The organism is Secundilactobacillus paracollinoides DSM 15502 = JCM 11969 (assembly GCF_001311135.1).
In the GTDB taxonomy this organism is placed as follows: Bacteria; Bacillota; Bacilli; order Lactobacillales; family Lactobacillaceae; genus Secundilactobacillus; species Secundilactobacillus paracollinoides.
The window spans coordinates 57,672-115,342 of the sequence record NZ_BBAG01000002.1 but is presented as its reverse complement, the minus strand read 5'-3'; the positions used below and the strand labels follow the sequence as shown (position 1 = coordinate 115,342).

Genomic DNA, 57,671 nt, shown 5'->3' with positions numbered 1-57,671 from the left:
TAGAAAGATCCGATTGATTTAAGTGGTTTGACGACTATAACCACCGGTAGGCATCAAGTATAATAAGACCAGTTGGGAGTTATCACAGAAAGGAAGTGCCACCATGCAGCCATTTATGAGTCGCGATACGATTAATGTTAAGTTGATTCGGTATCTGGACGACCAACTTGAAACGGTTCAAATTGGCCAGGTTGCCCGGGCGTTAAACGTGGATCGCAACACGGTTAAAACACATCTTGCAGCACTGCAATCCTTGATTCAACAGCATTTTTCAGCGGCTGACATGGCACTAACAGTGTCGCCTAAAACTGGCGTGCAGTTTCATCGGCGTGCGACCGTGAATTTGAATCAGATCATGTTGTTGCTGACGGATGAATCGCTGCTGACGATACTGTTAAAAGCGACGTTTGATGGGAAGGTTCACAGTTTAGGCCAATTTAATGACCTGAACTTTGTCAGTGATTCGACTGCCAAACGGCACGTAAAGGCGTTACAAACCCACTTGGCGCTGTTCGGACTGCGGTATTCACCCGCCAGTAATGAACTGGTTGGCAATGAAGCGTTGATTCGGTTGTGCTACTACCGAGTGTACTGGGAGACTTATTCACACTTTGAGTGGCCTTTTCCACAGTATTCACAGGTGGCCATTATTGATAAGATTCAAAGTTGGCTAAGCGACCGGCAAATTCATTTAGGAGAAGCGGCGCAGTTGCAGCTTGCCTATTGGTGGGTCATTTCAACGCAACGACAACGTCTGGGACATCTGATTGAATTGCCGCAAGCCGTTTTGGAAGCACAGATTCACACACGGCCGGTTGCTCAGTGGATGACGCCACTCATGCCAGCAGGGCAGGAAGCGGTCTTTTTGAGTTACTGCTGAGCGTTTTTCTGTATCCGGCAACAGCCCGTTCAACTCAGTGTCGGCCACTTGGTTGGTCAGGCCACTCATCAACTACTGACAGCGTTGGAAGCGCGATTTGATCAGCAACTGACTGAACAGGATACGCAGGAAATTTGTTATCAGCTGGATCTGATGCACAGTTATACGCTGATTTTTCCAAAGGGTGGGCTGATATTAGAACGTGATAGTTTACAACAAACACTGACGCAACAACGCCCCTGGGTGGTCGCAACTCTAGCTGACCTGTTAAAAAAGTGTGCCGAGACGGATAACGACGCCTTTCAAAATCAGTCTTATTTGTTAGCAAATTTGATTCCATTAGTGCTGCGCTATTTTGATACGAGCGTGTTGAATCCGCCGCTACGGGTCTTTTTAGCACTTGATGCGGCGCCCGCTTATCGGTCATGGCTTCAGGCACAACTTGTTGCGCATCTTTCGGATCAATATCGCGTTCAGTTTGTCCCGAAGCGGTCAGAATGTGATCTTGTCGTCACAAATATGGATATCGCGGTATCGCAACCGCTCATTTCAATCAACACGCCGCCGAACCATCGTGATTGGGCAACATTACAGGAATTTCGGATATAAAAGGTCATTTTTTCATTACTTGATGATGAAAGAGTGACCTTTTTTAGATACCAAACGGGCGCTAGAATGACAGTCAGTTGCTAATCAAATTTTAATAAACGGAGGCATACATATGACAATCACAGCAGCAACATTTACCAGTGACGACCAGACGATTATTCCTGGCGTTGCGGATGCACAGTCAGCACAAACGGTACAAGAGGCGGGGTTATCAGCCGCCTATCTTAACGGCTACGATGTTGTCCGGACACAGTTAGGGCAAACAAACGAGGGTCTGACATCACCGTCTGAAATGGGCGATGTCCTGCGTCACGTGAAGGAAAACGTAACCGGGCCAGTCATTGTGGACGCCGAATCGGGGTTTGGTAATCAACTGACCACTTACTTTGTCGCTCAGAATCTAGAACGCTCGGGTGCTGCCGGTCTGGTGATCAACGACCAGATTTTCCCGGCCCACACCAATGACGCAGAAGTTGCCATCATTGCCTTTAGCGATTTTGTGGCGAAACTGAAGGCGGCCAAGGATGCGTTTGACGATGCGCAGACGCTGTTGTTTGCAGAATTAGATGGTGTGCAAGCCTACGGTGCGGATGGTTTAGCAAAGCGGGTAGCTTATTTGAAACAACATAACCTCGCCGATGTCATTTTGGTGGGCCATGTCAGTGAGGACACCTTTGCGGCTGTTGACGCTTGGCAGAAACGCAGGCGATCGGCGCGGTGATAAACGATGTCCGGGACGGCTATTTTAGTGGCGAACCGGCAAGTCATTTTACAGCGGTCTTTCACACAGGAGCGATTTCAGCAGCCCGCAAACAGGCCGAACAACTGGCAATTCAAGCATTCAACGCAGAAGTGGAGGCAAGATAAATGACAAAAGCAGATCGGATGAGAGCAGCGTTTAAAGAAATGTGTTTCAGCGGTGACCTGGTCAATTTGGTTGTGGCTCCGGATGCCTTAAGTGCCAAAATTGCGGAACGGTCAAGATTCAAAGCCATTTTCCAAGCAGGGTATGCCACCTCAGCTAACAAACTCGCCCAACCAGATCGCGGGATCGCCGACTTCGGCCTCATGAGCAACAGCGCCCGCGAGATCATCAACGCCGTCGACATTCCCGTGTTTATTGATGCCGACACCGGTTACGGCGATGAGCAAAACATTGCCCGGTTGGTGCGCGTGTACGAAAACATGGGTGCAGCTGGTCTTTTCATTGAAGACCAAACCTGGCCAAAACGATGCGGGCACATGGATGGCAAGACAATTGTGCCCGAAGACGTGATGATCAGTAAACTCAAAGCGGCTGTCAATGCGCGACAGCATGATGATTTCTTGATTATGTCCCGGACGGATGCATACGCCGTGACAGGGCTGCAAAGCGCCATTGACCGGTCTCGCCACTACCATGAAGCCGGAGCAGATCTGGTATTTGTTGATGCACCGAAGACCAAGGCTGATATGCAAAAAGTGGCTGACAGCTTCCCGGATGTGCCAGTAATGGCTAACATGATTGAAAATGGCAAAACGCCGCTGATGACCAACGACGAGATTCACGACATGGGCTTTTCAATCGCCGTTCACCCGAACGTGCTCGTGTACACCGAAACCTTTGCAACGGAGCGGTTGCTTAAGGACATGGTGACGCTTGGCACAACCAAGAATCAAATGGATCAAATGGTGACCTTCCCACAATTCAACAAGTTCATTGGGCTAGACGACATTAATGCTTTGGAACAGAAGTACGCTACTGCACCGATTCAGCTTTAAGCCGTTGTTGATCGCACAAAAAGGAACCCATTTCGGTTCCCTTTTTTTGTGAATTTTTTTAATGCTCATCTTTCGTAAACGTCAGCGAAAAAATCGTCCCATGCGGTTCGTTATCCGCAACAGTTAAGGTCGCGTGGTTCAGTTCTGCTAACTGACTGGCAATGGCAAGCCCCAATCCAGTTCCAGCAATCGTGCCGCGGATATCACTGCTGCGGTAAAAGCGTTCAAAAATGTGCGCTTTATCCGCATCGGTGATGCCGGCACCCTGATCGATCACCTGAATGCGTACGTGATTGGTCGTTGTCGACAGGACCAGTTGAATCGGTTCGCTGACCGGTGTGTACTTTCCGGCGTTGTTGAGCAGGTTAATGATGATCTGCTCGATACTATCTGCGTGCGCGGTAATGTGAATGTTTTCAGGGATGACAGTCGTCAGTTGCTGCTGCAATTCAGGCCGCATTTTATCAGCAATCTCAGTCAATGAGGCACTAAGATCATACGGGGCGAGTGGTAAGACTGCCCGATCGGCGCGCGAAAGGCTCAATAGTTCTTCCACCAGCGATTGCATTTGGTGGGATTCATCGTTGATGTAGTTGACCGATTTAGCGATAACTTCTGGATGTTCTTTACCGCGCCGCTGAATGAGTTGGGCGTGGCTGCGGATGGTTGCAATCGGCGTCCGCAGTTCGTGCGCCGCGTTTGAAATAAAGAGTTTTTCCTGTTCTGACTGCTTGTACAGCTGACTTAACAGGCGGTTAAAACTGTTGGCGAGGTCGGTGACTTCCGTTGGCCGTTTAGGGACGGGCAGCATAAACGATTTTTGCTGATTTCCGGTCGATGCAGTTCCGGCACTATCTGTCAGGGCACTGAGCGGTTTCGTGATGCGCTGAGAGATCACTTTGATGTAAAAGGGTGTAATGAACAGGGTCAAAATAAGGATGAAAATGGCCACGATCACCACCCGCAATAGGAGGGCGACCTGATCATTCAGGCTCATCCAAAGTTGATAGTTGATGCCCTTCGCATGGCCCGTGTTGTAGTATTCAAAGCCAGTGTCATCAACGTAGTACAAGTTTTCAATAAACGGAATTTTGGTTTGTCTGTGTTTGAGCAGCCGCTTTGTCCCAGGCGAATAGTAGTACTTGGCATCCGCATCTTTGCGCATATTATGGACCAGTACCTGACTGGTACTGGTATCAAGCGTGCTGTTCAACCGCCAATTTTTCCAGTCGTCGTTGCCGTCGATAACGGTGTTTTCAAGACTATTGATCACGTGCTGTGAATCAACCGCGCTCGTTTCCAGCAATTCGTGACCCACCGCAACCACTGTGGTGAGACTGGACAGCAGGATGATCAATGTGACTAAGAATAGGAAACTGCGCAGCATAATTGCGGAGCTGTTTTGCCTTAATTTTGCCATAGCGGTGCCTCACTTAGTCGTTGACGGACAAGACATACCCCACACCGCGGACCGTGTGGATCAGCTTGGTCTTGTCGGGGAAACGGTCGATCTTATTGCGCAGGTAACGGATGTAGACGTCGACAATGTTGGGCTGGCCGTCGAAATTAACGCCCCAAATCGCATCTACAATTCGTCACGCGTAAACGTCTTGCCCACATTTTTCATCAATTCCAACAGCAGGTTGAATTCACGCTGGGTCAGCTGAATGTTGTGGTCACCGCGCATGACCTGTAGTTTGGTGGTGTCCACTACGAGGTCATCTAATTGGTAAACGTCATCGGTCTGGCTGCCGGAAATTTGGCGGGGACGGCGTAAAACAACTTGCATTCGAGCCAGCAGTTCCTCAATGTCAAACGGCTTGGTGACGTAATCATCAGCGCCGGAAGTTAGCCCAGCAACCTTATCCCCGGTATAATCCCGCGCGGTCAGCATGATGATCGGCACGTCACTTTCTCGCCGGATCCGCCGCAACACACCAAGACCATCAAGCTTTGGCAGCATCCAGTCTAAAATCACAAGGTCGATTTTGTTTAGGTTGTCGTGAAACGTGTCAACGGCTTCTTGGCCGTCGTAAGCTGTAATGACCTGATAGTCTCAAATTGAAATTCTTCGGTGAGCGAGGCAACAAGCCCCCGCTCATCTTCAACCAGCAACACAGTTTTTTCCATGGTGTTCTCCCCTCAGGATGATGACTTATACCCCTAGTGTACGTTATATTTTGGGGGAATGGGTTAAAAAATGTTTAAGAGCGTGAAAGAGCGTGGAGGAAAACGGTAGGAAGCGGAGTGTAAGCCAACTCTGGCGGAAAAGCCCGCACTTGGCTTTTTCGCCAGAGTTGGCTTACATGCAGCTTTCTGTTTTCCGAAACGCGTTTCGGCTTGAGGACAGAGAACCACAAGAAAAGCCCGCACTTGGCTTTTCCGCCAGAGTTGGCTTACATGCAGCTTTCTGTTTTCCGAAACGCGTTTCGGCACGGTGGCCTAGAAAGAGGCGACAAAAGCAGTCTATTAGGTCAATCTGTCAAAAAAGAAACGCCTACGACTCGTTTTCCTCCACTCTCTACTCCAGTTCACGAGGCATCAACAACTGATACAGCCGCCGTGTCTGATCAAAAGACAACGCGTAGGCGCCTCGGTAACCTGCAAGCTAAAGTTGAGGATCTCGCGTCCCAAAAACGTACTAATGAACGTTCTGGTCGTTTCCGTAAAGTCGCGGGCCATCAATACCTGCAGAGCCGTGCCTGAGAGTATATCCTGGACGCGGTCAGCAGTATTGCTCCAGATGACGAGTTGAAAAAGTGCCCGATTGTCGAGTATCAAGCGCACCACAACGTTGCTGGCACTTTCAAAACTCAGCACCGATAGTGCGTCGATCTGCTGGTCAAAGGTGCGCATAACGATCAGAAATTGAATGGCAATGATGTCACCAATGTCTTGATGGTGGCGATAAAACGTTGCCCGAGATACGTTTGACTGGGTGCAAAGTGCGCTGACGGTTAACTGTTCAAACGGCGTACCCCGGTCATAAGCAGCTTGCAAGCCTGTTAATAATTTCTTCTGTGTCACGTGTTGCCGATTATCGATTTTAAGTTGTCGATCCAGTAAATTTCTTGCCATTTAAGTGTTGAGACAATTGCCCCTTGATTGTCTCACATTCTCCTTCCATATTTTTTGAGAAGGCCATATAATTATCGTCATTATAGCGGTTGGCCAACCGATTTAAAAGGAGCGATTATAATGAAAATTATTACTGTTGAAGAACATTTCGAATCCGCAAAAGTGACAGCTGGTATCAACAAAGCAACGGGGAAGTCAGCAGTGCCGCAATTAAGCGCTGAAATGACAAATTACATGCAAACGAAGCTGCCATCACCAGAAATCATGCAGGACTACACCAAGGACCGCGTTGCGTTTATGGATAAGTACGACATTGACATGCAGATCATGTCCTACGGTAACTCGCAGGCTCAAAACTTGGATTCTAAGGACGCTATTCCGTTGAGTCGTCTCGCAAACGATGAGTTGGCCAAGGCTGTGGCTTCTAACCCAACGCGGTTTGCTGCCATGGCAACCTTACCCGTTGGCGACCCAGAAGCGGCTGCAGCCGAGCTGAAGCGGGCCGTGATGGAGTTAGGTTTTAAGGGTTTAATGCTGAAGGGGAACTACCAGGGGAAATTTTTCGATAATCCCTATTTCTTCCCAATTTTTCAAATGGCGAGTGACCTTGACGTTCCCGTTTACTTTCATCCATCATTTGTGCCGCCAGTCATTACGGACCACTACTACGCAAGTGATAACTGGTCAGATCTCGTGACTGGCATCCTCGGTACCGCTGGCTTTGGATGGCATTTGGACGTCGGTGTTCAGGTGATGCGGATGATTATTTCTGGTATCTTTGATAAGTTACCGAACTTAAAAATCGTTTCTGGTCACTGGGGTGAATTGATCCCAATGTTCTTGGAACGGTTGGACCAGGAACTGATTCCGTACACCAATCTGAAACGGTCGTTCTCAGATTACTACCGCAGCAATGTCTACGTGACGCCTAGTGGTATTTTGACTGAACCACAGTTGAAGTTCTTGCTGGATGAGGTTGGTGAGGAACATTTGATCTACTCGATCGATTACCCGTACGAAACGCCGGAAACATCACGTAGTTTTTTGGATACAACAGTATTGACGCAAGCCCAGCGTGAGTTGTTTGCACATGGGAATGCGGAGAGAATTTACAAGGTCTAGAGTGTGGAGCAAGGCGGGTTAGGGGCGGTGTGTAACGGACTGTGACCGAAAAGTCCGGGCCTGACTTTTTGGTCACAGTCCGTTACACGTTAGCCCCGTGCCTTGCGAAACACGTTTCCACCATATAAACGATCCTCACGTTGCCAGGACTGCACGAGAATCAAAAAGCGCTATCTGAAACCTGATAAGTTTCTCGGACAACCCCAAACGGGCACACTTCAATCACAATACTCAGAAAACCAGCACAACCTAATTCAACACGTAATTTCAAAAACGACCATGCCCGGTAACCTCACCGCCATGGTCGTTTTAAATAACCAACATATTCAATAATCCGTTGGTTATCGCTATCAAAAGAGGAGCATGTTTGTCTACATTGACCGCTAATCATGTTATGGTTGACCTATGAAAGCGAATACATCAAAGGCAATTAGGAGGTCAACTATGGGAAAATTACAGGATAAAGTTGCAATCGTTACGGGTGCGGGTTCTGGAATGGGTCTGGCCATTGCAACGGCCTATGCGCATGAAGGTGCGAAGGTCGTGCTTGCAGATATTAACGCTGAAACGCTAAAACAGGTCGAAACGGCCATTACCGATGCTGGTGACGTTGCCATTAGCGTTGTCGCAGATATGTCTAAGGAAGATGATATTAAGAATCTAGTTAAGGAAGCTGTTGAAACCTATGGGCAGCTTGATATTCTCGTGAACAATGCTGGTATCATGGATAACTTCAAGACTGTTGGTAACGTCACAGATGATCTCTGGAACAAGGTCATTGCCATCAACCTGACCGGGCCATTCTTAGCAAGTCGTGAAGCCATCAACGTGATGAAGGATCAGGAACACGGTGGGGTCATTATCAATAATGCCTCAGTCGGCGGTCTGTACGGTGCACGTGGTGGGGCGGCATACGCTGCTTCAAAGCACGGTCTATTAGGGTTGACGAAGAACATTGCCGCCACCTATGGCACGTTTGGAAACATCCGCGCCAATGCAATCGCTCCCGGGAGTGTTGCCACAAACATCGGTAACAGTATCACGGATCCGGATCCCCTTGGTGGCCAAGCAATTGCGGCCACAGGTGCGAATGACTCACCGATGGGACAACCGGAACAGATTGCCGCAGTGGCAGTTTTCTTGGGGTCAGAAGATTCCAGCTTTGTGAATGGTGACGTAATCAAAGCGGATGGCGGTTGGACAGCAAGATAGCATTTAAAATCATAACTTAAACATAAAACGAGACTGAGAAATTACCCATTTCCCAGTCTCGTTTTATGTTTAAATACAAAGGCCTTATTTTTGGTACGCAGCAACTAATCCAGGCAAAATGTCTGTCAGTTTAACGGTCCCTAAGACGGGTGCGGCCTTGCGGAGATCTGCGTAAAAAGCCTCATTGCGTTGCGCAGCGCCCATCAATGTAAAGCCTTGAGCGGCGTCTTCAGAGGCCCCTGACTGCAGCATCCCAGCCCTTAACTGGTCATCTGAAATCTGAACCCAGTGGAGATCAGGAATGTTTAAGGCATCCGCAAACGCCGCAACGATTTCTTGACCGGTCAGCCACTGACTAATAACGTAGTGGACACCGTTAGTGGGTTGCGGGTCATTCAGGGCAGTCACAATGGCAGCAGAAATGTCCTTAGGGTCTGTCCAACCAGTTTCAACGGTGTCGGCATAGTTGTGCACGATGGCGTGTTGCGCCTTGATCGTCGCCAAATTGCCGTACATGTTTGAAAAGAAGCCAACTGCGCGCACGTTAGTAATGGTGACGTCAGGCAGCGTTGCCAAGATTCCTTCAATGATGTTGTAGATGTGAAGAACGCCAACTTCATCTCCCTGATCAGCACCAATGCTGGTGAGATTGACGATGCGTTTGACCTGCGCATTTGCCAAAGCTTGTTTGTAGATCGTTGCCAGTTTTGTCGCTGCATCATAGGCGGTTTCCTCACCGAGAAATGCGGTGACCATCAAGTACACGGCATCGGCACTCGTAAACGCTTTGGTGAGAAAGGCGACATCGAAGATAGAACCAACGGCGGCCTGGGCACCGAGTGCTTCAATTTCAGCAACACGGTCCTGAGAGCTAGTAATCACAGTGACATCGTGTCCCTGAGCAACCAGTGCAGGGATGGTGTAGCGGTTGATATGACCGAGTGACCCAATTAATGTAATTTTCATCATTTTTGCCTTCTTTTATTAAGGATAGCTGTATCTTTTATGCTGGCAATTATAAAAGATACAGTTATCCTTTGTCAACCTTGAATTATTAAAAAAACTCGGTATGATTAATAACATGAAGAAAAAAGACACGCATAAAACTGAACAGCTGTTGCAGGCAGCCCGAGATATTATCATTTCCGATGGCGTCGCGGCAGTCCCGACGACCAAGGTGGCAAAAATGGTGGGCATCGCCCAGTCCAATGTTTACATCTATTTTAAAAATAAGGACGAGCTCCTACTCAGCGTTTTTCATCATGAACAGGCCCGCGTTAAGGCGTTTTTTGATGCCCGGATTGATCAAACGGCTGATCTCACAACACGCTTGAAAGCCTACATTGACGCCATGGGCGAGCTTGCGATGACGGAGTGGGATACGATGACGATTCTAGAACAGATCAAGGCGATGCCGCATACCCCAGTGGCAGCTGAAGACGCGTTGCCAAGCGATGACCAGACTGTGCAAGCGCTCATGCAGGACGGGATTGACGCCGGTATTTTAAAACCAGTTGATCCGCGATTTCACATGACCGTAGTGTTTGGCTTGGTTCGCCGGTATAGTGACCTCGTGCGAAATCACGCTATTCAGCTGAATTTGCGCCGATTCGGGCGATGATTTGGGATGCTGTTGCAGTTTAGCGATAGATTTGTGGTGTATGTACTATAGTGCTGAGTACCTGATTGATTGGTACTCGGCTTTTTTTGTTTGATTTGTTTTACGAAACCCCTTTTTAAAAGGTATTCTAGGCCACATAGCTGAAACGCGTTCCAGAAAACTGAGGGCTACTGCCTAAGCAACTTCGGGCGCAAATGCCAAGTTCGGGCATTTCCGCCCAAAGTTGCTTAGGTTCCGCCCTCAACCCGTTTTCTTCCACGCTCTTACCAAACCCTCATGAGAAATACCCTCAAATCCGATAGAATGAACAATGAGATTTTAGAAAGCAGGGAATTTTTTTGCAGAATAACGACCATCCAAAGGGGAACTTTATCGGTCTCATTCCGTTAATTTTCTTTTTGATTTTATATATTAGTTCCGGCATCATTACCAGGAATTTCGACAATATGCCATTGCTCATTGCCATGATTTTGGCCAGTATCGTGGCCTTAGCGCTCAAGGGTGACAATAAAAACGATACGTTTGAAGATAAGCTGACCGTCTTTTTCAAAGGTGCAGGACAGGAGACCATGATCTTGATGATCGTTATCTTCATGCTGGCCGGTGGGTTTTATTACGTGACCAAGTCCATGCATGCTGTTGAAACAGTCACCAACATTGGGCTGACCTATCTGCCGCGACCATTCTTGGTTCCTGGTGTGTTCATTCTGGGCTGCATCATTAGTTTTGCGATGGGCACTTCAATGGCACTGTTGCGGCGCTGATGCCAATCGCTGCCAGTATCGCCACCATCGGGCATATTAGTATGCCGCTGATGGCTGGTGTCGTGGTTAGCGGCGCCATGTTTGGCGATGATTTGTCGTTGATCTCGGCCTCCGCAATTGTTTCGGCGAAAACGCAGGGCGTGACCATTTTTGATAAGTTTAAAACAAACACGATCATGGTCGTGCCAGCGGTGCTGATCACGATCGTCTTGCTGGCGACTGTTACGGTTGGAAGCGGTGACGTTGGCAATCTTGGCACGATCAACTGGGTTAAAATTTTACCGTATATCATTGTCATTGGGCTGTCGTTTATGAATATCAACGTCATGATCGTCCTCACGCTGGGCATTGTTTCTGCGGTGGTGATCGGAATGATCTACGGTGATTTCGGGTTCGTTGCGGCCCTGGATGCCATCCACAAGGGCATGTTATCTATGGGTGACATCGCGTTTATTTCGCTGATTGTTGGTGGCTTGGCCGCACTCATGACACACATGGGCGGGATTCAATGGCTACTGGATAAAATTACGAAACACGCGAACGGACAGCTCGGTGGGAAGTTCGCGATTGCGTTTCTGATTTTGCTACTAGATGTGATCACAACGAATAATACGGTCTCCATCATGATTGCGGGGCCTATTGCAAACGACTTGGCGGATACCTACCATATCTCAAAATCGTATACTGCTAGCATTCTTGACGTCTTTTCCTGCGTTGGTCAGGGGTTGATTCCCTATGGTGGTCAACTCTTGATGGCGGCGGGAATTGCGCAGATCTCTGCGGTGTCAATTGTGCCTTACAGTTGGTACTGCATCGTGCTCGGCATCGTGTCGGTGATTTTCTTGTTGACGCGATTTTCACCTCGAGATGGACGGAAGCAGTTTTCGGCTTCGGCGGAATAGGACGCTGTTTTAAATGAATATGATAGTTGTACACAAAACAGGCGCCTTTCAAATGTGAAGGGCGCCTGTTTTGTGTTTATTGTTTTGTTGGCGACGTGGTTTTATGGTTACGTTGCCGAAACGTGTTCCAGGAGGCAAGGAGTTGCACCTAGTGGACTTCGCCCGCGAAAGCCAAACCCGGGCTTTCACGGACAAAGCCCACTAGGCTCCACTCCTTAACCGCCTCCTTCCACACTCTTGCTTTTAATCGTTCAAAGTAAACTGCAACTTCATCTGAGGTTCACCCAACGCCAAAATTTGGCCTAACAGCGTGTTCGCATACTTCTTCGCAACATCGGCCATCTTTGCGTTCACTTCAGTCAGGTAGCTGCGGTATCGCTCTGGTTAGCGACTTCCTTATCCGCCTTGATCTGGATGTTGCGGCAATCGGCCACCGTGTTTTCTTCAAACAGGTTCTCCTGGTCTTCGTACAACGCAAAGTTGCTGTCGCCCAAGAGTGCCAAGATGTTGCTCAACCAATACATGTTAGCTGGATCACAGTCACCGGTGGTGTTCTTGTAGGCTTCTGGTGTGTCGTTAATGTTGGCATAGAACGGAATAACGGCGTTAAACGTGTTTGGTCCAAAGGCTAACCAGTGAATCCCAGCGATTTCTGCCGGTACATCGTTTCGAATCTGCAAAATGTGCAGTTCCTGGTTCCGGTTGATACCGATTGGGCGGAACTTCTTCTTGTCGGCTTCAGAGCCGGTACCGTATGGGTCGTACTGCGTGTTTTGGTAGTGAGAACTCAAAACAAACTTCAGGTCTTCAACACTGATCTTCTTGTCAGTCCGGCAAATAAAGGGCAGGTCCTGATCAATTGGGTCGGTATCAAATTCTGGGTTGAAGTATTTTTGGCCGTACCAGGCGCGTGGGTTGTTGTAACGGGTATCCTTGACCGTTGCACTGCCGAAAATGTGGCGCAGGTTGACCTTGTCTGAATCTGGGTTCAGATGGTAAGTCTCAATGAGTTCTGGCAGATCAGCCGCGAACAATGTATCTTCTGACGCAAAATCGAAGTCGTCAATGTTTAATCGGTTGGGTGCAACAACGTACGCGTCGTCAGGAATCCGAATCGCTGCCCAGTGGTGGCCACCGATGGATTCAAAGTACCAGACCTCATCCTTGTCAGAAAAGGCCATGGCGTTCATTTCATAAGTGCCATACTTTTCAAGCAGGGCACCTAACCGTTTGACCCCTTCACGCGCTGAGTTGATGTAGGGCAAGGTGATCGTGGTAATGTCTTCTTCACCGATCCCGTCGTCAACCAGTGGGTCAACGCCAAGGATGCGGGCGTTTGATGTGATGGTTTCAGTCGCTGTCATCGCAACGTTTTTACTGTTGATCCCGGCTGCGGCCCAGATCCCGTGGCCGTCGGTGGCGTCAGGTGTTGAAGAGTAACGCAGCGGGTTATCAGGCAAGTCAATCTCAACCTTGCTTAAAACTGCTTTGTAGTGTTTTGGCTGGTCTTCAGGCTGCACCAAAATGAATTTTTGTGGGTTTAATGGACCCGCACCGTCTTCGTTTCGGGCAATCATTGTTGAGCCGTCGATCGATGCCTTTTTACCAACGAGGATCGTGGTACAAGACCCTTTGATACGCTTTGTCATAACCATATCGCTCCATTTCATTTTTGTAATCTAATCCTTCTCTATTCTATGCCAGAATAGGAATTTAGGCTACTACTTGACGGTAAATAAAAGACTTCCAAGACTCACGTAAACGTCAGTTTTAGAAGCCAAATAACCTAGTTTTGAAGTCGTTTACCGGGCGACTGTTTCTGGTGAATTAACGAAAAGGGGCAGTTGCGGTTTGCCGAAATAGTAGCCTTGCGCGAGACAGCCGTTTAACTGGTGCGCCATGTCAATCACTTCGGTCTTGGCCTCAAGGCCTCTATCGTGAAGGCGAGTTTTGCGGCTCTAGCCGTGTGGTACCAGAAATTGATTCGCTGTGTGAGCTGGGTGGCACTATTTTCGTGCCGCATGTTTTGGAGAGCAAACTTCAAGCCATCGACGTAGTTTAGCGTATCCTTGGCGAGTTCATAGCTGTTGTCACTGCCAACGTCGTCCAATTCAATTCGAACGCCGCCAGCCCGGTAGATCTCGCTGATCCGCTGAACGGTGTCCACTTCCGGAATGTCCATGATCTCGACGGTCAGGTTATCGGGTCCGTCGCCGCTCTGATAGAATCCAACGAGGTCCACAGCGATGCGGGGATTTAAAAATTGAGAGGCGGTCAAATTAATGGCAACATTGCGGCATGAACAGTTGACGAGCTCTTCTCGCAGCAGACTGATGGTCTTGTTGGCGGTTAGGTCAAACTTGTTGGGCAGTACCCAGATGCCGCGGGTGTGGTCGTATTGACGAAGCAACAGCTCGTTTCGGATGAGTGGCCAGCCCGGCTGACTGAGGTCGTGAATCCCTTGGGTGAAGTAGGCGTATGTCGTTTCGGATTCAGAATCGGCGCGAACACGTTGCACAACCCCATCCACGGTAATAATGTCGCGACCGTTACGTTTGCTGGTGTACAGATTTTCGTCGGCGCGCTTATAAGCGTCTTCAATGGACGTATCGCAATCATTTAGCGCGGTGACGCCAATCGAAATGGTCACCTTGATCTTGTCGTCGTTGTACGTGAACGGGTGGCTGCGGACGGCCTCCCAACAGTTGGTGATAATCGGTAAGACGTCGCTTGGTGCCATGTCAGGGAAAACGATATTGAACTCCTCACCACCAGTCCGGTAAATTTGAGGCTTGCTGTCGAAGCTTAGCAGGGTGTCCTGCAGGGTGGTCGCAATGCCGACGAGCACCTTATTTCCCGCAAGATGACCGTACTTATCGTTAATCAGTTTAAAATGGTCGACATCCAGTGCCACTAGGGATACCGGTTTGTGTGTTTGGCGCGATTCGTCATACATTTCGGTAATGTCGCGCTGGTAGTGCGAATACGTTTTAGCGTTCGTGAGCGCATCGTAATTGGCCAGTTGCGCCATGTGCTCGTTATGCTGTTCTTGGTAGTACTGTTGGATCCAATACCGGCTAGTGAAGGCGGCCATTAAGACAAACATGATGATGGCTTCGGCGGCCACTTCGTAGCTCATGCGCATCCCACCCGAAACATTGGGTAGTGTGAGCCAGAAGAGCATGCTGAGGACAGCGGCTCCGGGCAATGCCAGCCAGTAGGTCAATCGAATTTTTTCGTGATAGCGTCGAATAGCCGCCAAGATAACGACGAGGCCAAGGAGCGACAGCATAAAACGGGCTGAGGTGAGGTCGCCGATATGGTGCGCGATCCAAATACTGATGAGGGCGATTGACCGCTCCGAATATTCCCAGAGGTTGATCTTATCGTCCAAGAGCGGAAAGGTGAGGACAAAAAGACCAATATTGTGATACATCATGCGTTTGACGCCCCAACATAGCCGGCAAGATGCAATATACCGCCGACTACGAGGCAAGCGCCATGAGGTAGAGTCGACCAGCAATTTGCTGACGATGCGTCTTGGTATTGTGCTGAAACACGTCATTCCACACCCTAAGGTAGTAGGTGACAAATCCTGACATAAAGAAAATAGCGATCAGTAGCTGGGTGAGCCAAGGTCCCAGTGAGACAAGTTGCATTTCGTGCACCGTTTTGTGCCTCCTGACATTTTGGGTGCCTGCATTCGTGATGATGCAAACAAGTTGGTGGGCGATAACATGCGAAAAGGGCGGTATGTTGCACTAAATACCGCCGTCAACGGGCTTGTTGTTGTACGGATGAGGTGAGAAACAAAACACTTTTCTTTAGTTGTACGTGTTTACGTGATAAACGTCAATGTGAATGAGTGAATTTGTATCTATTACTGGGTAAGTGCGGGTTTGTTCTTTGAGTTGTATGTAGTGTGGATAATTGACTTTTGTCAGTTGGGGTTGGAAATTTTTTTGTACTGGGGAATCTATTTTTCTAGCTTAATGAGGGAGATACTGCGCCTAGTCGACTTCGACAGAAAAAGTCAGAGCTGGTCTTTAACAGTACCTGACTTTTTTAACGCTTTCTAACGACACGTTTTTAATATAGTTTACTTATTTTCTATAGTTAATTTGCTAAAGTGGCGATTTACATAGTTCGACTATCTTACCTAGCCTAAACGTGCGACACGGGGCAAGGAGTTGCACTCTGTTGTCTCTTTTACTTATTGCTAAAAATGCGTTTTACATAGTTCACTTATCCTACCTAGCCTAAACGTGCGACACGGGGCAAAGGGTTGCACCTAGCCGACTTCGACAGAAAAGGCCAAAGGCGGGCCTTTTCTGTCAAAGTCACCTAGGCTCCACCCTTTAACCGCCCCTGGTTTTGCACTCTTGCACTCTAACACTCTATCAATGCCGGCATCCCCGTATAATACCCTTGAATAACGTCGCACGGGTACTTCGTGCGGATGACTTCCAAGTCTTCTTCATTTTCCAGACCCTCAATGGCGAGCATTTTGTCATATTTTTGCGCCATGTTGTACCAGTATGAGACGTGCGATTCGATGTCACTAATATGGTTAAATGGTCGGAAATTTTGCAGCGCGAACTTGTACTCATCAATGTAATCGTCTAACGCTAAAACAAGTTCGGGTGTATTGTCGCCGGTGCCCACGTCGTCGATGCAGACAAGCAGGCCTTCGTCATGGAACCGTTTAGCTGCGCGTGACAGTTGGTTGAGCGTCACACGCGGTCAGTGCGCTCCGTTAACTCGGTAAACAACTGAATGTCGGTGGTGTCTTGCACACTGGCAACGGCGTCAGTAAAGACGGGATCAATAAACTGAATTTGCTCGAGGTTAAATGAAAGAAGTTCGATGTTGTCGGGCATTGCCTGAACAGTGTCAGATAATAGGTGCTGAATTTGGCCAGCGGTAATGGCACAGAAATCCTGCGGTAAACACCACTGGTTATTCTGATATTCACGGATGAAAAGCTCATAGCCGATTGGCTGTTGAGTGGCTCCGTCTGATCTAAATTTTGGCTGACCATAGAACTTTAGCATATGCACGCCCCCACGTTAAAATAAAACGGCCCAAACATGTCTTTCACATGTACGGGTCGTATGCTCGAAAGGGTTCTCATCGAGCTTGAGCAAAATTGTTTAAGTGATTAATGTCGCATCGGTTTCACAGTTTCAAATATACCATTTCACGCACTTATTATAGTAATTGCTGACGAGAATTTCAACTAATTTGTCATATTTGTCGGTAATTAATTTTGATTGAAAATACCTGCTCATCATGATAACTGGCACTTTCCGGTGTTTGTTTATATTATTTGTTTAATTAGACCAGTATCGACTAATAGCTGCTCAAGATGGTTTACGGGTGCATCAGAAGCCTTAGACCAATCAGAAGGATTGGGGCCGATGCGGGTGTAGTCGTTAGCTAAGACGGCCTGATTCGTGAAATGGTCAGCAAGATAACTTACCGTTAGAATACCTGAAACACGTATGGATGACAACTGTCACTGCTGATTAATTTTAGTTTGTCGGCCAACTGAAATTGACTTCTTTTCAATATAGTATAGAATACTACATAAATAGTTTTAAAGACTAGATAGAATGGAGCATGGTTATGAATTCGCGAATTGGCTTACTGGTCGACTCCGCGGCGGATGTGCCGTCTGCAGTGCTGGCCGCCAACGACAATATTGAAGTGGTGCCGTTGGACCTGATGATCGATGACGTTGCGTATTTGGATCGGGTGACGATCACACCAGATGACTTTTATCAAAAACAAGCCGTGTCTGATACGCAAGCGAAAACGGCGAGTCCTAGTATTGGCGAGACTCAGCAACGAATCGAAGCCTTAAAGCAGCGGGGCTATGACCAGATTATTGGAATTACGATCTCCAGCGGGTTATCCGTTACGAACACAGTGTTTAACAACGCGGCCACTGTTACACAGGATGCAACGGTGACGATTATTGACACCAAGAATATTGGCATCGGTGCGGGGTTACAGGCCGCCTATGCCGAAAAATGCATTCAGGCTGGGTTTTCGTATGAGGTAATCGTTAAGGCCATACAGGATTCTGTTTTACAAAGTCACGTCTATTTTTACATTCCAACGTTAAAATATCTGCGTGCGGGTGGTAGAATTGGAAGGGTAGCGGGATTAGTCGGCACGATGCTGAGTATTAAACCGGTGATCTCCTGTGACGAACATGGCATCTACTATCCGGTGGCCAAGGCGCGGACAGAGACTAAGGCAGTTGCTAAGCTGGTTGCCTTAGCGTTAGACCACTGCGTACCGGGAACGACATTTCAAGTTGCGGTTACGCATGGCGCTAATCTCGAGCTACTGAATCAGGTGGTCCACCAATTACAAACAAAATTGCCTGACCAGCCGATTTTAACTGGTGATGTGTCCCCAGCACTTGGGGTTCACACCGGTCCCGGCCTAGTGGGCATTGCTGTTCAAGTTGGTGACCTGCCGCATTAAAAGGGAGGGGCATTGCGGTGTCCAACGAGCAAAGTATAAAACTGCCATTGTGGGCCGAGCTGCCTCAATTGAGCCTGCATTTGGATCAGTTATTAGATATCACAAATATGTACCTGGAACCGATTATCGGTGACGCCATTACGAAGACGATGATGCACAACTACTTTAAGGCCGACATCATTATTCCACCGGTCAAAAAACGGTATTCGCAAAAACACGTTGCGGGGGCCATCGTAGTCGGGTTATTGAAAAATGTGTTTACGTTAGATGAAATCAAACAGGCGCTGGTCTGGATCTTGGCGGCTGCCACGGCACAGCAGGGTTACGATAATTTCGTCAAGATGTTTAACGAACAGGCGGCCAAGCCGCAGTTGGAACCGGCCAGTGTGACAAGCATTGACCTGGACCAGGCGTCGCAGTCAACGGTGTTGCAGTATGAGGCAGTGCAATCGATCCTGTATTGGCTGGCAGCTAAGAATCGGTTAGCAGCAGCTGTGAAGGCGAAGACGATTGACTACCAACACGGCGTGACAGACGCGTGCGGTGGTGCCTTTTTTCTCGGTGTTGTTTCACGTGAAACATAATAAATTGGGGAGACACAACATGCCAACTAAATTACTTAAAAATGGATTGCACATCATCATTGGGGCAATGGTGTATGCGATTGCCATTAACTATTTTCTGATCCCTAACCGAATCGGTGAGGGCGGGGTGACCGGTCTGACAACGATTGGGTACTATGCGCTACATATCCAGCCGGCACTAACGAACTTTGTTTTGAATGGCATCCTTTTAATCGGGGATTTCGCTATTTAAAGAAGAGTACTGTTTTTACACATTATGGGCCGTGATTTGGATCTCAATCTTTCTGAAGGTTCCAGTCCTGTTTCCGTATAAAACGGACCAGACACTGATTGCGGCCATCTTTGGCGGCGTTTTGATGGGTATCTCTATGGGGCTGATTTTTCGGGCGGAGGGGACGATTGCTGGCAGCACGATTCTGGCTAAGATCATGAACCGTTATTTTGGAGTCCGAAACGGATCGGCAACGCTGTGTTTTGATTTAATGGTCGCCATTCCCTCTGGGCTGATTATTGGGTTTCAGAATATGTTACTGACGGTGATCGAACTCTATATTTCTGCGGTAGTGTTGAATAAGTATCTGGAAATGTTGGGGACGGAGCGCGCCATCATGGTCATTTCAAAGGAAAACCAGCGAATCGCGAAATCGCTATCGGAAAATATCGGCCGCGGGGTGACAATGTTGAAGGCGAGTGGGTTTTACAGTAAATCTGACGAGGAAGTGCTGTATTTTATTTGCACGCCGCAGCAGTGGACGCTGGTGATTCCAATCGTGCAGTCGATCGATCCGGATGCGTTTGTGATTACTGAGGGTGTTAGGAGTGTAAGGGGACAGGAGTTGAGTCAATTGTTGTAGAGTGTGGAGCAAGGCGTTTTGAGGGCGGAGCGTAAGCGACTCTGGTCAGAAAAGTCCGGGCCTGACTTTTTTGACCAGAGTGGCTTACGCAGTAGCCCTCAGCCTTGCGGAACACGTTTCGGCAATGTGAAAAAGGGAGCGCCGAGGCCAGCACCATTAGGTTGAAGAAAACCAGAAAAGTCCGGTCCTGATTTTTTGGTCATCGTCCGTTGCACGTTAGCCCCGTGCGGAACACGTTTCAGTAATGTGAAAAAGCCGTACATTGAATGGTTGCATTGATTTATGAGAAGTGGGATTGCTGGTTTTGGCGACTGATTTTCTATGTTATATTGCCGAAACGCGTTCCAGGAGGCAAGAGGTTGCATGTAAGGGACTTCCGCAAGTAAAGCCAAGACCGGTCTTTACCGGGCACAGTCCACTAGGCTCCACTCCTTGGGCGTCCTTCCTTCACGCTCTGACTTTCTATGTCACATAGCCGAAACGCGTTCCAGGAGGCAGAGGGCTCCTTCCACGCTCTGCTCTCTTGACTTTCTCTCACCAATTCCTCATAATGTACCCAGTTAGCTCAGAAGATGAGTATTAAATTCACCTCGTACATAGAGAATCGTGGTTGCTGAAAAACGATCCTGGTGACTTAAGAAGATGGTCTTCTCCGTATTTGGCAAGTGAGGGAATCCTGAACTTGCAGCGGTTGTCACCCGTTACCGTGGCCTTGAGTGGTCTGGTTCAGTCTGGACTATTAAGGTGGTACCACGGCAATGTCGTCCTTTATCTATTGATAAGGGACGTTTTTTTATTCCCTGAGCTAGCGGCAATTAGAGGGGGTATTACTAGTGAAATTTGAAGAATCAGATATTTTGCAACATCTGCCAAAACAGTTTTTTGCGAGCCTTGTTAAAAAGGTGAACGCGAAGGTGGCGACTGGCGCCGATGTGATTAATTTAGGACAGGGAAATCCCGACCAGCCAACGCCCGACTTTGTGGTGAAGGCCATGCAGGATGCCACCGCTGAACCTGACAACCATAAGTATTCGCTGTTTCGTGGCGACCCGGAATTAAAACAGGCGGCCGCTGATTTTTACCAGCGCGAATACGGGGTAACTCTGGATCCAGAAAAAGAGATTGCCATCCTTGGCGGGTCAAAAATTGGCTTAGTGGAGTTACCGTTTGCCGTTTTAAATCCCGGGGATACACTGTTGTTGCCAGATCCAGGCTATCCTGATTATTTATCAGGGGTCACGTTGGCCAAAGTTAACCTCGAGCTGGTAAAACTTACTGAACAAAACGACTTCCTGCCCGATTATGACACCATTGATCCAGCCGTCGTCAAGGCAGCCAAGTTACTTTACCTGAACTACCCGAATAACCCGACCGGTGCCGTTGCAACACCAGAATTCTTCAGGAAAACAGTGGCGTTTGCGCAACAAAATGACATCGGCATCGTCCACGACTTCGCTTATGGCCCGATTGGGTTTGATGGTCACAAACCGATCAGTTTCCTGCAAACGCCTGGAGCCAAGGATGTTGGTGTCGAAATGAACACCCTCTCCAAGTCGTTTAACATGGCCGGCTGGCGCATTGGGGTTGCGGCTGGGAATCCTGACTTGATCGAAGCTATCAATCTGATTCAAGACCATCTATTTGTCAGCATTTTCCCAGCGATTCAAAAGGCGGCCATTACTGCGTTGAACAGTGATCAAAGCACCGTTAAGGCCCTCGTTGCCTTGTACGAAAAACGGCGCAACCAGTTCTTTAAAGCCGCCCGGGCGATCGGCTGGGAACCCTATCATTCAGGTGGGGCGTTTTACGCCTGGATGCCGGTGCCAAAGGGGTACACCAGTGAAAGCTTTGCGGATCTATTGCTGGAAAAGGCGGCCGTGGCGGTTGCGCCTGGTAATGGGTTTGGTGAAGCTGGCGAAGGCTACGTCCGCGTTGGCCTGCTGATTGACGAGCCTCGTTTCACAGAAGCTTGTCAGCGAATTGATAAGTTGGGGTTGGATTTTAGTTAATTGTGTTTAAACCATTAAAAATGGGTTTATTAGCCTGTTCTTTCAGTGTGAAAGAACAGGCTAGGAGACCCGTTTTTGGCGTTAAATAACGCGATTTTAGACTGTTATCGTTGAAGAATATGCCGCCATGGAATGACCCAGATGCTGACGTTTGCCAGCAGCGCGATGAACACGATGGGTGGAAAGACCCACAGCGCAATCAGTGCCACGACGTTGACGGCAATCGACGCAACTTCGCGCGAGATGCGCGGCGAGTCGATTTCGTGGTTTTCATGCAGGACGGTGCGCCGCAACCAGAGGAAGGCCAGGTTGAACAGGATGATGTCGAACTGGTAAACAAAGGCGGCCAGCGGTGACATAATGTCGGAGCCAAACCAGGCCGTGGCAGCAGGTGAGAGCGACAGCCAGAACAGGAAGTTGATGTTGGTCCAAAGAATCGGTTCCGTGACCGTTTTAACTTGGGTGAAGATGTGATGATGATTGATCCAGATAGCGGCGATGCCGATGAAGCTTGTGGTGTAGGCGATGAATGTTGGCACTTTAGCGGCTAATTCCGCTAAGGTGTGGTTCGTATCAGATAGATGCAGATCTAAGACCAGAATGGTAATGATGATGGCGACAACACCATCAGTAAAGGCTTCGAGCGTGATTTCCCCAATTTAGAATTCCCCCGTGTTTGTTCGTTTGCGTTAAGTTTAACTCGCGAGAGCTTTGATGCATATTAATAAGTGGTCTTGGTTATACTTGTATTAGTCATAGTCGTTGATTTGAAACTAGGAGACCTAATTATGAATAATACCTATATTAAAGATTACACTAATTCATTTCTAATTAATAATCATGAGTATATTGTGACTGCTCCAGCAAGATTTGATAGAAAGACAGATGAGTTGGTAGACGATTTAGAGCTTGACGACATTGCAAATGAAATTGCGGAACAGCTTTATCGTGATGATACAGGGTTAGTTAGCCCAGCAGATATTAAAAAATATCGAAATAATATCAAATTAACACAACTTGAGTTCGCAAAACTTCTGGGATGGCACCAAAATACAGTTGCTTTGTATGAGGTGGGTGCGTTTCCTTCAGAAGCAGATAATAAAGTCTTGAAGGCATTAATGAAAAATAACGATTTTTTAAGCGGGCTGCTCGCTGATGACGATAAAGTACCTGACAAAGTTGCTAATAGGATTACCGCGTTTTTAAATGGTGAAAATTAACATATTATTGGTCAAAAAACCATCTCAACTGAAGAAATCAGTGAGATGGTTTTTGTTTTGGAATCAGATGATAGTGTCTTTCTTAATAATAAACCACAACGGGTTCATTCGTTGAAACAACTTCCCACAGTGCCTTGATCTTTGAAGGCGGGTTATTGATACACCCGTGGGAGTGGTACTCGCTCCGGTCGCTAACGTTACCATAGACGCTGGACGGCTGCCATGAGGAATCATGCAACCCAACCCCATCTTCGGTAAACGGCATCCAGTATTTAACCTTTGATGCGTAGGAGGTCCCATTGTCGTTTTCGCCACGCAACGTTGCGTTACGCTGTTTGTAGAGGACGTAGAACACACCCTGCGGCGTCTTGTCACTCCCGGTCACAGTCCCGGACATTACCGGTGTACTGAAGACCAGTTTGTTGTTGACGTAGGCGTATTCTTCCAGCGTCTTCAGGTCAACTTCGACCCGGGTACCGCCGACGCCTGACTTACCGTAGCCAAGCCCTGAAACATAGTTTTTCAGGTTCAGGGTCTGAGTGCCAGACTTCTCAAACGCTGCTAGAATAGCAGTCTTGAGTTTCGTTTGTTCGATCGACCAGCCGTAAGTACTGCTGCCGACCTTGGTCTTGATGGTCGTGCCGCTATGAGTCTTGTAGCTAAATGACTTGCCCTTGGTATCGTGTTCGTTGGCCAATTTTGCAATTTCCGTGGCTAACGTTGAACTGTCGTACGTGTACTTGCCGTCAACGGAGGCGGTGACGCTCTTCAGATAGTCACTCGCCTTAAAGTGCCAAGTGGTGCTGCCATAGGTCACATTAACGGTTCGATTCAGAAGCGACTTCAAATTGGTTTCAGTCGTCTTAATGGCTGAACTGTCAACCTTTACTGGTGTGTCGATGGTCTTTTTAACGTCGATTTCCAAATCAGTTTTAGCCTGTTCCTTAAACGATTTCACCATGGTGGCTTCGTCGAGGGCGGTCCCGTTTTGACTCTTGGTGACCGTCATCTTGCCGTCAGCATAGGTGACCTTTGCGTTCACTGGTGTTGTCCGATTGGCGTTGATGGTCTCGATTTCTGATTTGAACGCCGGCAACAAGGTGTTGATCCGGTAGTTGTAGTCAGAAGCTGATACGGTGTTAGCAACCTTTAGCGAAACGGTCTCTAGCGCGTGCCCGTCATTGTTTCGTTTTTGCAGCAACTTATTAACGGTTGCGGTTGAAACGTTAATTTTTGACTTCGACACGGCAATCGTATTGCTGCTGGTCGTTGAGTCGCTGTTATTAATTTTATCTGCTGCTTGGCTCGCGGTCATGTTAGTGACTGTGATGCCGTTGATCTTAGCCGGTTTAAAGCGTTGATTGTATTAGCTGGCGTAGCCGACTGCTCCTCCGGCCCCAACAACGATGAGGGCGATGAGACCAATTAATACCCACTTCTTCGTCGCCGAATGTTTGGTTGTTCTTCTTTTGCGTGCCATATTGTTATGTCGCCGTCCTTTGATCAATTTGACTAGGTCCGATTATGGACGGTTAGTCTTAACCCTTCCTAAAATAAACGATAAGAATTGATTACGATTGCAATGAAACTGTGTTTAAAATGTCTTTTTGAAACAGTTAGTGGTGATATGTCTGTTTTAAGCGCTTCTGCGGTTAGAGTCAAGGAGTACTTGTTTAAGATTGCGTGGTAGTTGACTTAAAATGCTGGTATATCGCCGGTTTTAGGTGGTCTTATCAGGCATTCACCTCATTTAGTTTACCACTTTTGCTGGCAGAATATATTTTTAGTAAGTGGATTTTCAACGGTTAAGCAGCAATTGTTGAAAAAATTAGGATGCTCAGATAAAGGACATTTGACCTGATTTTGATGTTGAAATGGAGGCGTCAATTATGCGAGACCTTAAGGTAAAACAACTGGGTGAGTTGAAAGTCCTTATTTTGCCGGATGACTTAGCTCTGCTTCCCGTTGATCAATTGTCCTACGAGATTCGAGAGAACAAGTTGATTCTTGATTCACAGTCAGCCGCGATTCGCCATGATCGTGAGTTGATCGAAAAAAGGTTCACCGATTTTGCGCATGATGACTGGTGGATAAAGATGAGATGATCCGCCAGTTTGGTTGTTATGGTTGGGGTAAATAAGTTGATTGAAAAAATCCCAGGGATGTTGCCTTGGGATTTTTTACCGATTTGGTGATTCGCTTGGATTTTGATCGATACTGTAACAACTGCTTGTCTATATAGCTGGTTACTCCAACGCAGTGACAACTTGCAGCGTAGCAGAATAATAGTTCCTCTTCTCAATCGTAGTTGGCAACTGTTTTTTCGTTTTATTTGCCAACGACGTGTCCTTTAACGTTCTAGCCGCCATGTTAATTGGTGCTGTGAAGGCCGTGTTCTCATAGTTGTTGACCGCTTTGCCAGTCAGGGTATAAACCACCGTAATTTTGGTCTTCTTATTATAGAAGGTGAGTTGTTTCTTCAACGCTGCCTTAGAAGCACTGTCCTTAGCAAGCAGGTAACCTTGGGCTAGGCGCCAAGGGACACGGCAGGCGTTGTAGCAACCTGGTCGTCCGTTGCGCTTTCGAACTGGTAGGCCTTGGCGGCAGTGAGTGAAATACTGCTGCCCTTAGCGAAGATGAAGTCCGGAAACAGGCCGGTTGAGTGGCGTGCACTTAACTTTTTGATGGCCGTTTGACTATGGGTTGCCACTTTCGTCCAGGTGCTGTCTTTAGTGTAGGTTGCAAAGGTCTTGAAGTAGCCGACCATGAGATCCGAAGTACGCAGTTTGCTGGCATCGTAACTGCTGGTTGCCCAGTTGCCTTCCTTAGGCAGGTAGGTCGTGGTATTGATCTCATCCTTTTTGATGACCGTCAAGAGGTTCTTAGCCGCTGCCTTATAGTTGACGGTTTTGCTGCCCCACTGTTTGTCGGCGAGAATCAGCGCGTAGGCAATGTCCAGATCGCCGTCCGTGGCACTGTTGCGCTGTGACCCGGTACTAGTCAAATGGCCGGACCGCATGGTTTGCTGCCAGCACATAAGCGATCTTGACTGGAAATGCGATGGGCGCGGTAGTAGCGATAGAACGCATTAAAAGTGGTGTGCGTGTTCGCGCCTTTCTTGGCAGCCAGCACACTCGCCAGCATGCCGTACCCCTGACCCTCTGAAACGACCGTGGTCGCACCACTGCCATTGTTGTTGCGGACATATTTTTGCGTTTTACCGCCAACATAGTCTTTTTGCCACTGGTTGTACCAGGTGACCGCCTGGGTCGTTTTAGCGTGTGCCGTGGGCTGGGAGACGCTGCCAAATACTAATCCGATGCCAAGCACATGCCAAGCGCGATTTTTTCGAATTTAGAAATCATCTAGTAGACCCTCCTTTTGAGCTGTTGTTTCCATTATAAGACGTATATATGGGTTCCTGTGTTTTTGAATTTCGCCAATTATTGAAATATCGTGAACAGTCGCAGGATCCTTAGCTCAAAATAAAATTGCGGTATAATGGGGTTTATTTGATTGAAGAGGGGGTGGCAGAACGTGAGGCAATCGATAGCGTCAGAACAGGCTGATGTGGGGATTATTTAAAATTAGCAGCGTGTACGGCAGTGATGCTGCAGCCGATTTTAGCGCTGGCGTTAACGTTGCATCCCAGCAATTTTGCGCAAGTCGGCATCGGATTTGCATACAACCTGGTGAAGTTTACCGCACCGGCCTTCATTTTCGGTATCCTATACACCACAATGCGGCAAACGTTGTGGCCGGTGGTCCCGTATAGCGACTATCTGCGCAACCAGTGGCATGCGTTGTTTGTGCCAACACTCTGGTGGACCAGCATTTATTTGCTGGTGATGCCCTGGGTGCAGCAGGGGTCCCGCTACCGCTCACTAGGCGGGTTTATCTGGCGGTTTATCAACGGAAATGCGGCGCCACATCTGTGGTACAACACGATGATGCTGCAGTTTATCGTGTTGATGCCGCTGTTCTGGCACCTTGCGCGGTGGTGCGGTGCCAGTGCGAAACGGGCGTGGCGCATTGTCGGCAGCACGGTGCTGTTTACGGTCATCTGGCTGGTACTTTACGACACACAGGTCTTCCACGGGCCGCATATGCATAGCTGGTATCTGTTGGATAGAGTGTGCCTGAGTTTTTTGATTTATGGTATTTTCGGCACGCTGACCTGGTCGTTTCGTAACTGGGTGTTGCCGTGGCTGCAACGTTGGTGGCTGGGGTTAGCCGCTGGTGCGTTGGCCGCATACTACTGGATCAACCGTGATCTGTTTGCGTTTGTCTTCCCAGTGAAACTGACGGATGCGCCGTATTATCGACCCGGGATGGTCATTTATGATCTGCTGATGATCGGACTGGTGGTCGCACTTGGGGCGGCCCAGATTCGCCACAAGCGACCCGTAACGGTGTGGGTGCACCGCTTCGCAAATTTTGCGTATAAGGCCTTTTTAGCCAATGTGTTTTGGGAACAAGTCGTCTGGCTGACTGTGGGGAAAATGCTCGCCCAATCGCACCTATTCTGGGGCATCCTGTTGACCTACGTTGCCACGTGGGGCCTGTCGTTTGCCTCGGCATTTGGCTTGCACGCGGTCTGGCAGCCACTTAGAAAACAACTCAAAAATAGGGTAGCCAATCCTTAGACTGGCTACCCTATTTTAATCCGCTAAATTAAGCAGCATCTGATCAACAACGGATAGAAACGTGTTGAGATCATCAGTTGTGATCCGTCGTGTCATGCGCTGTTCCAGACCGTTGATGTCGGCGAGAATTTGGGTCTCGAACTCGTGCGCTTTTGCGGTGGGGATGATTTGTTTCAACCGGTTATCATACACCGTTGGCTGGCGGACGATGAGCCGTTTCGCACCATTTCCTTGAGCATGTTTGTTGCAGTCGGGGCACGCAGGCCGTACTCGACTTCAATGTCCTTTTGGAACACGGGATGTTGTTTGGACTGGCTTAAAATGTAGAGCAGGACCCGGCCCTGGGTGCCGCTAAACTCATACTTACTGGCAAATTTATCCAGTTGACGCCGAATCTTGTTTGCCAGCATGGAAACGGCCTGACCCGCGTCTTTTTGATTTTTCATGGTTAGCCTCGTTTGGATGGTGTTGGTGATTGATTTGAGTTCTCGTAAGTTAAACAGAATAAAGTATACCGCTAATCCAGTAGACTGAGTAGCTAATTCAGTATTCTGAGTTTGGTATCGGAACGGTTTCTTTTTAGATTAATGATATTGCTATCATTCCATTAGATTATTTAGTGGTACACTGTGGGCGGAGGTGAGTGCGATGACAACTGTGCTTGTTCATCAAACGAACGCTGAGCAACCCGTCAAGTTATCAGATGGGACGAATGGCGTCGTGGAACATTGTAAGACGCCGGATGGTGCCAATGGGTATCTGTTTAAATTCTTTGATCAGTTACATGGCGATTTTTGGTGTGATGCGATTACGGATGGTGAGACGGTGACCGTGGATTCGATCAATCGGCATGAGGTGTTTCGGGTTGCGGTGAAGTGAAGACAGTTTTGAGCTAAGTAGCATAAATTAAATATAACTCACAAAAAACGTTATCATTGTCAAAATATAAAGACAATTGACGTTTTTTAGGTTTTAAGGAAAACAGATACTAATTTAGTGTCAGAGTACTTGATTTTGAGGGTCTGACCAAAGAATACTTACGTGACCTATTGGGTTGCTATGGATCGACTAATAATGTGCTTGATTTTATTAATTTTAATAATTTATGTAATTTAAATTTTGAGAAGAATCGTTACGTAGCTACAATCAGAAGGAAAAAGTGACATTAATTTGTTTTTCTATAAGGGAGGATTTTTGAAAAACAGAAAATTTGATTAATGATGTTAACCGTTTTAGAATAAAATTTAGGTACATTGGAGTTAGCAAAAATGAAAGTCTACCACGGTACAACGATTGACAATGTAGCATCCTTGCTGAATCATCCCAAGGTTTTGAAGGAAAATATTAATTTGGCGACCCATATGGTTAACGTTTTGGCATAAGGCAGTGAAAAGCTTGAGGGATTAGAAGTTAACAAACCGCATATTAGAGACAATTTAGATGGTATTTTAATTGAAATGCTCATTCAAGAATTTAAGCTTAATCCCGAGGTTGTCATTAAGGACACGTATACAGCTTTTAGAAGAAAAACGATTTCTAATTTTTTTAAAGGCAGAGAAATTTGTATTAGAAATCCGCGTGTCATTGTAAACTGTCAAGTTGTTGAGTAAATTAAAGAGGTATCGAAGATGAAAAATCAGTTTCCAGGTGCTCATAGGATAACGCTTCCTGAAGAAATTCAGGATGTCGATGAATGGCTAACACAGGAAATGATTGAAGATGCATTAACAAGGGCCGGTTATAAATTCAAACGAAGGAAGGAAAAAAAACAGCATAAGTTTTTCTCCCTGCTAAAGAAAAGGGGACGAAAGGTTAACTCAGATTAACGGAATCAACAAAGGATGATTAAGTACATCGGCAATTCTCAAGATTAACATCGAGAATTACAGATGTTTTTTATATGTTAAATAATATTTTTTAGGTACACCTTAAAATGTGCTATAATACCACTGGAGGTGAGGAACATGACCACAATTTACATCCATCGCATTGACCAGGTTCAACCGCTGAAGCTTTCAGATGGCACGGCAGGCACCTTAATCCCATGCAAAACACCAACCGGACGCGGCTTTACATTTACCTTTCTAAACCCACTTCACGGTAACTTCTGGCGGGCGTCCATCATGGATGGTGACGTGATTCGAGTAGCATCGATCAACGGCGCGGAACAGTTTCAGATAGCCTTACATTGACAGTTTTATATACGCACGCATCTGGCTTGACCTTAGACATCATATGTTGGCAGATATAAGATCTTCAGTGACACACAAAACAGCAATCAACCATTATTCGGATTGATTGCTGTTTTGTGTGGGGTTTATTTTTCCATTCGTGACTGGTGCATATCATCCCAGCGCAACCGGAACAGTTTGACGATTTCGGTGACGACCAAAACGACAATTCCGGCAATGATTGGGATGCCCCAACCATACCAGAAGTTCACGCTTGTGGTGTGGAAGATGCCCTGCATAAACGGCAGGTAGATGATGCCCAACTGAAGGACGATCAGCAACCCAATGATGTAGAATGTCATCTTGTTTTGGAAGAAGTACTTTGAAATAACTGGGTGGTTATTTCGCAGATTGAACAGGTAGAAGATCTTCCCGAAGATGACCACGTTCAACGTCATGGTGCTCCCAACGGCCGCGGTGATCGAATGGTTGACCAGCGTGTCGTACGCAAGCATTCCCAGACCAGAAATCAGCAACGAAACATAGATGACTTCAACCACGTCAAGCTTGCTCATGATACCAGCCTTCACATCACGCGGCCCGCGGGCCATGATGTCGTTTTCGGCGGGTTCAAAGATAAACGCAAACTGAATCGTCAGGGCTGAAACCATGTTGATCCAAAGCAATTGAGTTGGAAATAGCGGCAGTGATTGGTCAAGGAGAATACTCATGACCACGATCAAGCCTTCCGCAAAACTCGTTGGCAACAGGAAGCGAATCGTTTTGCGGATGTTGTCAAAGACGTGCCGGCCTTCACGCACCGCCGTTAAGATGGTGGTGAAATTATCGTCGGCTAAGACCATATCGGCCGATCCTTTGGCAACGTCGGTCCCCTTGATCCCCATGGCGACCCCAATATCGGCTTGCTTGAGAGCGGGGGCGTCGTTGACCCCATCACCGGTCATCGAAACCACGTGACCGCGGGCCTGTTGGGCGCGCACGATTCGCAGTTTATCCGCCGGTGTGGTTCGGGCAAACACGGTGTAGGTGTCAATTTTATCGGTGAGTTCTTCGTCACTCATCTCATTGATTTCGGGCCCGGTAATGGCCTTTGGTACTTCGGCTAAATGCAATTGACTGGCGATGGCCGCTGCTGTGTCGGGATCATCACCGGTGATCATCTTGACTTGAATGCCGGCAAATCGTAGTTGCTGGACAGCTTTGGCAACTTCGGGACGTGGTGGGTCAATGATGCCGACCATCCCAACAATAACCAGACCGTCCCCGATTTGGTCGGGTTCGATTTCGGTTTCATCTGACGCAACTGGCTGGTAGGCAAGTGCCACCACTCGTTTTCCTTGATGCGTCAGTGTATCTAAACGGGATTGCCACTGGTCCAGTGACGTGTCCCCGCCGTGAGCTTGAACAAGGTGGATCAAGGTCTGCGGTGCCCCCTTAACCAGGAGAACGCGGTCTTGATCCATATCGACTAATCGTGCTGAATAACGGAAAGCAGAGTCAAACGGCAGCGATTCAATTTCATTTATTTCGGGTTCGTTACCAGTCAGTTTGTGGTACAGCGCAGTTAACGCCCCATCGGTCGGTTCACCGGCTAAGATCCACTGGCCGTTTTCTTCATGGAAGGCGGCGTCAGAGGTTTGACCAGCAATGTTGACCAGCCAATTCAGGTCATGGTTGTCCTGCCAGTCGACCGGCTGCACATCATCGTTTAACACTTGACCCTCAGCATCGTAACCCACCCCAGAAACAGTGTAGGCATGGTGGTTCGTCAAAATGTCAGTGACCGTCATTTCGTTCTTGGTCAGCGTCCCGGTCTTATCCGTGTTGACAATGTCCACGGCACCCAGCGTTTCAACGGCTGGCAGCGTCTTAACGATCGCGTGCTGCTTCGTTAACCGCCGCGTTCCCATTGCCAGCACCACCGAGGTACTTGCAGGCAACCCTTCAGGCATCGACCCGACGACCATGGTGATCACGGCAATCAGCAGCGTTGGCAGGCTGTACACGTGGTGATCATCCCAAGGATAAACAACAGTACCGCCGCAATCACAATCGCGATAGATAAGCCCAACCCAAGACGATTCAAGTTTTGCATCAACGGGGTCGGCTTGGCCTTCACTTCCGCAACGTCCTGCTGGATCTTCCCAATTTCGGTATGGGTCGCAGTTGCGACCACGATACCCAGGCCAGAACCGCTCGTGACTGCAGTCGACGCAAAGGCCATGTTGCTGCGCTCGGCTAACGGTAAGTTATCTGCGGTGATCGGTTCTTCAGTCTTTTCAACCGAATTCGTTTCCCCGGTCAGCACGGATTCCTGAATGTTCAGGTTATCGGCCGAAATCAGCCGCATATCAGCGGGCACTGAATCACCAGCCTCCAGTTGAACGAGGTCACCAGTGACGAGTTCACGAGAAGGCAGCTCGAGTTTTTGACCATCACGGATGACGTAGTTTTCAGAGACCAGCAGTTCCTTGATCTTATCCAGGGCGTTATCCGCTGAAATTTCCTGGAAATACCCGATCAGCGCGTTGGCGATGATCACCAACCCGATAACGATCGAGTCCGAATAGCGGTGCAACAGGAACGTGATGATGGCAGCGGCTGCCAGAATGTAGATGATGCTACTATTAAACTGTTTTAAGAATCGCAACAAATTGGACGGTTTTTTTGCCTGGAGTTCGTTTGGCCCCTGCTGGGCAAAGCGAGTCTTTGCCTCCTGCGTGTCAGTCCGTCTTCACAGTTGGTATGCCACTGGGCTTCCAACGCGGGTGTTGACTGCGCCCCAATTTGTTGCTGACTGGGTCCGGCGTCCGGTTGTTACTGCGGCGCGTCGGGTGTTTGATTAGAAATTGAGTCTGTTTCGTTTGCCATTAAAAAATCATCCTTCCGAAAATAAAATTAGCGATCTGGTACGTCAATGTTCAAGAATTTCACGAGCAAGGTGCATCCCTTCTTTCTGGTTTAGTCGTCCTTCTATTATATCGAAGTTTGTGCCGCTTGAGAATCGGAAAGAATTGTCGAATTGTAATTTAATAATCTTATAAACTTTATAAGTGCTTGTATTGAATACGGGTAGATTGCTAAGTCCGTTGCATTGCGCGATTTGGCACTCCGCTGTGGTGGCTCGCGATGAAGCTAACTCGATTTCCGCTGTGCGGCTCTCGAGTGGATCTTCAACGTAGGAGATCCTTGAATTTCTGATAAGAAATTCAATAGCTCCGAAGCGACCCCACCTCAGCCTGCAGGGTCGAGCGGTGGAACGAAGCGGCATGCTGACACTATTAAAATCACTCAACTGTGGGAAAGCACCTCCACAAGATAACCAGATACAAGTGCCAAATACGATGGTATGAATCAACAAGTTGAAAATTCCCAGTACAGAATACGGGAAAAGGAAAGGGGTTTCGCGGTATGATAAAGGGTGAACATCAGTTACGAGATTGGGAACGCAACTCGTAACGTTGGGGGCGCAAAACACTGAGAGATGAAGGAGTGTTTCGATATGAGCGATAAGATCAACTATAACAATTTTGACTACTACACCAACCGAGAATTAAGCTGGCTGGATTTTAATGACCGGGTCTTAGAAGAGGCTCGCGATGAGTCAAACCCGTTTTTGGAACGGTTATCTTTTTTGAGCATTACGCAGAGTAACCTGGATGAATTTTTCATGGTGCGGGTGGCCTCACTGGCTAAGCTGGCTGCGGTCAACTACCCCGAACCAGAGGCATCCGGGATGACGGCCGAAGAACAGCTTAAGGCAGTCAACCAAAAGGCCCACGTGCAGCTGACTAAGCAGTATCAGACGCTGGATAATCTGTTGCCGGATTGTGAACAGCTGGGGATTCAGCTGAAAACGGTGAAGCAACTGAGCGATAAGCAGTACCAGTTCATTAAAACCTATTTTCATGATGACCTCTATCCCGTCCTCACGCCAATGGCGGATGACAGCTCACGGCCGTTTCCCTTTATTGCGAACGATACGTTGAATTTGGCCATCCAGTTGAAAAAGGGCGGTAACGATGAACCGCTGTACGCCACACTTCAGATTCCTGACGTCTTCCCAAGGGTGTTGAGGCTGCCGGATGACGACAACGCGTTTATCTTGATCGAAGACGTGGTCAAGGAGTTTGTGAGTCAACTTTTCGTGAATTACAAAATCAAGTCCAGCAGCGCGTTTCGCGTTATTCGGGATATGGACCTCGATGTTGCCGAAGAGGATACCTCTGACCTGCTGAAAGAAGTGCAGCAGCAGTTGAAGTTGCGCGAACACGGTGATGTGATCCGGTTGGAAGTTGAGAGTAGTATCAGTAAGAAATTATTGAAACGATTGACCACGGAACTCAACGTTGATGCGTTTGCCATCTATGAGGTTCCCGGTCCACTTGACCTGACCTTCCTAAAGCACGTGGTGAAGGAAACAAACGGGCATGATGCATTGAAGTACGCGAAATTTAAGGCCTACCAGCCAAAGGCGTTGTCCGCCCAAAATAATATTTTTGACGCAATCAGTCAGCATGATTGGCTGATGCAGCACCCCTACGACAAGTTCGACCCCGTTGTGGAGTTTATTCGGCAGGCAGCCAGTGATCCCGATACCCTGGCCATCAAAATGACCCTATACCGGGTATCTGGGGATTCGCCAATCATCCGGTATTTAGGACAGGCTGCGCAAAATGGGAAACAAGTCACTGTGTTGGTTGAAGTGAAGGCACGATTTGATGAACAAAATAACGTGCACTGGGCGAAAAAACTGGAAACGATGGGCTGCCACGTCATTTACGGATTGATTGGGTTGAAGACCCACTGTAAATTATCGCTGGTCGTTCGGCGTGAAACGGATGGTATTCGGCGCTACATGCACATGGGCACTGGGAACTATAATGATGCGACCGCTCATTTTTACACTGACATGGGATTATTTACAGCGGACAACGATATGGGGATCGATGCCACCAACATTTTTAACATGCTGTCTGGCTATTCACGGCCACCATTTTTCCATGAGCTGCACATTTCGCCAGAAGGCATTCGTGATTTCATCGATGAAAATTGGACGCCGCCATTCAAGTGGTTAAGGATGGTGGAACCGCTCACGTGCAAATGAAGATGAACTCGCTGTCTGATCAAGGCATCATTGCGCATATGTATCGTGCCTCTCACGCGGGCGTCAAAATTGACATTATTGTGCGGGGCATCTGTTGTCTCAGAACCGGGATCAAGGACGTGAGCGACAACATTACGGTGCACTCGATCGTTGGCTGTTTTCTGGAGCACAGCCGAATCTATATTTTCGACTTTAATGGCGAGTCGACTGTTTATTTATCCAGTGCGGATATGATGACGCGGAATCTGAATCGGCGGGTGGAACTGCTTTTCCCAATCAAACAACCTGATCTGCGTGACCGGGTCATTGCGATTTATGCTATTATGTGGACAGATAACGTCAAGACACGAGTTCTGACGGCGGATAACACTTATAAACGCGTCAGTCGCGGCGGGGCACCAGCCAATGACTCACAGGCGGTGTTCGTTGCGGATGCCGAAAAGAAAGTGGCGTTCGCTCAGGCCCGTGCAGAACAGAATAAGTTATCTAGTCTGCAGTCGGCAGGAGAGGGTCAGCCAGCCGCAACTGAGCAGTCTGATGCGGTCGACCCGGGCAACGATAATGGAAGTGACGCTTAGTGGAAAATTTTGCGGTAATTGATTTGGGGTCAAACTCGGCGCGTCTGAGTGTAACCAGAATTGATGATAACGGGGAAACAACGCCCGTGACGCAGTTGAAGTCGTACGTTCGCCTGTCTGAAAACATGGGGGTTGAACGGGTGCTGCAGCCGGAAGCCATTGACCGAACGTTAGCGGCATTGAAAGAATTTAAGACCGTGTACGATCGAGAAGAAAACGTGAGCGTCAAAGCCATTGCAACGGCGGCTACCCGGCAGGCAAGCAATCAAAAACAGTTTTTAAAACAGGTTGCCGAATTGGGCATCGATCTGAAGGTGATTCCGGGCACAACGGAAGCCTACTATGATTATTTAGGCGTCAGCGAGACCTTGCCGTTACCGAACGCTGTTATTTTGGATACTGGCGGGGCAAGTACGGAAATTATTTTGGTGCAAAATAACAAGGTGCAGCACCTTATCAGCATCCCCATTGGTAGTGTGACACTGACGCAGGGGTATTTACCGGCGGATGTCATTCCTGCTAGCAACCTGTTTAACGTCATGACCTACGTGAATAACCTGCTATCAGGTATCTGGTGGTTGCGGAATGGCTTGCATTTGCCGATTATTGGGCTGGGTGGATGTAACCGAACGCTGGCAAAAATCGACCGCCGCTATAATCGTTTTTCAGATTACGAGGATATCCACGGCTACCAACTCAGCCGTGAGGTGGTGGATAATACCTTTTCAAAGATCGTCGACCGTGATCTGGATGGTCGAAAACAGATTCCAGGATTGAGTAAGGACCGCGCGGACATCATTGTCGGCGGCCTGATCCCGCTAGTCTTGATGATGCGCTATTTGGATTCGGATAGGATTACGTTTTCAAATAGTGGGTTGAGGGATGGGGTGTTGTTTGAGCATTTGGGAGAGAGTGGAGCAAGGCGCTTAGGAGGCGGAGTGTAAGTAACTCTGGTCAGAAAAGTCCGGGCCTGACTTTTTTGACCAGAGTTGCTTACACAGGAGCCTCCTGCCTTGCGGAACTCGTTTAGTCAATGTGAAAAGGGAGCGCCGAAGCAGTTAGCACTCACTTGAAAAGAACCGGTCAGCCCGGGCCTGGATTTTTTACCAGAGTCCGTTACATGGCCGCCCCTTGCCTTGCGGAGCTTGTGGTGTTATGTCAATGTGACAAAGGCGCACCAAAGCCAAAACAATACCGACAACCAGATAAAGCAACTTTAAAAATAATTCTATAGCTAAAATAGCCTCCAATTCACCGGCGAATTGCCAGTGGATTGGAGGCTATTTTTAGCAGGAGGTTGGTGTCTTTCTAGGCAACCGGGCCGAAACGTGTTAAAAAAGGCCGCTCCCGGCCGTATAGCGCACCCTAGTCAAGAATCCAAGTTCGGGATTCTCGACTAGGGTGCGCTATACTCTGGGAGCAAGACCGCCTTTTTTAACACTCTACGAAAAAAGAGGTCCCTTTCCAGGAACCCCTTGGGGAGTGAGACACTCATTCATTCGCGATGAGAGGGCCATCTAAAAAGCGTCGAAACCAACTGTGGTCGACGCTTTAGCCCATAGAAAGTAGTTTTGAAAGTTGCTGCTTTGAACTCTTAAGTTCGGTTATATGTTAGGATAACCAAAAACAAAAGTCAATTAAATAATTTTGTAAATTATTATGTCATAGTAAATAACGACAATATGCGGATTTTGTAATCGTAAACCAGCCTAATATAATAGACTTTTGTTTAATATTGGAAATTCAGCTGATAAATGTTAGGGATAATAAAAAAATATCTATTAAGTTTAAAATTTTTATAAAACTGATTAAGTAAGTAAAGAAAACGCTAACTATATTTCACATGTATGATAATTTATTAAGTATTACCTAAAATTCTATTTGAATGACATAAACTTTATTGTACAATGTTTGTGGTCACAAATAGAAAAGTGGTTTTAAATTTGGCAGATCAACCAAGAAAGCACCGTTTGATCGAATACGCCAACGGAAAATCGTTGGAAGAGATCAATGGTACTGTTGAAGTTCCAAAGAATATCGGATTTTGGAAGGCATTATTCATGTACTCCGGGCCGGGCGCACTTGTTGCAGTGGGGTACATGGATCCAGGGAACTGGTCAACTTCCATCACCGGCGGTCAAAATTTCCAGTATTTATTAATGTCTGTTATCTTAATGTCAAGTTTGATCGCGATGCTGTTGCAATACATGGCGGCTAAACTTGGCATCGTGAGTCAGATGGACCTTGCTCAGGCCATTCGAGCACGGACCAGTAAAGCGTTGGGGATCGTGTTATGGATCCTCACAGAATTAGCTATTATGGCGACGGATATCGCCGAAGTGATTGGGGTAGCCATTGCACTGTACCTGTTGTTCCATATTCCATTAGTCATTTCAGTTTTAATTACGGTTCTTGATGTTTTGGTCTTGCTATTATTAACGAAGATCGGGTTTCGAAAAATTGAAGCCATCGTTGTTTGCTTGATTTTAGTTATTTTACTGGTGTTTGCTTATCAGGTTGCGTTATCAGACCCTAACTGGGGTGGTGTTATCGCTGGCCTGGTACCAAACGGCAACACATTCTCCGGCTCAATTCACGTTAACGGCGATACGCCGCTGACTGGGGCTTTGGGCATCATCGGGGCGACAGTTATGCCGCATAACCTTTACCTGCATTCCGCTATTTCTCAAACGCGGAAGATGGATCATAACGACGAAGCGGACGTTGCGCGGACAGTGCGGTTCTCAACTTGGGATTCAAACATTCAGTTGTCGCTGGCATTCGTTGTTAACTCTTTGTTACTCATCATGGGGGTCGCTGTTTTCAAGAGCGGTGCCGTCAAAGATCCTTCCTTCTTCGGGTTGTTCCAAGCACTTTCAGATACGTCAATGCTGAGTAATGGTGTGCTGATCGGGGTTGCTAAGTCGGGGATCCTCTCCATTTTGTTTGCGGTTGCCTTACTGGCTTCAGGTCAAAACTCAACCATTACTGGAACGTTGACCGGTCAAGTCATCATGGAAGGATTTGTCCACATGCGGATGCCGCTATGGCTACGTCGATTGATCACCCGTGTCATTTCAGTGATTCCAGTCATGTTCTGTGTGGCTTTGACGGGTTGTGAAACGCCGATTCAACAACACGAAGCACTTAATAATTTAATGAATAATTCCCAAGTATTCTTGGCGTTTGCCCTGCCATTCTCAATGGTCCCATTGTTGATGATGACCAACAGTAAGCTTGAAATGGGCGAACGATTCAAAAACCACATGTGGGTCAAAATCTGCGGCTGGTTCTCAGTGATTGCACTGACTTTCCTGAACTTAAAGGGGTTACCAGATTCCATTGCCGGGTTTTACGGTGAAAACATTACGGCTGCACAGACCCAAACGGCGCACATGATTGCCTACGTTCTGATCGTTGGTGTGTTAGCGTTACTTGCTTGGACGATTTATGATCTGTACAAGGGTAACAAACGGTTGGCGGCAGAAGTTGCTAAACATGGGGCGTTGAACGCCGAAAATTAGGAGGTACTTGCGATGGCTAAGACCGATTTTACAAGTATTTTAGTTGGGGTAGATGATTCTGAGGATGCATTATTAGCATTTGACTATGCGATTCACTACGCTTTGGATCTCAACGCGAAGTTAACGATTGCGTCAGTATTGGAAAATGACGATATGAGCGTCTATCAGGCACTGGATAAGGATTACATTCATGGCGAACGTAGTGAACTGGAGGAACATCTTTTAGATTATCAACGCCAAGCTCAGGATGCGGGTGTTAAAGACGTCGACCTTATTGTTGATGAAGGGGACGCGGGCGAAACCATCGTGAAGAATATTATTCCTCACGTTAAGCCAGACGTACTGATTATTGGGTCGATCGCAAAAAAAGGGATCAAGCGCCGGTTTGGGAGCCAAGCTGCCTATATGGCTAAGTACGCGCCAATCTCGGTACTCGTTATTCGGTAAAAAACATCCTGAATTTGCTGATTAGGGGTGTTCGTAACAAAGAGAGCTGGTCAAGATAAATGACAGAAACAAAACCAAGAAAGTTTAGACACATTTTAGTTGGGGTAGACGATTCGCCGGATGCCCAATTAGCGTTTCGGTATGCCATGAACCGAGCTAAGAGCGATGGGTCAACATTAACGATTACCTCGATTCTTGAGTCGGATGAGATGAACGTTTACCAGGCGCTCAGTAAAGATTTTGTGCATGGTCAGCGTGACGCACTCGTTCAACATGTTGAAGGCTACCGCAATTTGGCATTGCGATTCGGCATTCCCGATGTGAGCGTCGTTGTTGCGGATGGTGATCCAGGTGAAACCATCGTTAGGGATGTGATTCTGGCTGTTAAACCGGACCTTCTAGTGGTCGGGTCGTTAGCAAAGAAGGGCATTCGAAAACGATTTGGCTCTCAGGCTGCTATATGGTTAAGTACGCACCGATTTCAGTGCAAGTCATCAGATAGGAACAGTAAAATAAGCACATTAGGTCGGATACCATGTTGTATCAGATGACCTAATGTGCTTATTTGCGAACAATTATTTCGAATTCTGGAGCGTTTTTCAAGGGTGCCAGCGACAAAACATGTTAAGCTTGATACAGTTTTAAACACAACTTAATGAAGAGGTGCATCACATGAAAATTGGGGTTATTGGCGCAACCGGCCGAACGGGTCAGGAGATCGTTAAGGAAGCCATTAGTCGCGGCCATGAGGTCACGGCCATTGTTCGCAGTAAAGACAAAGCGGCATCCCTGTTTGGCAATCAAGTGACCATCATTAAACAGGATGCATTAACACTGACGCATGATGATCTCTCAGAGTTTGATGAAGTCGTCGATGCTTTCGCTTCACCACAGGCCTATCAGCATTTGGACCTTGCGAGTCGGTTGATCAGTGCGTTCCGCAATGACGACACGACCAACTTGTTCTTCATTCTGGGTGCCAGTTCTTTAAAACAAGCAGACGGCACCATGATGTTGGATACGATTTTGAAAGACAACGCTGGTCAGCCGTGGATTCAAACGCCTGTCCAACAAGTTCATGAATACAACTATTTGCAGTGGATCGATAATGTGAACTGGACAGCAATCTCACCGCAGGCAACATTCACCCCCGGCCCTAAAACGACTTACCGGATCGCCAAGGACGAGATCCTGTTGAACAAGGCTGGCAAGTCGGAAGTCTCTACGGGAAATCTTGCCAGTGCGTTGCTTGATGAAATTGAGCAACCGAAGCATTTACGGCAACGATTTACGGTTGTTGACGACTAAGGAGGTCTAATAGTGAAAGCAATTGTGCTACGTGAACCTGGTGGCCCGTCAGTCTTGAAAATGACAGACGTTCCAACACCAAAGGTCAAGCCCGGCTGGTCGCTCATCCAAGTGAAAGGGTTTGGCATTAATCGTTCTGAGATTTTTACCCGAAACGGGTGGTCACCTACAGTGAAATTGCCACGGATCCTTGGCATCGAAGGCGTTGGCGTCATTGCTGAAACGACGGATGAAGCCCGGTTGCCGATTGGGCAAAAGGTTGCCACGATCATGGGTGAAATGGGACGAAACTTTGATGGCAGTTACGCTGAATATATGTTGATTCCTAATGAACAGATTTTTGCTGTCGAGACCCAGTTATCTTGGGCTGAATTCGCCGCGATTCCCGAAACTTATTGGACGGCTTACGGCTCGTTGCTGAATCTTAAACTTGCGGATAATGATTCCTTACTGATTCGTGGCGGCACCAGCGGCGTTGGCTTAGCTGCTATGAAATTGGCCAAGGCTATGCGCACAAGGATAACCGTCATTGGCACGACATGAAGGCCTGAGAAAAAGACTGAGATGCTGGCTAATGGGTTTGATGATATTATTCTGGAACAAGCGGGTCACGTTCAGGCTGGTTCCCGTCAATTTGATAAGGTGTTAGAACTCGTTGGATCATTGACGTTGCAAGATTCTTTGACGCTGGTGGCCAAAAATGGCATTTTGTGTGTCACAGGGTCTCTTGGTGGTGTTTGGTCCAGCAAGGACTTTGATCCGATGGGGTTTGTGACAGCAGGGACCTACCTGACGTCGTTTAGTTCCAGTGATGTCACTGAGCAAACATTCAATGATATGCTGCAGGTCATCGAACAGCACCATATTGATGTAACGCCCACTAAAACGTTTGATCTGGCTCATACGGCGGATGCGCAAGCTTTTCTTGATTCAAGCGACAGTTTTGGTAAGGTTGTCGTACTACCTTAAATCGTCCATTAAAATAACGTCCTTATAAATTCAGTCAGAATTCATAAGGACGTTATTTGAGTTGCTCGCAATGAAGATTAATTTTCCCACTCGCTCATGTCTGGACCAGCTGGAATAACCTGGTCGAAACTCGTGACCTTCTGTGTGGTTTGATAGAAATGTTGTTTGATCTTATCGAAATCAGTATCGGCCTTAATGATTGGATTGCTGTACATCACCTTGCATAGCGCCAGAGGTTAGGGTAATCCTGAAGCCGGTGTTTGTTTAATTTTGCGGTGTAGTACCAAACGAGGTCAAATCGTAGTAAGCGGGCAAACAACATCAGGTCAGCGGTGGTCATGTGATCGCCGAAGAGGTAGGCCTGGTTGGCCAAACGCTGGTTGAAATCCTCCAGTTCGTCAAAGAACCGGTCGGAGAGGCGGTTGAAGCCCTCTTGTGAAATAGCTGTTGAGGCCCCGTTAATGATTTTTGATAGGTCAGCGATGCGTTTGCTTAAGGCAACGAGCTCGTCGTGGTCGGCATCTGGGAACAGGTCTGGCGCACCAGGAGCCGTGTAGTCACGCCATTCAGTGCCCAGTTCCTCGAGTAATGTAGCTGATTGACTGGTGACAACTGCACCAGTTTGAACATCAACCAAAGCTGGAATGGTTGGGCGACTATCAAATGATGGGTCAGCCTTCTTGTAAGCAGTCGAGACACGGCTGATCTCTAAAATCGGATCGTCATCATTTTCGTCTGGTCCAAAGAACCAGTCGTCATCGATTCCGGTATGACGCAGGGAATAAATGGGACTGCTGGCAATGACCTTATCAAGCCCTAAGAGGTCAATTTCCATTTTGACGGGGTTTGCCCACGGGCAGAAGTACGCCCAGATCAGTGAGTAGCGATTGGGTTCAACGGGCAGGTCCCCAGTTGAAAAACGTTGGTCTAACGTTGCAGATGGTTTCTTTTTTGGTTGCCAAGAACATGCGGCACCTTCATTTGATTCGTTTGCCATACGAAAACACTTCCTTTTAGATCGATTATAAAACCTTTGCTCAAAAAAGGACACGCGATGGCTTATTAAGTTGTGATTGGGTGACAATAATGGCAACAAGAAATAATGAAAATGATGTCTTTTGTGAATTTTTCATTAATAGACTAAAGTTGTAAGATTGTTTGGGTAAGGGGCGACTATATTTATTTAAAAAATCTTAATCTTTGGTATAACGGACGCTAAACCGCTTTCTATAATAGTCTGTAAGTATGGATTACAGTTACCAAGTTGTGACCTATTTGTGAAAATAGTATGACTTTTTAGTAAATTGTGAACTAGTAAGCAAATTATATGCTATACTAACTTTATTCAAAACAAAACTTAAAAATTAACTCGGAGGGATTCACATGACTGATCGTTTAAAGGGTAAAGTTGCAATTGTTACTGGCGGGACTTTGGGAATTGGCTTAGGCGTTGCCCAACGCTTTGTCGACGAAGGCGCTAAGGTCGTTATCACAGGGCGTCACGCTGATGTTGGTGAAAAGGCTGCTAAGAGCATTGGCGGCGAAGATGTCATTCGTTTCATCAAGCACGATGCTACGGATGAAGAAGGCTGGGTCAAGTTGTTTGACGAGACTGAAAAAGCCTTTGGGCCTGTTACCACGTTGGTGAACAACGCCGGGATCGCCATCAACAAGAGTATCGAAAACACGACCACAGAAGAATGGCACAAACAATTAGCTATCAACTTGGACGCCGTGTTCTTTGGGACTCGTTTAGGGATTCAACGGATGAAGAACAAGCACCTTGGCGCTTCGATCATCAACATGTCCTCAATTGAAGGCTTTATCGGTGCCCCTAACTTGGGTGCCTACAACGCGTCAAAGGGTGGCGTGCGGATCATGTCGAAGTCAGCAGCCGTTGACTGTGCGCTGAAAGACTACGATGTTCGAGTTAACACCGTGCACCCAGGCTACATCAAGACGCCGTTGGTAGAAGATCTGCCAGGTGCCGAAGAAGCCATGTCAGCCCGGACAAAGACACCAATGGGTCACATTGGTGAACCAGACGACATCGCCTACATCTGTGTCTACTTAGCCTCAGATGAATCCAAGTTCGCAACAGGTTCAGAGTTTGTTGTGGATGGTGGGTATACGGCACAATAGAAAAGAGTGTGGAAGAAGGCGTTTAAGGGGCTACTGGAACACGTTTCGGCGTGGCGGCCAAGAAAGTCATAGTGTGGAAGAAGGCTCCGCCCTCTGCCTTCTGGAACACGTTTCAGCGTGGCAGCCAAGAAAGTCAGCCACAAAAAGCGCGTCCCAACCAGTGCCAAGAGCAGGCACAATCAAAAAATAGCAATGCAGGCAACCAGCTAACAAAAATCGCAGTGAAGTGCAGATTCGAAAAGCTGAAAACCCACAAAAATAGGTACTAGGATCATCCATGAGAGGTGACCCTGGTACCTATTTTTAAAGACGATTAGTTACAATTTGAATCGATATTGGATGCAATGGCCTTCCTGTTAACTGCGTTGTGACTCTCTTAGCCCCTGTGGCTTGCGATGACAGTCATCACTAAAATAATGGCGGATAGGAAAATTGTTTGACCGTGAAAAATACCAATTAGCAGGCCATTCAACGCCGCCCCGACGACAAATCCAAAAAGAATCGTCCCGATAGTCGTTAGGTTGTCCCAAGCCATTGTGTCGCGTTTAAAAATACCATCATAAATGGCCTCGGCAAAAGTTCTGAGGTTACCTGTCATCATGAGTGAGGTGAATCCTTTACCTTTCAATTGGCGAAATTCCTGGAGTTGGGCGGCCGCTGCCATTGATAACAAGCCAACAGATACCATATTTGGCATGACCGCTGCGAATGCGCCAGCCAACACTATCAATACAATTTCATAGGTTACGATGAACGTTTGCCGACTCATTCGAAGCCCTTCATGATAACGATGTTGGATGAACCTGGCGACAATCGTGCCGACCATAAACATCAAAATCGCAATCAAATAGTGGCTCGCCCGTGACCAGTTTCCAAGGCCAATGTGCTGCCAAGTAGAATCAAGTTCCCAGTTTGTAGACCAGCAAACACCTCGCCATGCGTAAAGTAGGTGTAGGAATCCAAACCGCCCGCGGTGGCAGCGAGCAACGTTCCGGTTAATAGCCGGTCATATCGTGGTTTTGCAAGTGTCATGAATCATTTCCCCCTCTTAGTAACAGCACCTAACGCATTGTTGCCTCGCCGAACGCCTTAAGCTGTTGCTTACCCCAGTCATGAAGACTGAACAAAATATGCTGCATTTCAACACCATCATGCAGTAACCGGTAGGCATATTCGTCATCATCGGCCACTAGTCCCAAACTAATGAGTTTAGTGAGGGCCAAGAGCAGGTTCAAGGTTGAAATACCGCGAATCTTTTTGCGTAAAATTATGAAATCAGAAAAGTCAGCTGTTAAATTTGTGAGGATCAAGGCGTACCACTTATTATTGAGTAGTTCTAAACCAACGCGGGTACTGACGCTGATATCATGCTTCGTCAAGATTATCACTTACCTTTTATCAGATACCTGCAAGTTTACCGTTATCAAGCAAAGGTTGCCAGTAAAGCAACTTGGTTGAACCTACGAAAAAGTTCCTCAAAATCCAAGCAGGCACATTGACTTTACTGGATTTTGGGGTATTATATTCTCAAGCAAAAGCACGGTGATCGTGCATGGGCAGGCTCATTCTCCTGCCTAATTTTCTGGAAATCGATTGTTGTAAAGGGGATACTAAAAAATGAAACGAACATGGTTAATTACAGGTATGACAAGTAACTTTGCACAAAGATTGATTCAAAATCTGGCTAAAAAGAGCAATAAAGACGTCAAGGTCGAAAAACAGAGTCATCTGCCGATGTTGCCACAGGCAGCTACGGTGGATTTGATGATTAATGGAAGAATATAGAGTGCGGAAGAAAGCGTTTAAAGACTGGAGCAGAAGGGCACTCTGATAATGAATCCCGGGCCTGGATTCGTTATCAGAGTGCCTTCTGTGCAAGTCTTTGCTTTCTGGAGCACGTTTCGGCTAGGTATAATAAGAGCACCAAACTAGTGCAAGTCTTTGCTTTCTGGAGCACGTTTCGGCTAGATAAACTAAGAAAACCAAACCGGTTCTGGGTCTAAAAAGTAAAAAACTGCATAAATTCACCTCCCAAAAAAAGAAGCCGCAATCACAGGCTTCTTTTATTTTCCCCAGTCACCGACAACTCAAGCCTTTATAATAGACCTAAACCCCAAAAAAGAAGGCCCCCAAAATGCCCATTGAACTCCTAGTAACGGTCAACGAAACCTATATCCCACCTCTAAAAACACTGCTCAACTCAATCCATCAAACTGAATCCCAACCCATCCACGTTTGGCTGATTCACCGCCAAATCGACCCGACACAACTCAAAACGTTGTCAGATTGGATCACTGGCCGCAATATGACGTTCACCGCCTGCCAAGCAATCCCAGCCGTTTTCGGCAACGCGCCGATCACTGCTCAGTATCCAGTTGAAACCTATTTCCGGCTTCTAAGTGGGCAAATTCTCCCGAAGACACTTCACCGGGTGCTCTATATTGATCCTGATATTCTGGCTCAGGGTCCTCTAGATGAGCTTTGGCAGTTAGACATGCAGGGACGCCCATTTGCGGCTGCCGCTCATCAAGACCAACAACTTGAGAATCGCCAACGGATGCAGATCAATCACGCCTATTACAATACTGGTGTGCTTTTGATTGACTTGGATCGCGTTCGCCAGCTGATTAATTTTCGGGACATTACGGCCTACATCACTACTCATGAGGATCTGCCACTAGTTGACCAGGACATTTTAAACGGTCTTTACGGCAATCAGGTGACGCCAATTGACGATAAAATTTGGAATTTTGATGTGCCGAGTTACGCAAACTACCTAGAAGGTGGTTTAACACCTGAGTGGATCGCAGCTCATACGCGATTGTTGCACTATCAACGGCAACCAAAACCGTGGCAGCCGGAATACGCCGGACCATTAGGAAAAAATTATCAACAAGCGCAGATTAGCGAGTGAAAATAAGCGTCAGGACTGATGTCGTTTTTGCAACAACCCACCCATATTTGATGAAATTGCTTCTATATAATTAGACACTTACAAACATGTGTCAAAACTTGAAAGCGGCGAAAGAAAAATCGGCCAAATATTTTGACAAAATTAAAAAAGACAACTATTCTTATTAGATAATCAATAAATATAAGTACAATGAAATCTTTTTGATTAATTTAGGTCCTAATGCTTAGTCATCTAAATAACTTGCATGAGAGAAGGAAAAATCGGTGTTAGAGAAAACAGTATATCGTCAATTACTTAGTCGCGCATTTAATATCCCAGTTGCAGTCACATATTGATGGTAAAACGGAAAACTATGGTGAGGGCGATCCGGTTGTTAAAATCAAGATCAACAGAGATATTCCTATCAAGGAAGTCACTGCGTCACCAACTAGCGTGTTAGCTGAAGCGTACATGAAGAAGGACATTGAAATCGATGGCAGCATTCAAGCCTTGGTCACTGCCGCCTTCAGCAACACGGGGAGTTTCTTGACAAACAACCCATTTTTGAAGCACTTACCAAAAACGAGTCACTCTGAGAAAGCTAGTGAAAAGGACATCCAATCTCACTACGATATTGGGAATGATTTTTACGAACTTTGGTTGGATGACACCATGACTTATTCATGTGCCTACTTCGAACACGAAGACGACACGTTGGAACAAGCCCAAATGAACAAGGTGCACCATATCATCAAGAAGTTGCAGCCAGAACCAGGCAAGCGCTTATTAGACATCGGGAGTGGTTGGGGCACATTGCTGTTCACGGCCGCCGAAGAATACGGTCTGAACGCTACTGGGATCACGTTGAGCCAGGAACAGTACGACTACACGAAACAACAGATCAAGGAACGTCACCTTGAAGGTAAAGTCGACGTCATCATGGAAGACTACCGTGAGATGAACGACAAATTCGACTACGTGACCTCCGTTGGGATGTTCGAACACGTTGGTAAGGAAAACTTGGGCACCTACTTCCAGAAGGTCAGTGATCTGATGGAAGATGATGGTCGCGCATTGATCCACGGGATTACCGGTCAACACGAAGGTGCCGGGATGGATCCATTCATCAGCAAGTACATCTTCCCAGGCGGTTACATTCCAAACATGGCTGAAAACTTGACTCACGTGATGGATGCTAAGCTGCAATTGGCAGACTTGGAACCACTGCGTCGTCACTACCAAAAGACACTCGAAATCTGGGACGCCAACTACCTCAAGGTCTTCGATAAGGCCGTTGACAAGTACGGCGAAGAATTTGCCCGGATGTGGGACATGTATCTTCAAGCATGTGCCGGCTCATTTGAAGCTGGTAACATCGACGTGATGCAGTACCTGTTGACGAAGCAGCCTAGTGGGACTGGGTTGCCGATGACTCGGGACTACATGTATGAGGATAGTAAGGCAAAGCAGACGAACTAGTATCGTCTTTGTCTAAAACACTGTAATACCATGTAACAACTTAAAAAAATCTCGTTGACGATTGGGTCGACGGGATTTTTTCGTTCCTATGATTATTATTAATAAAAGTGTGTCTAGAAATGATATCTAAACACGCTTTTTACACGCTAATAATATTTTATAATTACTCTGGGTGGTGCTCTGTGCTCACATTATCTAGTGCATGAGGATCCTCGTCTAATAATTGATAAAATTGTTTAGCAACGTCGCTGGGGCGATGACTGCCGTTCTCCCATGATTCAACGTCAGTGGTGGAAATATCCAATAATGCGGCGAATTGCTGTTTAGTTCCTGCAACTTTTTTGCGAATACGGATTAGGTCATCAGGTTTGTAATCAGGGACGTCCCGGACTTCCATTGTGACGGTTTCAATGTTTGTTGGCAGACCGTTTTGCTCGTCTTCTAATTCTTTGATGCTCTGTAATATCGTACTTTCTTTTTTCTTCTGCATGATTAATGGGCTCCTTTATAGCGTCGAATGAAGCTTTTCATTGTGTTCTTTTCAAAATCCGACAGGGTCTCTTGACTGTGCTTGCTATAAACCTTGAAAAAAAGCAATTCGTCATTGAATGGCATAAAGTAGATGATACGATACCCACCACTTTTTCCATAGTTTACGATATTAGCGGAAAAACGCATCTTTATGGCACCACCTGTGTGAGGAATCATATCACCTGGAAAAGACCTACCATAATTATTATCTGGTGTGTTTTTTAAGTAATTGATAAATTGGAGCCTTAATGACACCTTATCTAGTTCTGATAAGCCTAGTTTCTGCCATTCATTGTTGAAGGCCTGGGTATATCTGAAATTAATTTTGGACATATGGTTCTCCTTTTTCAAGGCAAATCAAGTATACGATATTGCCATAGTATTGCAACTGAAATGAACAAACTGTTGAACTGCAGTTATCATTTGAATTGTTACAATAGTTAAATACGTTTTAGGAGAGACATTTGTTTTTTTAGTTTAGCAATGAACGCATTTCTAACGTCTATACAACACAAAAAGCGCCTAGTAGTTAATACTTGCTAAGCGCTTTTTTTGGTGAATTTGCCTATTATTTGGCTAGTTTAGAAAAGCATTCTCTGCCTCATGGTGAAAACGAGGGATCGTGTAAAGAACGCTGAACCAAAAGTCAGGCCCGGACTTTTCAATCACTGTGTGCTTTTTGACTTCTGGTTTTCTTGGCCTCATTGCCGAAACGTGTTCCGCAGGGCACGGGGCTAACGTGTAACGGTCTCTGGTCTAAAAGTCAGACCCGGACTTTTAGACCAGAGACCGTTACACACCGCCCCTAAACCGCCCTGCTCCACACTCTACTCCGTTCTCAAAGCCGTCGCCGCATCCTTCTTCGACGCCATCCGTGCCGGCACATGCCCGCCCAAAACGGTGAGCACGGTACTAATCAAAATCAGCACAATGGCCGCCACAGGATTCAACTGCGCGACGTTGCTCAAATTGGTCATACTCTTGAGCACGATGTTGATTGGGAAGGTCGCAGCCCATGCGATGAAGATACCGATGAGTCCCGAGGCCACCCCAAGAATGGCGGTTTCGGCGTCAAACACCCGGGTGATGTCCTTCTTCCGCGCACCCAGTGCTTTGAGGACCCCGATTTCTTTCGTCCGTTCCAGTACGGAGGTGTACGTGATGATGCTGATCATGATCATACTGGTGACCAGCGAAATACCGGCAAACGCAATCAGCACGTAGGTGATCGCGTCCATCAGGCCACCGGTCAGCTTGGATACGGAACCGGCCATATCGGTGTAGATGACCTTATTGGCCTTGGATTTTCCTTTGTTATAGGCGTTCAAATAACTGAGCACCTTATCCTTATTCTTGAAATTATTCGGGTGGATCATGATGCTCGATGGTGTCTTGGAACCGCCGAGGGCTTGAATGACCTGCGTCTTGTCCGCAGAAGCACTCAAGGTGGCGCCGGTCAGCACGTTTCGTGAACTGGATTTCTGCGCTTTGACGATGGCGGAGTTCGCGTTTTGATCGACCAACGCCTTGGTCAAATTGTCGCTGTACGCAAAACCGGTTGCCAGAATATTCTCCTCATTTGCTGACCGGACCCGCAGGACACCAACGACGCGCAACGTTTTGTTGCTGCTGTTGCTGTACATGGTCTTGTAGTCGGTATTCGGCAGGAACATGCCGGCTGCGGACTTGTAGTAGGTGTCGTTGTCGACGGTCTTAAACGTCGTACCAACGATCTTGTTGAAGTCGACCTTTTGGTTATTCTTCACCTTGAAGCCCAGATTCGTCAGCGCGTTGATGTTCGTCGAGTTGTCCTTGTTAATAATTAAAACGACATCCGTGGTCTTAGTCGGGTAGGCGCCGGCCATCACTTTGTAGTGCTTCTTGAGAAAGCTGGTCTTGCCTGATTATCAACGGGGTAGGAGGAAACACCAATGCCCGCTGAACTCGCCAGTGCGCTCGACATGTTCAGGCCGCTAGATTTAGACTGACTCTCGTTAGACAGCTGGACCGGCTTGATCTTACCGTTCACATCGCGCAGCAAGTTCATACCGGTTGTGTACGTGATCCCGACGTTCTTGCTGTATTTTGGATTGAGTCTTTTCACATAGTTTACGTAGTTTTGCGTGATTTTATTAGTATGTTGCGCCTTATCCTGGTCACTGATTTGCGCCACGACGGACTTTTCCTTAGAAAAATGTTCCTTTTTGCTGGTGTCGTTGGCCGTGGTCTGGGAGGTGGCAGTCTGTGAAATCGTCACTGGATACTGGGCCAGGGTATTGGATTGCGTTTGATCGATCTGTTTCTGGAACCCATTTGACAGGGCGAGAACGACTGCGATTCCGATGATGCCAATACTGGAGGCAAACGCCGTCAGGAAGGTTCGCCCCTTCTTAGTGCGGATGTTAGTAAACGACAATTTTAGCGCTGTCCAGTAGGTCATTTTCGTCTTGGTCAGGTGAAACTGTTCGTTTTCTTCCAGCTCATTGTAGGGGTTCGTGTCATCCACGATTTTCCCGTCTTCGAAACGAATGATCCGGTCGGCATATTGGTCGGCGAGGTCGGGGTTGTGGGTGACCATGATGACGAGGCGCTCTTTTGACAGTTCCTTAATGATCTGCATAATTTCTTGACTGGTTTCGGTATCCAATGCGCCGGTCGGTTCGTCACACAGTAAAATTTCCGGGTCGTTGGCGATCGCCCGCGCAATGGCCACCCGTTGCATTTGCCCACCAGACAGTTGGTTCGGCTTCTTATACATATGGTCTTCCAACCCGACACGTTTCAGCGCTGAAATGGCCTTTTCCTTTTTCTCGGCAGTGGGCACACCACTGAGTGTCATACCCAACTCAACGTTGTCGATGATGCCCAGGTGACCAATCAGATTGTAACTTTGGAAAATGAAGCCGACCGAGTTGTTCCGGTACGCGTCCCAGTCGGAGGCTTTGAACTCCTTGGTGGACTTCCCCTTAATAATCAAATCGCCGGAGTCATAGACGTTCAACCCGCCAATATTGTTTAATAACGTGGTCTTCCCAGAGCCACTGGGGCCAAGGATCGCGACAAATTCCTGTTGCCGAAATGAGACGGACACATCATCTAACGCCTTCGTGGTCGTGTCGCCCACCTGATAGTATTTTTTTTAATGTTGCAGTTCGAGCATGTGATCCCCTCCATTTTTTGAAACGGATGTGTGGGTAAAACCAATAATGTAACCGATTTCACACAGTTGTTTAATTCTGATTATAGGGGTTGGGATTGGAAAGTCAACGAAGAACGAGCTAGTCAAAAAAGACACCGACCGCAATGGCCAGTGCCTTTAGTTAGCAGTGTCTTACTTTTTATCAACGTAATATCACGGCTGTTTTCAAGAATCTTAGTCCCCTTGATCGATTGCAGGTGCGCGATGTCACCGGTGAATTCGAAGCACCCAAGGTACTTGCCGTCTTCATCACGGATAGCGAAGTATGAAATGTAGACCATCTTACCCTTTAGTGGCAGCCAGAATTCAAATTGGTCACGGGTGCCGGCGTGAAATTCCTTGAGGATCTGTTCCACTTTATCGCTGGCTTGCTTTGGGTGGCATTCCAGCACTTCTTCGCCAACTTGTTTTTGCGTCCGGCTGAAGATCCGGTTGCCGTCATCGGTAAACCACTTGAAATGGTCGGTGGCGTCCACAAAGTCAACTTCGAAGGGCAGGGTGTTCAACAGGACGCGCAGGGTTTCCAACGGAATATCGCCAGTGGGGAAGTGTAAAACGTCATTGCTGTCTAAAGTCACTTTTTTATCAGTCATGTTAATTTCCTCCTATATGTGAAGCGTTGTTAGTGTTCAGAAGCACCGGTCGTGGCATCAGCCGCAGCCGGTTGGTCTAAATCAGAAGAGTAATCGCTGGTCGTTTCCTTTGATGCCCCCGTAGTTGCATCATCGTGTTCGGAAGCACCAGTGTTGGTGTCAGTTTCCGGCTTTGGATCGTCTAAGTCTGAAGAATAGGTGGGCCCATCGTCCGATTTATGAGATGCGCCAGTAGTGGCATCTGCTGGTTTCTCGGAAGCACCGCTAGTGGCATCCGTTCCCGCAGCCACCGGCGTGTCTAGATCAGACGAGTAGGCCATGCCGTCAGCCGGTTGTTTGGAAGCACCAGTCGTGGCATCAGCGGCCTGAGCCGGGTAGTCGAGGTCGGACGAATAATCTGACGCCGTATCCTTTGAAGCACTTGAGGTCGCATCAGTGTACTCAGAAGCACCAGTCGTGGTGTCGGTCGTCGGCTGTGTCGGTGCATCCAAATCAGAGTAATAGTCGAGGCCACCAGCTGGTTTCTTCGATGCGCTCGCAGTCGCATCGGTCTTCACAGGGTGGTCGAGGTCAGACGAATAATCTGGCGTGGTGTCCTTTGACGCACTGGTCGTGGCGTCTGGCTGCGTGTCACCAGTTGGCACGTAATTGAAGCCCATATAGCCGGTAAATTTGTTAAAACAGTGGTCTAACCACTTAACGGCCAATGGATCAGCCAGCTCGTCACCGTTAAAGGCGGCAGCAACGTCGGTCAGAACAAACTGATCACCGGTGAGTAACCCGGCATTTAGTTCGGGCGACCGTAGAATAGTTGAAAGATTGTCGAGTGCGTCGTCAACGCCCTGGTCATCCAGGGATGCGCCAACCAGCATCGTTGGCTTGTTTTTAAACGAATGGCCCGCCACCGCCAGCCAATCAAGCACGGAACTTAGCTGATGGAATGGCATGGTGAACCTGTGGGGTGCCAATGATTACCCCATCTGAGGCAGTAATAATTTCAAAAATGGCTGAAACCTTGCTAGGAACTTCACTAATATCCTCAGAAAAAAGCGGAATGTCGTTTATCTCACAAAGCGTGATGTCTGCGTCGCTTGAAAAGTGTGTTTTCAGGTAATTTAACAGCTGACGGATGTAAGATTTTTGCGAATTCGTTCCGACAATGGCAACTAATTTCAATATGACCCCTCCTTTATAAAGAAGAATGTAACCCTTTACACTGTTGATTATAGTTTATTCCGAAAATATTTCAACCGTATTCCGTATATACGTAAAATAGGTTTCTAAAAATAGATATTGAGAAAAGTTGCTACAATAAGGCTTTTCGGTTGACGTAAGCACAATTTTGCACGATAGTTATTTTGTTAACGCTTTTATTTAGACTGGTTCTAATCACCTGATAAATGAATTGTTCAAAAATATACAAAATAATGGGGCGTATATTCTATAAAATATGCTAAAATCGAGTTAATAATTATTACGGATATATGTATTCGTTGTGAGGAGGAAACAAAATGAGGTTAAAGGGGTTAAGAAACATTATTGGGATCCTTGGGGCGCTGGTGTTTTTTGCGCTGGGGATGAGCGCGGTGACTACGCAGGCGCATGCGGATAGTAGTTCTTCAAGTTCTTCATCTTCTAGTCAGCCAAGTCAATCTTCATCTATTCCAGGAAAGACAGTTGATCCAACTACAGGATGGACATACGTTGTACTTCAGGCTGACAGTAACAGTAAATCAATCGCCGACCAGTACTACACTCACGTTGCTAAGATCACACCAATTGCTGACAACAAATATCAAGTAACGTTGGAAGTTAGCTATGCCAAGAGTCTCGGCATGGGTAGTAAAGGCGTTGTTCCATTGACAATCGACGGGCAGAAAGCTCATAATGTAACTTATGGGACGTCAGGTAGCAATTATACCGTTACTTATAGTTTTTACATTGATAATTTAGATGCGTTAAATAACGTCATTGATGGGACGATTCACGTCACCGTCCCAGTAGCTAATATCAGCCAAGACTTCGGTGTTCGATTCAAATTCAGTCACGCCGCCTCTGCTGATACCGGTTCAACTGGTGCTGATAAAAAAGATTCTTCTTCACCAGCCACAACAAACGGCAACGGCTCAGGCACCACAGCCACGGCCACTTCACCAGACAAAAAGGCTACAGCAACCGTCAACCCAGGCAGCAACAATGCCACGGGTTCATCAAGCAAGAGTTACCTGCCACAAACAAACGAACAAAAACAACAAAGCCTCATGATGCTTGGCTTCTTGGCCGTCGCATCCCTGATCGGCTTTACAATCTACAAAAGGAGACACGCATAAATGAAAAAAATAGCGACACGTTGGTTAATTGGACTTGTGATGACGATTGCGGTTTTGATCGGCATTCAAGGGCAAACGGCCTACGCGAAATCCATTAGTTATCAAGCTTTAACATACGGCACCAACAAGACGTCGATTGCCAGCGGCTACTTTGTTCATCCCGCTAGTGTCACCGTCAAAAATCATAAGTACGTTGTTACCATGCGCATTAAAACGGCGAAGAAGTTGACGTCCTATCCCGTTAAGGTCTTATCCGTCAACGGTGGCAAACCGCAAAACGTGCGTAAGGTGAATGATAGTGCTGGTAACTCTAACCTGTACTACTCGTTTACGACCACGAACCTAAAAAACGGATCAATGCGAAGCTAGCCATTGATGTGCCAAAGGTTTACAAGGCCAATCACATGATCACGTTTAAATTCAGCACGGCCGGTCTCCCTAGTTTGGCGAGGCAAGGCAGCGCGGCGGTAACGACTAAGGCTGATACTGCAAGCACGCAGCCCAGCAAGGGTCAATCATCGACTGCAACAAAAAGCCAATCTGCAAGTAATCGTGAACCAAACGAAAGTAGTTTAAGTGCGTTAAAGGCCAAGAACGAGAGTAGTTCAAAGGCGGCTAGTGCGAGTGTTGCGCCTAAGAAGGACAGCAGCAAAGCCAGTTCTAGTTCTAGCAGCGCTTCAAGTAGTGTTGGGGCTTCAAGCACGCCAAACCAAACGGCGAAGGCCGAAGATAAAAAGGATCAGAGTCAACCCAAGTCGAAAACGCCCGTGTTGATCGTCGGCATCATTGTGATCATCGTGGTCGTTGGCGGCGGGGCCTTCTGGTTTACCGGCGGCCGTGGCCGTCACAGTGGGGGGAATTAGGGTGAAATCGCCTCGAAAAATTGCCGGTATCGTGATCGGCATCATCATTGTTTGCGGAATTGCGGGCGCGTTGGCCATTCATGCCACGTCGTCTAAGTCGAAGAACGCGCGCATTGTCGCAACCACATACGGGATCGTACAGATTACGAATCGGCTAAAACTCCCATTGGTGGGGGTGCCGACAACCGCAAATAAGATGCCAGCACGCTACAAAAACGTGAAACGCATTGGCAGTCCGATGAGTCCGAGCGCGGAAAAGATTGCGTCAACGCACCCGACCACGGTGTACGCGGTCAGTGTGTTGAAGGATCAGTTTGGCAAGTCGTTTAAGCAACAGCATATTAAGCCGCATTTCTTATCGTTACAGAGCGTTGCTAATTTGAAGTCAACGCTGACACAAATGGGTAACCAGTATGACCGCAAGTCGGAAGCCAAGTCTGCCGTTAGCGAGATCAATCAGGCTGAAACGAAGGCTAAGAATCGGGCCGCGGGCAAAACTAAACCGCGCGTTCTAGTCCTAATGGGGCTGCCAGGGGCCGGTTATATGATCTGCACCAACAAGTCATACGTAGGCGACCTTGTTCGGCTGGCTGGCGGGAACAACGTCTTTTCGTCAAAGACGCAATCCTATGTGCAACCCAGTGATGAGGCAATTGCTAAGGCTAAGCCCCAGGTGATCTTACGCCTCGAACACGCGATGCCGACGATGGTCACCGAACAATTCAATACTGAATTTAAGCAGCAATCATTTTGGAAACAAACGCCAGCGGTGCAGCAAAAACGGGTCTATGACCTGCAGGAGCCAAACTTCGATGCGACAGCGAACATGCATGCCGCAAAGGCACTGGGCTTGGTTTCAAACTGGTTGTATCCAGCGAAATAGGATGATTAAACCAGATGTTCGTTGTGGACGTCTGGTTTATTCTATACATATGACAAAAAGGAGGAACTACCAAATGTCAAAAGCAGGCTGGGCATACACCGTGGTCTTGATCGGCCTCATTGTGACCTGCGTCATCGCGCTGATGTGCGGCGTGACCTTCTACACGCCAACACAGATCTGGCAGGCATTTTCGGGTCAACGGCCAGCCATTTTAAACAATATCCTGACGTTTCGGTTATCGCGGATCATCGCCAGTATGGTTGGCGGTGGTGTCCTCGCGGTGGCCGGCGCATTAAGCCAATCGGTGTTCCGAAACCGGTTGGCTGACCCAACGATTCTCGGGGTGACGAGTGCGGGCGACTTGTTCATTTTACTGGGCGGCTTTGTGTTGCCGGCGTTACCGTTTGAAAAACTGGTGTTGGCATTGTTAGGGGGTGCTGTCGCGTTGGCACTGCTGACCAACCGGCGAACCTGAGTCAACCGTATATGCTGATTATTGTTGGGGTGGCGCTGAACTTGACTTTCCAGGGCTTCAATACCCTATTTACACAGGGCATCAGTGTGACCTCTGATACCAGTCTCAACGGCATCACGTGGTCATCAACGCTGATGTTGCTCCTTGTCGGCTGTGTGGGCTTGATCTTGGCGCTGATCCTCTCGCCGTGGGCCAATAATCTAAAATTATCGGATGAACAACTCATGACAGTCGGCATTCCCGTGAAAACAATGCGCGTGGGCTTACTGGCGCTGGTGGTTTTTTTGTCAGCAACAGTGACGTCGGTTTTGGGCACAATTCCGTTTGTCGGCATCATTGTGCCAACGTGGCGCGAAAACTGGTTGGGCATGATTATCAGACGTTGATTCCATTTTCGT

The 57,671-nt window shown here is 47.4% G+C and carries 53 protein-coding genes and 11 pseudogenes (1 of these 64 only partly in view); 38 read left to right on the top strand and 26 right to left on the bottom strand.

Going from position 1 to position 57,671, the window contains the following annotated elements; all coding sequences use genetic code 11:
* Positions 1-103: 103 nt before the first annotated feature.
* From JCM11969_RS01955 to JCM11969_RS01940, 5 genes are all read left to right on the top strand, one after another.
* Positions 104-880 (top strand): helix-turn-helix domain-containing protein, encoded by a 777-nt coding sequence (locus JCM11969_RS01955; protein WP_054707586.1) that lies wholly within the window; start codon positions 104-106, stop codon positions 878-880.
* Positions 881-928: 48 nt separating this feature from the next.
* Positions 929-1,489, top strand: coding sequence for a hypothetical protein (locus JCM11969_RS01950; protein WP_054707583.1), 561 nt, complete (start codon positions 929-931; stop codon positions 1,487-1,489).
* 112 nt (positions 1,490-1,601) lie between these two features.
* Positions 1,602-2,210, top strand: coding sequence for an isocitrate lyase/phosphoenolpyruvate mutase family protein (locus JCM11969_RS01945; protein WP_054707580.1), 609 nt, complete (start codon positions 1,602-1,604; stop codon positions 2,208-2,210).
* Positions 2,180-2,356 carry a hypothetical protein gene (locus JCM11969_RS17510; protein ID WP_156319226.1) on the top strand — a complete coding sequence of 59 codons (177 nt, stop codon included), beginning with the start codon at positions 2,180-2,182 and terminating at the stop codon, positions 2,354-2,356. Before JCM11969_RS01945 ends, JCM11969_RS17510 begins: the two co-directional genes overlap by 31 nt.
* A complete protein-coding gene (locus tag JCM11969_RS01940) occupies positions 2,357-3,250 on the top strand; it encodes an isocitrate lyase/PEP mutase family protein (protein WP_054707577.1) in 894 nt (297 codons plus the stop codon). It abuts the gene before it with no gap.
* A 58-nt stretch (positions 3,251-3,308) separates the two neighbouring features.
* Here JCM11969_RS01940 and JCM11969_RS01935 read toward each other — a convergent pair whose 3' ends face one another.
* From JCM11969_RS01935 to JCM11969_RS01925, 3 genes and pseudogenes are all read right to left on the bottom strand, one after another.
* Positions 3,309-4,670 (bottom strand): HAMP domain-containing sensor histidine kinase, encoded by a 1,362-nt coding sequence (locus JCM11969_RS01935; protein ID WP_054707574.1) that lies wholly within the window; start codon positions 4,668-4,670, stop codon positions 3,309-3,311.
* A gap of 13 nt (positions 4,671-4,683) precedes the next feature.
* Positions 4,684-5,380: pseudogene (locus JCM11969_RS01930) on the bottom strand (response regulator transcription factor).
* 411 nt (positions 5,381-5,791) lie between these two features.
* Positions 5,792-6,328, bottom strand: a complete 537-nt coding sequence (locus JCM11969_RS01925; RefSeq protein WP_054707571.1) for a TetR/AcrR family transcriptional regulator — start codon at positions 6,326-6,328, stop codon at positions 5,792-5,794.
* A gap of 120 nt (positions 6,329-6,448) precedes the next feature.
* On the opposite strand from JCM11969_RS01925, the gene JCM11969_RS01920 reads away from it, so the two are divergent.
* The gene (locus JCM11969_RS01920; protein ID WP_054707567.1) at positions 6,449-7,450 is read left to right on the top strand and encodes an amidohydrolase family protein; all 1,002 of its coding nucleotides are present in this window, start codon (positions 6,449-6,451) and stop codon (positions 7,448-7,450) included.
* 444 nt (positions 7,451-7,894) lie between these two features.
* Positions 7,895-8,662: a glucose 1-dehydrogenase gene (locus JCM11969_RS01915; protein WP_054707565.1), complete on the top strand. Its 768-nt coding sequence runs from the start codon at positions 7,895-7,897 to the stop codon at positions 8,660-8,662.
* A gap of 84 nt (positions 8,663-8,746) precedes the next feature.
* Here the strand turns inward: JCM11969_RS01915 and JCM11969_RS01910 are convergent, their stop codons facing one another.
* The gene (locus tag JCM11969_RS01910) at positions 8,747-9,631 is read right to left on the bottom strand and encodes an SDR family oxidoreductase (RefSeq protein ID WP_082409125.1); all 885 of its coding nucleotides are present in this window, start codon (positions 9,629-9,631) and stop codon (positions 8,747-8,749) included.
* 112 nt (positions 9,632-9,743) lie between these two features.
* On the opposite strand from JCM11969_RS01910, the gene JCM11969_RS01905 reads away from it, so the two are divergent.
* The 3 genes from JCM11969_RS01905 (at position 9,744) to JCM11969_RS01895 (ending at position 11,949) form a co-directional block, all read left to right on the top strand.
* Positions 9,744-10,283: a TetR/AcrR family transcriptional regulator gene (locus JCM11969_RS01905; protein ID WP_162231445.1), complete on the top strand. Its 540-nt coding sequence runs from the start codon at positions 9,744-9,746 to the stop codon at positions 10,281-10,283.
* A 338-nt stretch (positions 10,284-10,621) separates the two neighbouring features.
* Entirely contained in the window at positions 10,622-11,047 is a 426-nt protein-coding gene (locus JCM11969_RS01900) for a Na+/H+ antiporter NhaC family protein (protein WP_054707556.1), read from the top strand.
* Complete coding sequence (locus JCM11969_RS01895; RefSeq protein ID WP_054707553.1) at positions 11,047-11,949, top strand: Na+/H+ antiporter NhaC family protein; 903 nt, start codon at positions 11,047-11,049, stop codon at positions 11,947-11,949. The genes JCM11969_RS01900 and JCM11969_RS01895 overlap by 1 nt, the downstream gene beginning before the upstream one ends.
* Positions 11,950-12,192: 243 nt before the next feature.
* Here the strand turns inward: JCM11969_RS01895 and JCM11969_RS01890 are convergent.
* The 5 genes and pseudogenes from JCM11969_RS01890 to JCM11969_RS18470 all read right to left on the bottom strand — a co-directional run bounded on the left by JCM11969_RS01890 (position 12,193) and on the right by JCM11969_RS18470 (position 17,003).
* Positions 12,193-13,598, bottom strand: a pseudogene (locus tag JCM11969_RS01890) (C69 family dipeptidase).
* 257 nt (positions 13,599-13,855) lie between these two features.
* Positions 13,856-15,388, bottom strand: a complete 1,533-nt coding sequence (locus JCM11969_RS01885; RefSeq protein ID WP_054707550.1) for a bifunctional diguanylate cyclase/phosphodiesterase — start codon at positions 15,386-15,388, stop codon at positions 13,856-13,858.
* Positions 15,389-15,434: 46 nt separating this feature from the next.
* Positions 15,435-15,617: a hypothetical protein gene (locus JCM11969_RS17505; RefSeq protein WP_054707546.1), complete on the bottom strand. Its 183-nt coding sequence runs from the start codon at positions 15,615-15,617 to the stop codon at positions 15,435-15,437.
* A 721-nt stretch (positions 15,618-16,338) separates the two neighbouring features.
* Entirely contained in the window at positions 16,339-16,686 is a 348-nt protein-coding gene (locus JCM11969_RS18475) for an EAL domain-containing protein (RefSeq protein WP_054707543.1), read from the bottom strand.
* Positions 16,683-17,003, bottom strand: a complete 321-nt coding sequence (locus JCM11969_RS18470; RefSeq protein ID WP_054707540.1) for a hypothetical protein — start codon at positions 17,001-17,003, stop codon at positions 16,683-16,685. The genes JCM11969_RS18475 and JCM11969_RS18470 overlap by 4 nt, the downstream gene beginning before the upstream one ends.
* Positions 17,004-17,577: 574 nt before the next feature.
* Between JCM11969_RS18470 and JCM11969_RS01865 the strand changes: the two genes are divergently transcribed.
* From JCM11969_RS01865 to JCM11969_RS01845, 5 genes are all read left to right on the top strand, one after another.
* Positions 17,578-18,447: a DegV family protein gene (locus JCM11969_RS01865; RefSeq protein ID WP_054707537.1), complete on the top strand. Its 870-nt coding sequence runs from the start codon at positions 17,578-17,580 to the stop codon at positions 18,445-18,447.
* Positions 18,448-18,464: 17 nt separating this feature from the next.
* Positions 18,465-19,031 (top strand): DUF1836 domain-containing protein, encoded by a 567-nt coding sequence (locus JCM11969_RS01860; RefSeq protein WP_082409123.1) that lies wholly within the window; start codon positions 18,465-18,467, stop codon positions 19,029-19,031.
* Between the two features lie 19 nt (positions 19,032-19,050).
* Positions 19,051-19,263, top strand: coding sequence for a YitT family protein (locus JCM11969_RS19530; protein ID WP_263849983.1), 213 nt, complete (start codon positions 19,051-19,053; stop codon positions 19,261-19,263).
* A gap of 31 nt (positions 19,264-19,294) precedes the next feature.
* Positions 19,295-19,885, top strand: a complete 591-nt coding sequence (locus JCM11969_RS19525; RefSeq protein ID WP_263849982.1) for a YitT family protein — start codon at positions 19,295-19,297, stop codon at positions 19,883-19,885.
* Positions 19,886-20,718: 833 nt separating this feature from the next.
* Positions 20,719-21,894, top strand: a complete 1,176-nt coding sequence (locus tag JCM11969_RS01845) for a pyridoxal phosphate-dependent aminotransferase (protein WP_054707533.1) — start codon at positions 20,719-20,721, stop codon at positions 21,892-21,894.
* A 104-nt stretch (positions 21,895-21,998) separates the two neighbouring features.
* Here the strand turns inward: JCM11969_RS01845 and JCM11969_RS01840 are convergent, their stop codons facing one another.
* A complete protein-coding gene (locus tag JCM11969_RS01840; protein ID WP_225353088.1) occupies positions 21,999-22,544 on the bottom strand; it encodes a TMEM175 family protein in 546 nt (181 codons plus the stop codon).
* A gap of 138 nt (positions 22,545-22,682) precedes the next feature.
* On the opposite strand from JCM11969_RS01840, the gene JCM11969_RS01835 reads away from it, so the two are divergent.
* Positions 22,683-23,114 carry a helix-turn-helix domain-containing protein gene (locus JCM11969_RS01835; RefSeq protein WP_065928646.1) on the top strand — a complete coding sequence of 144 codons (432 nt, stop codon included), beginning with the start codon at positions 22,683-22,685 and terminating at the stop codon, positions 23,112-23,114.
* Positions 23,115-23,196: 82 nt separating this feature from the next.
* Here the strand turns inward: JCM11969_RS01835 and JCM11969_RS01830 are convergent, their stop codons facing one another.
* Positions 23,197-24,429, bottom strand: a complete 1,233-nt coding sequence (locus JCM11969_RS01830; protein WP_054707527.1) for a L,D-transpeptidase family protein — start codon at positions 24,427-24,429, stop codon at positions 23,197-23,199.
* A 574-nt stretch (positions 24,430-25,003) separates the two neighbouring features.
* On the opposite strand from JCM11969_RS01830, the gene JCM11969_RS01825 reads away from it, so the two are divergent.
* Positions 25,004-25,219, top strand: a complete 216-nt coding sequence (locus tag JCM11969_RS01825; protein ID WP_054707525.1) for a hypothetical protein — start codon at positions 25,004-25,006, stop codon at positions 25,217-25,219.
* Between the two features lie 141 nt (positions 25,220-25,360).
* On the opposite strand, the gene JCM11969_RS18460 is transcribed toward JCM11969_RS01825, so the two are convergent.
* Both JCM11969_RS18460 and JCM11969_RS01820 read right to left on the bottom strand, forming a co-directional pair.
* Positions 25,361-25,597 (bottom strand): hypothetical protein, encoded by a 237-nt coding sequence (locus JCM11969_RS18460; protein ID WP_225353083.1) that lies wholly within the window; start codon positions 25,595-25,597, stop codon positions 25,361-25,363.
* A gap of 44 nt (positions 25,598-25,641) precedes the next feature.
* A pseudogene (locus JCM11969_RS01820) lies at positions 25,642-26,444 on the bottom strand (glycosyl hydrolase family 8).
* 278 nt (positions 26,445-26,722) lie between these two features.
* On the opposite strand from JCM11969_RS01820, the gene JCM11969_RS01815 reads away from it, so the two are divergent.
* Positions 26,723-27,760, top strand: coding sequence for an acyltransferase family protein (locus JCM11969_RS01815; RefSeq protein ID WP_225353087.1), 1,038 nt, complete (start codon positions 26,723-26,725; stop codon positions 27,758-27,760).
* Positions 27,761-27,775: 15 nt separating this feature from the next.
* On the opposite strand, the gene JCM11969_RS17500 is transcribed toward JCM11969_RS01815, so the two are convergent.
* Both JCM11969_RS17500 and JCM11969_RS01810 read right to left on the bottom strand, forming a co-directional pair.
* Positions 27,776-27,937 carry a hypothetical protein gene (locus JCM11969_RS17500; protein ID WP_156319225.1) on the bottom strand — a complete coding sequence of 54 codons (162 nt, stop codon included), beginning with the start codon at positions 27,935-27,937 and terminating at the stop codon, positions 27,776-27,778.
* On the bottom strand, positions 27,934-28,206 hold the full coding sequence (locus JCM11969_RS01810; RefSeq protein WP_054707522.1) for a winged helix DNA-binding protein: 273 nt from the start codon (positions 28,204-28,206) through the stop codon (positions 27,934-27,936). Before JCM11969_RS01810 ends, JCM11969_RS17500 begins: the two co-directional genes overlap by 4 nt.
* A 202-nt stretch (positions 28,207-28,408) precedes the next feature.
* Between JCM11969_RS01810 and JCM11969_RS01805 the strand changes: the two genes are divergently transcribed.
* The 3 genes from JCM11969_RS01805 to JCM11969_RS01795 all read left to right on the top strand — a co-directional run bounded on the left by JCM11969_RS01805 (position 28,409) and on the right by JCM11969_RS01795 (position 29,952).
* The gene (locus tag JCM11969_RS01805) at positions 28,409-28,639 is read left to right on the top strand and encodes a hypothetical protein (protein ID WP_054707519.1); all 231 of its coding nucleotides are present in this window, start codon (positions 28,409-28,411) and stop codon (positions 28,637-28,639) included.
* Between the two features lie 749 nt (positions 28,640-29,388).
* Complete coding sequence (locus tag JCM11969_RS01800; protein WP_054707518.1) at positions 29,389-29,586, top strand: hypothetical protein; 198 nt, start codon at positions 29,389-29,391, stop codon at positions 29,584-29,586.
* A gap of 138 nt (positions 29,587-29,724) precedes the next feature.
* On the top strand, positions 29,725-29,952 hold the full coding sequence (locus JCM11969_RS01795) for a hypothetical protein (protein WP_054707511.1): 228 nt from the start codon (positions 29,725-29,727) through the stop codon (positions 29,950-29,952).
* 125 nt (positions 29,953-30,077) lie between these two features.
* Here the strand turns inward: JCM11969_RS01795 and JCM11969_RS01790 are convergent.
* Positions 30,078-32,739: pseudogene (locus JCM11969_RS01790) on the bottom strand (HAD-IC family P-type ATPase).
* 727 nt (positions 32,740-33,466) lie between these two features.
* On the opposite strand from JCM11969_RS01790, the pseudogene JCM11969_RS01780 reads away from it, so the two are divergent.
* The 7 genes and pseudogenes from JCM11969_RS01780 (at position 33,467) to JCM11969_RS01750 (ending at position 41,885) form a co-directional block, all read left to right on the top strand.
* Positions 33,467-35,637: pseudogene (locus tag JCM11969_RS01780) on the top strand (RNA degradosome polyphosphate kinase).
* Positions 35,637-36,581, top strand: a complete 945-nt coding sequence (locus JCM11969_RS01775; RefSeq protein ID WP_054707505.1) for a Ppx/GppA family phosphatase — start codon at positions 35,637-35,639, stop codon at positions 36,579-36,581. The pseudogene JCM11969_RS01780 and the gene JCM11969_RS01775 overlap by 1 nt, the downstream one beginning before the upstream one ends.
* Positions 36,582-37,544: 963 nt before the next feature.
* A complete protein-coding gene (locus tag JCM11969_RS01770) occupies positions 37,545-39,161 on the top strand; it encodes an Nramp family divalent metal transporter (protein ID WP_054707502.1) in 1,617 nt (538 codons plus the stop codon).
* A 12-nt stretch (positions 39,162-39,173) separates the two neighbouring features.
* Positions 39,174-39,608 carry a universal stress protein gene (locus JCM11969_RS01765; RefSeq protein ID WP_054707498.1) on the top strand — a complete coding sequence of 145 codons (435 nt, stop codon included), beginning with the start codon at positions 39,174-39,176 and terminating at the stop codon, positions 39,606-39,608.
* Positions 39,609-39,667: 59 nt separating this feature from the next.
* A pseudogene (locus JCM11969_RS01760) lies at positions 39,668-40,110 on the top strand (universal stress protein).
* A gap of 170 nt (positions 40,111-40,280) precedes the next feature.
* A complete protein-coding gene (locus JCM11969_RS01755; RefSeq protein WP_054707494.1) occupies positions 40,281-40,916 on the top strand; it encodes an NAD(P)-dependent oxidoreductase in 636 nt (211 codons plus the stop codon).
* Between the two features lie 12 nt (positions 40,917-40,928).
* Positions 40,929-41,885: pseudogene (locus JCM11969_RS01750) on the top strand (zinc-binding dehydrogenase).
* Between the two features lie 77 nt (positions 41,886-41,962).
* Here JCM11969_RS01750 and JCM11969_RS17495 read toward each other — a convergent pair.
* Positions 41,963-42,103, bottom strand: coding sequence for a glutathione S-transferase family protein (locus tag JCM11969_RS17495; protein ID WP_156319224.1), 141 nt, complete (start codon positions 42,101-42,103; stop codon positions 41,963-41,965).
* Positions 42,100-42,882, bottom strand: coding sequence for a glutathione S-transferase C-terminal domain-containing protein (locus JCM11969_RS01745; RefSeq protein WP_054707491.1), 783 nt, complete (start codon positions 42,880-42,882; stop codon positions 42,100-42,102). The genes JCM11969_RS17495 and JCM11969_RS01745 overlap by 4 nt, the downstream gene beginning before the upstream one ends.
* 386 nt (positions 42,883-43,268) lie before the next feature.
* Between JCM11969_RS01745 and JCM11969_RS01740 the strand changes: the two genes are divergently transcribed.
* On the top strand, positions 43,269-44,027 hold the full coding sequence (locus tag JCM11969_RS01740; protein WP_054707489.1) for an NADP-dependent (R)-specific alcohol dehydrogenase: 759 nt from the start codon (positions 43,269-43,271) through the stop codon (positions 44,025-44,027).
* 376 nt (positions 44,028-44,403) lie between these two features.
* On the opposite strand, the pseudogene JCM11969_RS01730 reads toward JCM11969_RS01740, so the two are convergent.
* Together JCM11969_RS01730 and JCM11969_RS01720 are read right to left on the bottom strand one after the other, a co-directional pair.
* Positions 44,404-45,059: pseudogene (locus JCM11969_RS01730) on the bottom strand (YoaK family protein).
* 29 nt (positions 45,060-45,088) lie between these two features.
* Positions 45,089-45,406: a winged helix-turn-helix transcriptional regulator gene (locus JCM11969_RS01720; RefSeq protein ID WP_054707476.1), complete on the bottom strand. Its 318-nt coding sequence runs from the start codon at positions 45,404-45,406 to the stop codon at positions 45,089-45,091.
* 238 nt (positions 45,407-45,644) lie between these two features.
* Between JCM11969_RS01720 and JCM11969_RS17490 the strand changes: the two genes are divergently transcribed.
* The 3 genes and pseudogenes from JCM11969_RS17490 to JCM11969_RS01710 all read left to right on the top strand — a co-directional run bounded on the left by JCM11969_RS17490 (position 45,645) and on the right by JCM11969_RS01710 (position 48,399).
* Positions 45,645-45,812 (top strand): hypothetical protein, encoded by a 168-nt coding sequence (locus JCM11969_RS17490; protein ID WP_156319223.1) that lies wholly within the window; start codon positions 45,645-45,647, stop codon positions 45,810-45,812.
* A 349-nt stretch (positions 45,813-46,161) separates the two neighbouring features.
* Positions 46,162-46,941, top strand: coding sequence for a glycosyltransferase family 8 protein (locus JCM11969_RS01715; RefSeq protein ID WP_054707473.1), 780 nt, complete (start codon positions 46,162-46,164; stop codon positions 46,939-46,941).
* 263 nt (positions 46,942-47,204) lie between these two features.
* Positions 47,205-48,399 (top strand): annotated as a pseudogene (locus JCM11969_RS01710) (class I SAM-dependent methyltransferase).
* Positions 48,400-48,562: 163 nt separating this feature from the next.
* On the opposite strand, the gene JCM11969_RS01705 reads toward JCM11969_RS01710, so the two are convergent.
* From JCM11969_RS01705 to JCM11969_RS01680, 6 genes and pseudogenes are all read right to left on the bottom strand, one after another.
* Entirely contained in the window at positions 48,563-48,889 is a 327-nt protein-coding gene (locus JCM11969_RS01705; protein WP_054707470.1) for a helix-turn-helix domain-containing protein, read from the bottom strand.
* 2 nt (positions 48,890-48,891) lie between these two features.
* Positions 48,892-49,263 (bottom strand): hypothetical protein, encoded by a 372-nt coding sequence (locus JCM11969_RS01700; RefSeq protein ID WP_054707467.1) that lies wholly within the window; start codon positions 49,261-49,263, stop codon positions 48,892-48,894.
* 494 nt (positions 49,264-49,757) lie between these two features.
* Positions 49,758-52,054: pseudogene (locus JCM11969_RS01695) on the bottom strand (ABC transporter ATP-binding protein/permease).
* A 158-nt stretch (positions 52,055-52,212) separates the two neighbouring features.
* Positions 52,213-52,722 carry a PAS domain-containing protein gene (locus JCM11969_RS01690; protein WP_054707464.1) on the bottom strand — a complete coding sequence of 170 codons (510 nt, stop codon included), beginning with the start codon at positions 52,720-52,722 and terminating at the stop codon, positions 52,213-52,215.
* Positions 52,723-52,751: 29 nt separating this feature from the next.
* Entirely contained in the window at positions 52,752-53,645 is an 894-nt protein-coding gene (locus JCM11969_RS01685; RefSeq protein WP_054707461.1) for a hypothetical protein, read from the bottom strand.
* Positions 53,638-53,898 (bottom strand): NADPH-dependent FMN reductase, encoded by a 261-nt coding sequence (locus tag JCM11969_RS01680; RefSeq protein WP_054707457.1) that lies wholly within the window; start codon positions 53,896-53,898, stop codon positions 53,638-53,640. The genes JCM11969_RS01685 and JCM11969_RS01680 overlap by 8 nt, the downstream gene beginning before the upstream one ends.
* A 335-nt stretch (positions 53,899-54,233) precedes the next feature.
* On the opposite strand from JCM11969_RS01680, the gene JCM11969_RS01675 reads away from it, so the two are divergent.
* The 6 genes and pseudogenes from JCM11969_RS01675 to JCM11969_RS20180 form a co-directional block, all read left to right on the top strand.
* Positions 54,234-55,052: an LPXTG cell wall anchor domain-containing protein gene (locus JCM11969_RS01675; protein WP_054707454.1), complete on the top strand. Its 819-nt coding sequence runs from the start codon at positions 54,234-54,236 to the stop codon at positions 55,050-55,052.
* Positions 55,053-55,421 (top strand): NEAT domain-containing protein, encoded by a 369-nt coding sequence (locus tag JCM11969_RS18455; RefSeq protein WP_054707451.1) that lies wholly within the window; start codon positions 55,053-55,055, stop codon positions 55,419-55,421.
* A 35-nt stretch (positions 55,422-55,456) separates the two neighbouring features.
* Positions 55,457-55,915 carry a CD1107 family mobile element protein gene (locus JCM11969_RS18450; protein WP_054707449.1) on the top strand — a complete coding sequence of 153 codons (459 nt, stop codon included), beginning with the start codon at positions 55,457-55,459 and terminating at the stop codon, positions 55,913-55,915.
* Position 55,916: 1 nt separating this feature from the next.
* Positions 55,917-56,798 carry a heme ABC transporter substrate-binding protein IsdE gene (isdE, locus tag JCM11969_RS01660; RefSeq protein WP_054707446.1) on the top strand — a complete coding sequence of 294 codons (882 nt, stop codon included), beginning with the start codon at positions 55,917-55,919 and terminating at the stop codon, positions 56,796-56,798.
* A 73-nt stretch (positions 56,799-56,871) separates the two neighbouring features.
* Entirely contained in the window at positions 56,872-57,273 is a 402-nt protein-coding gene (locus JCM11969_RS20185; protein ID WP_369523175.1) for an iron chelate uptake ABC transporter family permease subunit, read from the top strand.
* Between the two features lie 11 nt (positions 57,274-57,284).
* Positions 57,285-57,671: pseudogene (locus tag JCM11969_RS20180) on the top strand (FecCD family ABC transporter permease); it runs 149 nt beyond the window's last position.

Excerpts from the sequence above, each read along its gene's own strand:
- JCM11969_RS01955 (WP_054707586.1), top strand. The coding sequence starts at position 104 with ATGCAGCCATTTATGAGTCGCGATACGATTAATGTTAAGTTGATTCGG.
- JCM11969_RS01945 (WP_054707580.1), top strand. The coding sequence starts at position 1,602 with ATGACAATCACAGCAGCAACATTTACCAGTGACGACCAGACGATTATT.
- JCM11969_RS01940 (WP_054707577.1), top strand. The coding sequence starts at position 2,357 with ATGACAAAAGCAGATCGGATGAGAGCAGCGTTTAAAGAAATGTGTTTC.
- JCM11969_RS01935 (WP_054707574.1), bottom strand. The coding sequence starts at position 4,670 with ATGGCAAAATTAAGGCAAAACAGCTCCGCAATTATGCTGCGCAGTTTC.
- JCM11969_RS01925 (WP_054707571.1), bottom strand. The coding sequence starts at position 6,328 with ATGGCAAGAAATTTACTGGATCGACAACTTAAAATCGATAATCGGCAA.
- JCM11969_RS01920 (WP_054707567.1), top strand. The coding sequence starts at position 6,449 with ATGAAAATTATTACTGTTGAAGAACATTTCGAATCCGCAAAAGTGACA.
- JCM11969_RS01915 (WP_054707565.1), top strand. The coding sequence starts at position 7,895 with ATGGGAAAATTACAGGATAAAGTTGCAATCGTTACGGGTGCGGGTTCT.
- JCM11969_RS01910 (WP_082409125.1), bottom strand. The coding sequence starts at position 9,631 with ATGATGAAAATTACATTAATTGGGTCACTCGGTCATATCAACCGCTAC.
- JCM11969_RS01905 (WP_162231445.1), top strand. The coding sequence starts at position 9,744 with ATGAAGAAAAAAGACACGCATAAAACTGAACAGCTGTTGCAGGCAGCC.
- JCM11969_RS01895 (WP_054707553.1), top strand. The coding sequence starts at position 11,047 with ATGCCAATCGCTGCCAGTATCGCCACCATCGGGCATATTAGTATGCCG.
- JCM11969_RS01885 (WP_054707550.1), bottom strand. The coding sequence starts at position 15,388 with ATGATGTATCACAATATTGGTCTTTTTGTCCTCACCTTTCCGCTCTTG.
- JCM11969_RS18470 (WP_054707540.1), bottom strand. The coding sequence starts at position 17,003 with ATGCTAAAGTTCTATGGTCAGCCAAAATTTAGATCAGACGGAGCCACT.
- JCM11969_RS01865 (WP_054707537.1), top strand. The coding sequence starts at position 17,578 with ATGAATTCGCGAATTGGCTTACTGGTCGACTCCGCGGCGGATGTGCCG.
- JCM11969_RS19530 (WP_263849983.1), top strand. The coding sequence starts at position 19,051 with ATGCCAACTAAATTACTTAAAAATGGATTGCACATCATCATTGGGGCA.
- JCM11969_RS01835 (WP_065928646.1), top strand. The coding sequence starts at position 22,683 with ATGAATAATACCTATATTAAAGATTACACTAATTCATTTCTAATTAAT.
- JCM11969_RS01830 (WP_054707527.1), bottom strand. The coding sequence starts at position 24,429 with ATGACCGCGAGCCAAGCAGCAGATAAAATTAATAACAGCGACTCAACG.
- JCM11969_RS01825 (WP_054707525.1), top strand. The coding sequence starts at position 25,004 with ATGCGAGACCTTAAGGTAAAACAACTGGGTGAGTTGAAAGTCCTTATT.
- JCM11969_RS01815 (WP_225353087.1), top strand. The coding sequence starts at position 26,723 with ATGCTGCAGCCGATTTTAGCGCTGGCGTTAACGTTGCATCCCAGCAAT.
- JCM11969_RS01810 (WP_054707522.1), bottom strand. The coding sequence starts at position 28,206 with ATGAAAAATCAAAAAGACGCGGGTCAGGCCGTTTCCATGCTGGCAAAC.
- JCM11969_RS01805 (WP_054707519.1), top strand. The coding sequence starts at position 28,409 with ATGACAACTGTGCTTGTTCATCAAACGAACGCTGAGCAACCCGTCAAG.
- JCM11969_RS01800 (WP_054707518.1), top strand. The coding sequence starts at position 29,389 with ATGAAAAATCAGTTTCCAGGTGCTCATAGGATAACGCTTCCTGAAGAA.
- JCM11969_RS01795 (WP_054707511.1), top strand. The coding sequence starts at position 29,725 with ATGACCACAATTTACATCCATCGCATTGACCAGGTTCAACCGCTGAAG.
- JCM11969_RS01770 (WP_054707502.1), top strand. The coding sequence starts at position 37,545 with ATGTTTGTGGTCACAAATAGAAAAGTGGTTTTAAATTTGGCAGATCAA.
- JCM11969_RS01765 (WP_054707498.1), top strand. The coding sequence starts at position 39,174 with ATGGCTAAGACCGATTTTACAAGTATTTTAGTTGGGGTAGATGATTCT.
- JCM11969_RS01755 (WP_054707494.1), top strand. The coding sequence starts at position 40,281 with ATGAAAATTGGGGTTATTGGCGCAACCGGCCGAACGGGTCAGGAGATC.
- JCM11969_RS01745 (WP_054707491.1), bottom strand. The coding sequence starts at position 42,882 with ATGGCAAACGAATCAAATGAAGGTGCCGCATGTTCTTGGCAACCAAAA.
- JCM11969_RS01740 (WP_054707489.1), top strand. The coding sequence starts at position 43,269 with ATGACTGATCGTTTAAAGGGTAAAGTTGCAATTGTTACTGGCGGGACT.
- JCM11969_RS17490 (WP_156319223.1), top strand. The coding sequence starts at position 45,645 with ATGAAACGAACATGGTTAATTACAGGTATGACAAGTAACTTTGCACAA.
- JCM11969_RS01715 (WP_054707473.1), top strand. The coding sequence starts at position 46,162 with ATGCCCATTGAACTCCTAGTAACGGTCAACGAAACCTATATCCCACCT.
- JCM11969_RS01705 (WP_054707470.1), bottom strand. The coding sequence starts at position 48,889 with ATGCAGAAGAAAAAAGAAAGTACGATATTACAGAGCATCAAAGAATTA.
- JCM11969_RS01700 (WP_054707467.1), bottom strand. The coding sequence starts at position 49,263 with ATGTCCAAAATTAATTTCAGATATACCCAGGCCTTCAACAATGAATGG.
- JCM11969_RS01690 (WP_054707464.1), bottom strand. The coding sequence starts at position 52,722 with ATGACTGATAAAAAAGTGACTTTAGACAGCAATGACGTTTTACACTTC.
- JCM11969_RS01675 (WP_054707454.1), top strand. The coding sequence starts at position 54,234 with ATGAGGTTAAAGGGGTTAAGAAACATTATTGGGATCCTTGGGGCGCTG.
- JCM11969_RS18455 (WP_054707451.1), top strand. The coding sequence starts at position 55,053 with ATGAAAAAAATAGCGACACGTTGGTTAATTGGACTTGTGATGACGATT.
- JCM11969_RS18450 (WP_054707449.1), top strand. The coding sequence starts at position 55,457 with ATGATCACGTTTAAATTCAGCACGGCCGGTCTCCCTAGTTTGGCGAGG.
- JCM11969_RS20185 (WP_369523175.1), top strand. The coding sequence starts at position 56,872 with ATGTCAAAAGCAGGCTGGGCATACACCGTGGTCTTGATCGGCCTCATT.